The sequence below is a fragment of the Pseudomonas vlassakiae genome, assembly GCF_014269035.2.
GTDB lineage: Bacteria > Pseudomonadota > Gammaproteobacteria > Pseudomonadales > Pseudomonadaceae > Aquipseudomonas > Aquipseudomonas vlassakiae.
Genome location: NZ_JABWRP020000007.1, coordinates 167571 through 224807 on the forward strand (window position 1 = coordinate 167571; position 57237 = coordinate 224807).

The following is a 57237-nucleotide window of genomic DNA, read 5'->3' on the forward strand; positions in this document are numbered from 1 at the left end:
GCAGTTTCAAAGATTCAGCCACCAGTTCCAGGGTCGCGCGATGCAGGGGCAGGAGCATCTGGATCTTGCGTTTGACTTGCGCGTGCAGATCATCTGAATGATCACTCTGGGCTTCAAGGAAGAAGCGCAGCATCGCATGCAGTTCGGTATCCTGACCCACGCTGGGCTCCAATAACACGCCTGGCAAAAAGATCAGGCTGTCTTGTTCCTGTTCAAACAACACAGGGCATTTAAAATAATTCTGATATCCCGCGGTTTCGCACAACGGCGAATGCCTGAAGGTAATGGCCTTGGGCCGAAACCCGGAGCCGCGAACTTCCGCAATGAGCAGCATGACTGCCAACATCGCGTGCTCGACGGTGATGGGGTTGTTCCTATCAGCGGGCATTAGGCTGTAAAGCAACAGCACTGTCTGACCGGGCCGGTTTTCCAGCCGGTAGTGGACGCTTGGCGAGCAACTGTAGATATATCGCATGATCGCCACCAGAGCATGCCCGACCGTGGGTGCAGAGGTGGCCAGGCAACGCAGCGCGCCCTTGAACAAGGCGCCCGGATGCAGACTTTGCTGCAAGCCATAACTGGGCAGCGCCAATTGTCTGGACTGGGCAGCCAAAGCGTTGAATAAGACCTTGTGTGAATACTCGCCACCAGTATCGAGCCCACCTAGCGAGAGGATGAGGTAATCGTTCGGCGCGCCAGCCTCAGGTGGCTGCGCGCTTTTGACCGTGGTTTGTGTTATGCCGTGGATACCTTCCATAGAATCTTTGGCCTCTCTCTTGTACCCGTGGAGCAAGGAATGGCCCACTACCACCTACTGGTATGTGAGCCATTACTGTCATTTTTTCAGCGACTGGAATGACTTGACCATGTCTCGTGCCCAACCATCCAGAACTGCTTTGGCGTCCTTCGCCTGCATGACTTGTGAGGAGTTTTCAAGGTCGGTACCCGCGCCCTTGCGCACCACCTCGGCGACGACCTGGTTTGAGTTGCCATCAATGAAGGCCGCTTCAGTTGCGACGCTGGTGTCCTGATCGCGGATGCCCGTGGCAGTACTGATGCCTGCAGCAATCAGCGCAATCGGGATTACTTCGTATGGGCGCAGCCCTTTGGTGGACGCACTGACAGCGGTAATGGCCGGGCGGACGATCAGCACATTCGGCCCTGGACTGGTGGCCAAGGGCAATACCTTGGAAAATTCGTTTTTCAATGCCTGATCGTAATACTGGGTAATACCCGTCAAGGTGTTCTGAGGGACCTTTTCAGTCGGTTGTGGTTTCGGATAGAACTGGCTCGGTTCGATGAAGACGCTGCTATAAGTGCTGGAATTGATGCCGGGTTTGATCCAGCGCATGACCGGTGCACCGCTTGGCGATTTTTCTTCCTTAAGGATGCTGTAGTCCTTCAGAAAACCTGAATACTGCTCAGGCTCCACATACTTGCTAGCGCAGCCACCGAGCAGCAAGGATGACAGGCATACGGTTGCGGCAATCGACTTGAGTTTCATACGTTCTCCCTCTCTGATAGCAAATCCTGTACATCGGTGTTCATTCAGAACCGCCAGGTCGCACCACCGCCGACAATATGCAAGGCACTGTTCTTGAAAGTGCCCGATAGCGTATTGCCTGAACGTGACTTGGTCTGATCGACGTCCATGTCACCCAGCCACACCAGGGTGTAGGCGAGGTGGAGGTCCAGGCCTTCCTCGACTTCATAGTTCACACCGGTAGCCAGGCGCCAGGTTTCGCCCATGGGGTTGTCCACGGTGCGGTCCTTGTCGTCGACGGCGGAACTGTCATAACCCACCCCGACGCTCCATCGCACTTGCCGGGTGGCTTGATACATCGCGCCCACCGATGCATGCCAAGTGTCCTTGTACTTGCGATCTACCGTGCGACTGACGCCGCCACCATTGGCATCGACATCAACCCCGACATCGCCGAAGTCGCTCCAGTCCTGCCAACCCAGGCTGCCGAGTAGCTTCCACTGTTCGTTCAGGTCGTGGGCAATGCTCGCGGTGACCGTTTGCGGCACGTTCAGGTCCAGTTCAAGCGAGTCGACATCGAGGCGATTGAGCCCTGCATTGATGAGGGGATTGGTGATGTTGCGAACATGTGGGCTGTCCTTGAACTCCAGCTTGACCTTGCTGGTGTAGGCAAGGCCGACCGCGGTGCGTGGGGAAAGCTGGTAGAGCAGGCCGAGGTTGACGCCGGTGCCCACGTCGGTGTCCTTGTATTCCAGCTGCCCGTCTGGGCGATCACGCAAGCCGAGCAGGTTATTGTTGATCGCCATCTCGGTGCGGTAATAGCCCAGCATGATGCGCGGCCCAATACCGAACGACAGGTCATCAGTGAACTTGTAAGCCAGCGTTGGCTGGAAGGACACGCCGATGATCGCCGCCTCTTGAGTGAAGTAGCGGCCTGCCCAGTCATCGTCATAGTCCAGGGCCAGTCCGAAGTTGCCGTACATGCCAAAGCCGATGGCCGAGCGGTCGTCGATCTGATGGCTGATGAACAGGCTGGCACCGGGCAGGTACTGCAGCGCGTTGCCGCCTTCGTTGCCATCGAACTGGTTGTTGGCATCCCGGGAAAACTTGATATCACCCAGGATGACCTGGGCGTTCGCGCTGATCTGCGTGCCTTTCAACTGGGTCAGGCCTGCGGGGTTGCTCATCAATACGCTGGGGTCTTTGGCCAGAGCCGCAGAACCTGCATTGGCCAGGCCGTTGCCTTCCTGGCCGGCTTCGTAGATGAAAATGCCGCCGGCTGAAACTTGAGCGCTGGCCAGTAGTAGCGAGCAAGCCGTTATTGGGAGTGACCAGCAATTGGCATAGCGCTGGTATTTTTTCATATCGAGGCTCTCCATTGAATGACCACATCACTCGCCTACGAGAAAAAGGGGCAGGGCACCGACACAGTCGATATCCTGCCCGACGCCTATTCGCGGCCAAGGGAGCATTCAGGGAGTTACGATTGGGAACCAGAAGTCGAAGGTGTCCATGTAGCTCATCAACTCTTCCAGTTTGCCTTCTGCGCCGTCGACCTTGATCGAGCCGGCACTGACCGCATCTTTGAGCGTGGTCTCCTTGAGCATCAGTTTGTTCAAGGTGTCACGGGTCAAGGTCAGCTTGGCATCGGCGTTCTTGGCCAGGAGGCCTTCGGTGTGGTTGAGCACACCGTTGACCATTTCCAGCGTGTACTGCTGCTTGAGGTCGGTGAAGTCAAGGTTGATAGTGATGTGCTTGTCAGCCACTTCCGGCCCTTTCAGACGCATGCCCAGATAGTCGAAGAACAAGTCCAGGTCCATCGCCTTGACAGTATCCGGGCTTGCCGTATCAGGCGTCGGAAGCTTCTGGACGCCTTCACGCAGCTCTTTGGCACCGGTCAGATAAAAGTTGCGCCATGGGCCGCTTTCAGCCTGGTAGCCGAGTTGCTCCAGCGCGTCGGCTTGCATGTTCTTCGCCGCCTGGTTGGATGGCTCGGCAAACACTACGTGGTTGACAACTTCGGCGACCCAGCGGAAATCACCCTTGTCGTAGTATTCCTTGGCCTTCTTCAGGATCGCCTCGGAGCCGCCCATCATGTCGACATAGCGTTTTGCCTGTTCTTCTGGCGGCAGCTCCCACAAGGTAGCGGGGTTGCCAATAAACCAGCCCAGGTAAAGCACATATGTAGCTTTGACGTTGTGGTTCAGCGATCCGTAATACCCACGGTTCGAGAATCGATCGGCGATGCCCTTGGGCAACTGCACCTGCTCGGCGATTTCGGTCATGGTGTAACCCTTGTTCGCCAGACGCAGGGTTTCATCGTTGATGTAGCGATACATGTCACGCTGCGACGACAGTTGATCGCGGACTTCCTTGTTGCCCCAGACCGGCCAGTGGTGCATGGCGTACATGACCTGAACGTCGTCACCCCACATCTTCAGGGCTTCGTTGAGGTATTTCGACCATGGCAGCGGCTCGCGGATCTTCGCGCCACGCAACGAATAGGTGTTGTGCATGGTGTGGGTGGAGTCTTCGGCAGTGTTCAGAGCCTTTTTCTCGCGGATGTAATAGAGCATCTCCGCCGGTGCTTCACTGCCAGGCGCGTACAGGAACTCATAGGTCAGGCCGTCGATCACGTGCTTCTCGCCGGTCTTCTCGATGATATCGGTCGGCGGGATCAAGGTGACAGTACCAGCCGAAGTGGTCGTACCGAGCCCTGCGCCCAGCTGGCCGGTTTCGCTTGGCGGAAGCAAGTTGCCGTACATGTAACTGGCACGGCGGCTCATGGCGGTACCGGCCATGACGTTCTCCGCGACAGCATGCTCGAGGAAGCCTTTCGGGGCGTAGATCTTCACCTTGCCGGCCTTGACGTCGGCTTCGTCAACCACACCGCGAACGCCACCGTAGTGATCGACATGGCTATGGGTATAAATGACTGCAACCACGGGCTTTTTCGGCCGGTGCTTGAAATATAGTTCCAGTGCAGCCTTGGCCGTTTCACTTGAAATCAACGGGTCAAAGATGGTGATCCCTTCTTTACCCTCGACGATGGTCATGTTCGACAGATCGTAGTTGCGAACCTGGTAAATACCGTCCGTGACTTCGAACAGGCCAGAGATGTTGATCAGTTGAGACTGCCGCCACAGACTGGGGTTAGTCGAGGCGGGCGCCTCTGTGCCTTCCTTGATGAAGCTATATTTGCTGGGGTCCCATATCATATTGCCATTAGCGCCTTTGATAGGCTCAGACGGCAAAGGTGCAATGAAGCCTTTGTGGGCGAGTTCAAACGAAGTTTTGTCGTTAAAAGGTAGCTCTTTGAGCAACGCATCATTTGCAGCCTTGGTTGCATCAGTCGCCGGTTTGGCCTGTTCCGCAGCCCAGGCGCTGGAACCGAAGGCCACCGCTGTCGCTAAAAGAAAAGAGGAACTTAACTTCCAGAGATCGACCGATTTGGAGTGATAAAGGCGTTTCGAAGCCTTTGCGGCTGTTTTCATAACAAGCTCCTTTTGATATTTGCGCCTTACCGGGTTACGGCAACTACCACCACTAGAGAACCTCTGAGCAGTCACGGTAGCCCATTTCCCTGAGCTGCGCGTAATGGCCGTTTATCTCATTTCGCGACAGGACAGAAACAAGTCAGATTTGCGCGCAGATCTGAAAGTCTATGTACTTTAGGCGACATTTTTTCTTACGCAACAAGGCATAGCTCTTGCTGAATTGATGTAGCTTTGCCGAAAAAGCTATCGATTAATTCTAACTAACTGATGTAAAAGCAATTATGATTGGTCCGCAGACAGCGAGTAATACGTTGGAAATGGCGTAACAGACTGTGAAACCGATCACAGGTGTATTGCTTCCTGACTGCTCGATGATCTTGTTCATCGAGGCCGTCTCCGTTTGCACTCCTGCCAGCGCACCGAACAGGATCAGCGGGTGCAAGCGCAGTATGTAACGCCCGAAATACAGGGTTACCAGAGGCGGAATAAGGGTCACCAACGCACCAGCAACCAGCCGGTCTAATCCTTGCTCCTTTACGGCGGTAAAGGCTGCGGGCCCCGCCAGGAGCCCGACCACTGCGCCAAATGCCGTTAATCCAAACTCTGAAAATGCCCATTGCGCGGCCGGGGGTATGCGGACACGCCCGAGCAGCACGCCAAGCGCTATTGCCAGGAAGACAGTGATTTCTGAGTGGTCACGCAATGCTTGTATTACGAATTCAATCATGAACAAAGTCTCCCATCACGCGCCTAGTCTCCTGGCGATAACTGAGAGTACGATGACGATTTGGCTCGCAATTAAAATCGCATCACTTTACCGAGGGAAGAGTAGGGTAATTGCGGCACGAAAGCCCCAACCGTGCGGACCATCCCGGGTGCTTTCCAACCAGTAGCGAGGCCCCGCCTGAATCGTCAACGGTTGTCCGCCAATGGTTAGCAGCTGTGTGACGGTAAGGTTGACGGGAATCGACCACTCGTTGGAACGCCAGTCATAAGTCGATTCGCTGTTGATGCCGAACGTCGTGAGATGAGCGTTGGTATAGGAGAAAAACGGCTGAATGAACGTTTGGTTGATTTTCTGTTTGTCATCCGGTGGGCTACCTTCCAACCCCCACAGATGATTGAACAGCAACCCACGCGTCCAGCCATTGGACTGCTTGAGGGCAACTGCCGTAGGGCCGAGCGCCCATTGTTCAGCACTGATCAGTTTGTCGCTGCCAGTAGGAAGCAGCAATGCAGGTCCGGCACCCCAAATCCATCCGTTTTCGGTTGGTGCTTTCGGAGAAAAAAACAGACTCTGGGTGACATCGCCAATACCAGACTTATCAGCGGAGCCCCCCGGTACCAAGCCATGCTGATCAATCACGGGCAATATGGTTCGTGAGATTACGTTCCACTCTTCGTTCAGGGTAAAAGGCAAAACCGGCTGGATATTCGTCAGGCTGCGCATACCTTCGCCACTCGGCCCGATTTTTTGATCCCAGTTGTACTGGATCGGTAGGCTGTACATAGCGGCTATGGGATTTTGCGCTTTCTTAGCCAGCTCCGCGGCATCGTCTGCTTGCGCCGCAACTGGCAACAAAAGCCCGCTCCACAAGAGGCATAAGACGAAATTCGATGGCCGATGCGGCTGCATAAGCATGATCCTTTGCAATGTTTGACAGCTTCGAAGTGAGGGATGGCGTATTCAATCGATCACGCTCAGACCGCCATCCCTACCCGCGATCAGTTCACTTTTTTGATGACGGGCGGCTTCCAGCTGCCATCAAGAATCGCTTGCTCACCCCAGTAGGCGCGGATATAGAGCGAGATCGATTCCTTGGGTGACGGTAGCCAGTTACTCTCTTTTCCTTTTCCGGGTGACGTCGGTCCAATGTGGATGGTCAGCGAGCCGTCTTCATTTCGCTTCAGGTCTTTGCTCTTGGTACCCACGGAGTAGCGATTGAGCTTGTTGGTGCTGAAGAGGTGGTGCTGGTTGTACAACGTCAGCGACCAGAACCCCTTCACCGGGGGCTCTTGCCCTTTGGCAAAGGTGACTTCATAGCTGTGGGCCCCGTTCAACTGCGCGCCCGCCTGATCCACGTCGGTGTAAAAATATTGGGTTTCATTAGGGCGATTGTCGAACATGTTCGACTTTGCGGTACCCGTGCGATTGAAGTAATCCAGGCCCCATTGCGCATTGTTGGTCGAACGGTTCCAGTTATTTCCGGCTGGCCGCCCGTTATGCTTCCAGAGGAAGAACGGAGCGATCAGCTCTGCGTCTGCGCGTTTGGCCTCTGCCACGAGCAGTTTTTTGACTTCCGGGTCCTTTGCGGCAGCGTCGAGCAATTGCCGGAACTGAGCGTACAGCGCTTCCTCACCCGGCAATGGCTGAACTGTATCCAAGACCCGGGGGAACTGATCAAAGAACTTTTCAGGCTCGACCCATTTGGTCTCCCCTTGGCTGGCACTGTCCGCCCCAGGTGCGGGGATATCTTTGGTTTGTTTCCAATCGATGGTCTTCATTTTCCCGTCGTAGTCCTTCAACGGGTAGAAGACCACCTGGTTGAGCTTTTCCTGTATGGCTGCGCGGTCGTCCGGCGTATCGTCCATGAAAATCCTGGGGATTGCGTTAGCCAAAGCGGTGGGGCTGCGCAAGACTGCCTCTACGCCTTCAGGTTTTTCACCTTTCCAATTCGGCCCGACCAGCAGATAGAACCCTGGTTTAGTCCCATAAGGTTTACCGACTTGGCCAAACTGGTCGGTACGCTGGTCATACAATGCGTAAACCCAGAAGCGATCTCCGAAATCAGGAACCTGGGCAATCACCGGTTCATCGTCCAGGGAGAAGAAGCCGAGCCCATACACGACGTCCTGGTTCGGGCAGGTGACGAATGTTTCAGCGGGCGTGATGTAATCGTGCAACATACCGACCTGCCCGCGTGGGGCAACGGGCAGGATGCCACCCAGAAGCCCCGGATGCGGAGCCTTGGTGATTCGATCGTTGCGATTGATCATGTTCACCATTGGCCAGCCCCACATGTAAGCGAGCCGTGCCACGGTTTTTACATATTCAGGATGCATCAGCACATCGCTGGCGGGCTGAGTAAGTGGCGGCGCCTCGTTCTGGGCCAATGCGTAGTTGACCGGCAGGCCGAGGGTCAGCGAGAGGACGGCGGCTGAAAGTACTTTCATCTCAAATCTCATGTTCAAGCATCCTTTGAGAACAGTGGATCAAGAGCGGCCTAACTCGTTTTATAGGCGTCTCAATGTCATTCATCGTCAATTAACTTTGACGACGTCATCGGGTTTCCAAGTCTGGTCATAAAACGCGTCTTCGCTGCCATAAAGCCGCAGCGCGATCAGGAAATTACGACCAGGGATGGTCTGGATGAAGGCAGCGTCGGCTATGTCCTTGGGTTTTTCTGGGCCGAACCAGATTTCGATGGAGCCGTCGGCTTGCTTGGGAATGTCGTAATAACCGTTTGTGGACGGTAACAGTTGCTTCGTCTCAGGCATCGTGCCGTCGGTGATGTTATAGGCGGTCACTGCCCAGAACAGTGCCGCAGGGGGGTTAGGCGGGAGGCGCAATTTGTAGGTGCCGGAACCTTCGAGGAATTTTCCGTCTTTGTCGCGGCCCGTGAATGGATACTTGGAGCCGGCGCCGGTGGTATGCATGACCATCGCAGGCGCTGAGGAGTAAGCGAACTGGAAGAAGTTCGCTCGCTGGTTCACATCGAGATAACTGTCCTGCATCCAGTCCGCTGTGCCACCGGCCCAAGTGTTTTCATACTGGCGATCGTTGTAATAGAGATTGCGCTTGTCTTCACGACCGAACTGGCGGGTCGCCAGGATCATCCTGGGCGCGGTCTCCACGGCCTTTTTCAAAAGCGCCTGCTGTTTCTGCGTAGGCTCGAACGGCACGCCTTTGATGATGCCGATGGAAGCCAATACTCCGCGCAACTCAGGGTCGATGGCGGCCACAGGCTCATAGTCCACAAACGTCTTCAGCTTTGACCAATAACTGCTATCAACCGGATACATCATATCCAATGCCTTGCCGCTGGCATCGGGAAACTCCATGGGCTTGACGTCTTTCTCCGTGGCCCATAGCGGATAGACCCGCGTACTTTCCGCAGCCTTCACTGCGGGCACGGGATCAGGCTTGCCGTCTCCCTTGGCCATCACGGTGCGGAAGAAGAGAAAAACGTTGTACGTCCTGGACTTCACTGCAAAGTAACCGCCCGGTACTTCACCGTCGTAATCCGGTGGCAGCAACAAATAAAGCCCTCCGCGAGCTCGATCGGGGCCAATAGCACCAACGTCGGTCAGGGTTCGCTGGAAGAAATCGGTGAACATGCCAATCACGTTTGCAGGCGCTTTGACGACCAACGGACCGGTCTTTTTCAGATCCAGGTAGCTCATCGAGTAGATCACGTCTGCGTTGGGCGTAGGCACCATCGTGCGAGCATCCATTCGCTGCTTCCAGATCGGCAATACGTTATAGCCAGCCCCGAAAGCTTTTTCCGATCCATCGCGCATACCGATTACGTTCAACGCAGGAAGCATCGTCATGTAGGCATGCACCGCGCGCTGGTAATACAACTCATCACGCAGTTCCTCGGCTTCTTTTGGTTCCAGCCAATTACCATTGTTGAGTTGCTTGATGAGCGGGGATGCTGGAGCCGTTTCTTGTGCATGCGCGGGGCCTGACAGGCCCATGATCAAGGCCAGAGATGAGGCAAAGGCAACCTTATTCAGAATGAACGACATCGCAGATCTCCCTATACCTTAGCCGTTGCGCCCCCATGGGCTCGATAGCGTCGACCGGAAAGCCTGATCCTCACCGGCTGTCGCTCGATTGGTACTTGTTCGCGTTGCAGTCTAGATTGCTGATGACCAAGCGATAGCCGAAAAACGAAATATGTGAGGCACGCACATGTTCGGCAACACTTCGTTTCACCGATACAGCTACTCAGGCCTGGATCCCGCTTTAGCTTGCGATGTCGTCTATGGTGGCCATTTCGAGCACCGCCTCATGTCAGCTCGCCATTCGAACATGACGCACCAGCGGCTTACATCGCCTGACATAGTGATCGAGTCGGGAAGCTATGACTTTCCAGTGGTCGCGTGCGGCTTGATGCCTCTCAACATGCTGTGCGTTGGCCTGGTTGCCGATGGGGCAGAGTCGACCCGTTACAACACCTCGTCCATCGATGACGACGAAATCCAGATTTATCCACCTGGCGCTGAACTGCTTTATCACGCAGGCAGGAGTTCTCGCTGGATTACATTCGTTGCCCCTGAAACCACTGTGCAAGCAGCGGTCATCGCACGCACTGGTCGGCCTTTTTTGATGCCAAAACGCGATGCGACCTCGCTAAGGCTACCCAAAGGTTCAAGAGCACACTTGGTTCAGCTGGCAGATGATGCTTTTGCGTTAGGTAGGACTCTGGAGTCGACTGGCATCTCAGAGCAATTGGCCGCATGCATGTTCAACGGCTTACTCGATACCTACGCAGGCTACTTGGGCCAGGCGCAACTTGTTGACTCCAAGCGGATGGCTACTGCGCAACAGCATCTGCAGCTGATACTGGCTTGCGAGCATCTAGCGCTTCAAAATGATTCTGTCAGCTTGGATCTCGATGATGTTGCGAGACGGAGCGGCTACAGTCGACGCGCACTCGAAATGATCTTCAATCGCACCATTGGCATGCCCCCAGGACGATGGTTTATGAACATCCGGCTGAACGAGGCGTTGCGAGATCTGCTAACCGCAAAACCAGGGTGTCAGGTCATCGATGTCGCCTCTCGTTGGGGCTTTCGTCATTTTTCCCGGTTTGCCTATCAATACCGCCGAACATTCGGAGAGTTGCCAAGCGAGACGCTTCAACGAGCCCAGCGTTGATGAGTGCCCAGTCAATCATCGCTGTGCTTGCGCTGATCGAACGCTCCCTAGTCGACTCAAGCACTTGGCTTGGTAGATCAACAGAGTCGACTCAGCGATGAATGCCGTGAACCGCCTAGCAGCAATCCGCCTCGCTCAGCAGCGCATAAGCGAACCGGAGCAGGAAATAAGCGTCCTTGAGAAAGGCGAGGGTGCCACGCCTGAGTCAGGTTTCTCAGAACAGCTGGCCAAGCTGATGAAGAACGCGGAGGAGGTGATTGCGCTTCTGATGGTCAGGGGGATCTGAATTAACGTGCGCTCAGCTTAACCACCGTGCTCAAGCTCCATTACATCCTAGGCCTGCTGGATGTGGAGGCGTCTCACAGCTTGGAAAAGCCTTTCCGGATAAGGGGATGGGTGAACGTCAATGCTAGTAGAGTCTAAGGTTTCCAGCATGGTGCGTTTCTTGGCAGATATCAGTGCGGAGAACAAATAACTCCACTAAATATTCATTTAGTGTAGTTATAACCACATGAAGAGTAAACGAGGCTGGAGGAGGTTAACTTACTTCCTCAAGCGATCGGTCATTTTAGCTAATCACCTGACAATCACCCCCTGGTGCGCAGTACAGACCTCCACAATCTGCCAGGAGTCGTGGGGGCTAATCTCCAGAGCTACGTTAGCGCGCCATACTGCACCGTTCAAAATACAACCCGTACGAGAGCAAGTACCTAGTGACCATGGTGACGTAAAAATACACCCTGTAAACCATTTCTTTTACGTGTTAGCTACAGTGGTTTACACGTAAGAAAAGTGGTTTACAACCCTCGAAGATAGGCCTTCAAACCGGCTTTTCACTGTGAAACGCGCCCATCTGAGAGCACAACGCTCCGACGCAAATTAACGGACCTGTCCACCATCAAATCTAGCGCTCATGAGATCCCGCCGCGGGTGAAGACATGCTCAGAGCCTCCCAGCCAGGCAAAAGCATGGTCCCACGTTCCGCAGCATCCCCGAGGTTCTAGACATCTGCTTGCGACCTCAAAAGACCAATGCACTGGCGACATCTATTACTGGTGGTGAACGTCGTCGTGGACAGTGAATTTTCCCATGTGCGGACGCGGTTCTCAGCATCGTGCCGGCTTGGACACCAGATGGTGGATACGGCGGTAACAGGAACCAACTCGTGAACCAGGAGGGAAAAATCACCAGCACGTGAGCGACGGTCGCACGAACGGCCCGCTGGCTGGAAGTAATTCTTGAACTCGGGGGAAACACCGCAGTTGATGGATTAGCTCCGAAAACGTCCCAAGAATTGCTTCCGAGGACAGAAGATAGCGTGTAGAGCAAGGCCTTAACACTGACTCAGGAAGTACAGCCTGGCATTGTTTTTAAATCTGCCTGACCCACGTCCCGCTCGCTGCATACGAATGTGCGCATAATGCATATTATGTTAAATGATGTAATGCGCTTACGCGGCTTGGATCAAATCCAGCCATTCGTCCATTGATCTGTCCGCTTGCCCGCCCTGGGTTGTCCTCTAGGAACAACAGCCAGAGACACGCTCATGCGCCATTTAACCAAATCGATATCCCTTCCCCTTACCTGCACTCTGTTGTGGGCTTGTTCCGCCGCCGAGACGAAGTCGCCTGTGGAGGCTCCAGGCAGGCCCGAGTCGGCTAAAACGCAACTGCTTGAGGCCGGCGCTGCGACGCTGCAATCCAAGCCACCCATTGAAGCAATCAACGCCTATCTGGATGGCTTTCACTTCTACAACGGCCACCCGGATATGCAGATGGAGGCTCACCACTATTGCTCAATTCTGAATGAGGATGTCATTCAGTGCGTCATCTTTGACGGCAACACCAAGGGCGCGAAGATCATGGGTGTCGAGTACATCATCGATGAGAAACTCTTCGCGGCGCTGCCGGCCAAGGAAAAGGCGCTGTGGCACAGCCATGGCTATGAGGTCTCCTCTGGCCAGTTGATCGCTCCAGGCATACCCGCACCTGCCGAGCATGCCCTGATGGAGCGCCTGGCACATACCTATGGCAAGACATGGCACACCTGGCATACCGACCAGGACAAAGCGCTACCTGTCGGTGTGCCGCAATTGATGATGGGCTTCACCGCCGATGGCCAGGCTGACGCGGCGATGGTCGAGCAGCGCAATCGGCGCTTGGGCGTGGATACGTCCAGGAACAAGGCGCAGCGGGCCGATATTCGAATACCGGCACGTGATCCCGGCGCGGATGGTTGGCAGCATGGCAATGTCATTCAAATCACCGATCCAACCGGTGCTCACCTGCACCGGCCCGCGGCATCGACACCAGAGAAAACAAACAGTCGCTCCAGCCAGTAGCGGGACGCGCTGGCGTCAGGCCTTGCTCAACTCGCCGATCTTCTCCAGCCGTGCACGCACGATGTTGCGGCTGATGTTCAGCAGCTGAACCTGCGACCGTCCGTCCTGGTAAATCGATCCTGCTAATCCTGCTAATTGCGAGCGTGCTGAAGATGTTCGAACCCTACCTTTGCCACGAAGTCAGCAAGGTTCATGACCGCCCCGTTTGCGCCCCAGGTGCCATCCGCTACGTCCTGTATGACGATTGAAGTGGCCACTCGTTGGCCGAGCTCATTACCCAGGCTGCAGCGGATCGCTTTATCGAGCTGCCCGACGTAGCGCCTGCGCAAATCAGGCGTGAGTACGCCCGCGGGGACCAGCACGGTTGCGTAGCAGGGCACCACGTGCTCAGGCTGCAGCCCGCCGCATGTCCAGGCACCGGGCTCGACCGCCTCGACGATTACCCAGCAGAAGAATCTCGTTTCCGGGCGATTGGGGATGTTCTCGACATCGACGGCGACATCCGTAACGCCTTGAGCGAGCCGCTGACGAAGGTCGGGGTCGATGATCGGTGCCGGGAGCTTGATGGTGATTTGAGGCATTGCATTTCTCCATTTCGAAGGTTGCATTAGGCCTTGGTCGGCCCTACCATCCCAGTGTCCGATCAGGCGTTTTTCATGCGTATCCAGCCACCGCTCGATTTCACCCTGGTGATACTTGAGAAGGCGTTTGCTTCCAGCGTATCGCTCACCCTCGACATCCTTTCGACTGCGGCTCAGCTATGCGCACGCGCCGGCGTGCCTGAACCTTCGTGGAGGGTTTGCTCTCCCTCGTCGAGCCTGGTGGAGTTGGGCAACGGCATGGTCGTCAACGCACAACCCCTCCCCTCGCCCCAGCTCACTGACGCTTCCGTTTGGCTTGTCCCAGGCCTGGGGCTGGCAGACCCTGACGAAGTGTTGTCAAGGATCAGTCAGCCAGACGCCTTGCAGGCAAGCCAAGCCATTGCCCGGCACGCCAAGCGCGGTGGCCTGATCGCGGCATCCTGTTCTGCTGTGTTCCTGCTGCACCAGGCAGGTGTGCTCGCGGGTCGCCAGGTGACCGTTTCTTGGTGGCTTGCCCCGTTACTGCGTACCGTGAATCGGCAGTGCAACGTCCAGCCCCAGCGCATGCTGATCGAGGACGGTAACCTGATCACAGCAGGCGCGGCCATGGCCCAGGCGGATCTGGTTCTGTACCTGCTACGCCGGCGATACGGCGTGGAGATGGTCGATAAGGTTGCGCGTGTACTGCTCCTGGATGCGCGAGATGCCCAAGCCCCCTACGTCGCCCATGGCCTGTTCAGCGACGGCAACGAACTCATCGCCCGGATCATTGACCTGGTCGAGGAGGCACTACCAGACGTGCCCAAGGTTACGGAGCTGGCCGCATGGTTGGCGCGGTCGGAGCGCACACTTGCCCGCCAGGTCAAAGCAGCGTGTGGGCGCAGCGTTCAGGACGTGATCCAGAGTGTGAGGCTTGAGAAAGCTCGACGCCTGCTCGCGGGTTCGCGCATGAGCGTCGACGACATCGCATCGCAGATCGGCTATCGAGACGCTACGGCCCTTCGCCGTCTGATGCTGAAATACACCGGGACAACGCCCAGCCAGTTCAGGCCGCGCCAGGGCTGACGCAGTTGACCGCGTCGCCCGATGCCGTAGAATCGCGCGCCCGAAATTCCAATCTGCCTGCGAGAGGGAGCTTCAGTGCAACGGGTGATGATCATTGGCCAGCCAGGGGCCGGAAAAAGTACCCTGGCGCGCAGGCTTGGCGAGCGCACAGGCTTGCCGGTCGTGCATATCGACACGATTCATTGGCAACCAGGGTGGGTCGAGCGCAGCCGGGACGAAAAGACCCGTCTTTGCCATGAGGTCGAGGCTCGTGAGCGCTGGATCTTCGAAGGCGGGCATTCGACCACCTGGAACAGCCGGCTGGCCCGCGCTGACCTGTTGATCTGGATTGATCGCTCGGCGCCGCTTCGATTCTGGCGCGTCCTGCTCAGAACGCTGTTGAACCGCGGTCGATCCCGGCCCGACTTGCCGGCCAACTGCCCGGAATTGCTGGCCAACCTGCCGGCGTTTTTCAGGTTCATGTGGCAGACGAAAACCTCGGCGCGCGAGGCGATGAAGCGATTCGTGGCAACGGCCCCATCGGGCTGTCGCGTGGTTTGCCTGCGGACCAACCGGGATACCGACCTTTTCCTCGCGACGCTGGGCACGCAGCCTGATCAGGTCAAGCAGGGTCGTTAGATCACGGCGCGCGCTTGTCTGGCGGCAAGCGCGTGCCAGTCGGCGCTAAAAATGCGCTTTGAACAATACGCTCAGCGCATTCTGGTCGGTTGGAAACCCGTGGCTGTCCTCGATCCCATATTTGTCCGACCAGTAATCCCATTCCACCCCTGCGTATAACCGCTTGGCCGTGTACCCCAGCGCCTTGCCGACGTCGTACTTGATCTGCGGGTTGAAGTGAAAACTCTTGGCCACGTAGTTCGAGGTGCCTTTGCGCCCGACGTCATTCACATACCATTCAAGGTACCCGTCAAACAGAAGGTCAGAACGGCCCAACGGGAGGGTCATCGCCCAGGTCGGGTTGATCTGCCACTGCCCCGCTGCCTTGCCGGTGATGCCATCGGGCTTGCGATAGTAGGTGTTGAGCGAGAAGCGATCGAACCCTGGCAGCAGCAGGTCCACCGCTGGCCCAAGCAGGTATCGGCGAATTCGCCCCTCGCCACGCTCGTAGGTGGCGGCGATCAGCACATCCTTGATCACGCCGTAGCGCAGGTTGTGCCCGCTTATCTTGCCCAGCGACAGGCGCGGTGAAAATTCCCCGTAATAGGTATAGCCCTCGCTGCCGGACAATCCGTTCGACCATTTGTTGTCGACGAACAAGAACACATCACCCCAGGTCCAGCCGCTGGCATGTTCGTAGGTGATGGTTTGCTGGATGTCGTTGCCGGTGCCATCGACCTTGTAGTTGTGGCCGTAGAGGTAACTGAGGCTGTTGTCGCTCCACATCAGTGGAGCGGCCTGTGCGGTGGCAGTGGCCAGGCTGCAGAGCGGCAGCAAGCCGTGGCAGAACCAGGCGAGAGGGTTGAGTTTCATGGGCATCCCTTGGGTCGAGGTCGGTGAGGGTTACCGGCAAGGGATAACGGACAGACCTCGTCTCTGGCCACGCAGCAACGCATGGCGCCACCCTTGCCGGGTGCGCGGCATAAAGCCGCCAGAGCAATGTCCCATGCCCGAACCGGACACTGACCGCTTCTACTCAGGCCTCCCCTTGCAGGGCGCGTGCCAGTCGATCGAATACAGCTGACGGTATCGATTGTGGCCAATCAAAGCTGACAATGAATACCATCGCCACTGACAGTGCAGCACCTTATTGGCGCTGTCAGCCGCCTGCATGCACCGTTGCGGCCCACTGCCCTGCCCCGGCGGCATGCGCCAAGCCGCCATTGGCCGGGAATGAGCGGCTGGTGAAAGCTGGCACGCTTCTGGCTAATCAGACTTCCGAGTAGAAGCGGTCAGTGCCCGAACCAGGCACGGGACATTGCTCTTGCGCCCCTGACCGGGCGTACATCCGAGTGGATGATTGCACGCGGGCTGTCGGCCCTGGGCAAGAGAGCAGCGTCGACCGTGAACGCTCGCTCTCCTCCCGTTGCAGTGCTTCTCCACTCGGGCTTCTCGCCGAGGGGCCAGCCAGGCCCCCCGACGGATTTCGAATCGAGGTGGAGAACAATCATGAAAAACCGCTTTGGCTTGACTCAACCGCTTCGCTCTTTGCTGGCAGGGCTCGGTGTGCTGCTGGCGGGCGCGCCACCGGCCATGGCCGGCGATCAGGTCGTGCTGCTGACCTCCTGGTACGCCCAGGCCGAACAGGGAGGCTTTTACCAGGCACTGGCCGAGGGCTTGTACGAAAAAGAAGGGCTGGAGGTGACCATCCGCATGGGTGGCCCGCAGGTCAATGGCATGCAGTTGCTGGTCAGCCGGCAAGCCGACTTCATCGTCAACTACGACCTGCAGATCCTCAAGAGCGTGGAGCAAGGCCTGCCGGTGGTGGCGGTGGCCGCGCCGTTTCAGGGGGACCCGCAGGGCTTGATGACCCACGCCGACGTCTCCGGCCTGGACGGGCTGAGCAACAAGCAGGTCCTGGTATCGACTTCCGGCCAGCAGACCTGGTGGCCCTGGCTCAAGGGCAAGTACCAGCTGCAGGACAGCCAGGCCCGCCCTTATACCTTCAACCTGCAGCCCTTCCTGGCCGGTGCCGACACCACCCAGCAGGCCTACGCCAGCTCAGAGCTGTTCCAGGCCATCAAGGCCGGTCAACAGCCCAACTTCTTCCTGTTCGCCGATGCCGGTTACCCACCTTACGGTTCGACCGTCGCCACCCGCCAGGACCTCATCGAGCAGCATCCACAGCGCGTCGCGGCGTTCGTGCGCGCCTCGCTCGAGGGCTGGAAGCGCTATCTGGACAACCCCGCCGCAGGTAATGCGCTGATCAAGCATGACAACCCCAACATGACCGATGAGCTGCTGGCCTGGGGCGTCTCGACCCTCAAGCAACACCAGTTGCTGACCCGCGGCGACGCGGCTGTCCGCGGCATCGGCACCATGAGTGACGCGCGCTGGCAGGCGACCCGCGATTTCATGGTCGAGGCTGGCCTGCTCGGCGCGGCTGCGCCCTGGCAGAAGGCCTACACCACGCGTTTCGTGCAAGACCTCCATGTGCTGCCCGGCACCCACCAGGCTGCCAGCCGCTGACCCGTTCAGGCACTTGAAACCCTAAGGAACCGAATCATGTTGGTCACCAAACAACCCGTATTGCGTCGCTTCTGGTACGCCCTTCTGCCGATGTCCGCCCTCGACGACGGGCCAAAGCCCTTCACCCTGCTCGGGGAAGCCCTGGTGCTGTGGAAACGCCCCGACGGCACGCCGGTAGCCATGCGCGACCGCTGCTGCCACCGCACCGCCAGGCTGTCCAAAGGCTTTGTCAGCGAAGACGGCAACATCGCCTGCGGCTACCACGGCTGGGAGTACGACTGCACGGGCGCCTGTGTGAAGATCCCGCAGAACCCGACAGGTGCAATCCCTGCCGGGGCAGCCGTCAAGGCTTACCACTGCCAGGCCCGTTACGGCTATGCCTGGGTGGCCCTGGACGATCCGCTGCAGCCGATCCCCGATTTCCCCGAGGATGGCGCCCCCGGTTACCGACGCATCTTCCAGTTCTACGAAGAATGGAAAACCAGCCCGCTGCGGGTCATGGAAAATTCATTCGACAACTCGCACTTCTCATTTGTGCACAAGGCCAATTTCGGTTTGTTCGACCAACCGCAACCGGCCAGCTACGCGTTCCGCGAGACCGACTACGGTTTCGAAGCCGAGACCCGCGTGCCAGTGCGCAACCCCGAGGCCAGCTTCGCCATCACCGGCAGCCGTGCGCCGATCACCGAGCGCCACCTGGTCAACCGCTATTACCTGCCGTTCTCGCGACGCTTCGGCTGCATGTACCCGGAGAGTGGCATCCATCACATCATCTACAACTGCGCCACGCCGATCGATGACGGGCGCCTGATGCTGGTGCAGTGGCTGTACCGCAATGACAGCGAAGCACAGTGCTCGACCCAGGCGCTGATCGACTGGGACGCGGCGATCACCGCCGAGGACCGCGACATTCTCGAGGCCACTGACCCCGACGCCTGCGTCGATACCCGTCGGCGCGTCGAGCTGCACATGCCCTCCGACAAACCCGGCCTGGTGATCCGCCGGCAATTGCTGGGCCTGCTCGAAGCCCATGGCGAAGGCGAAGTGTTCGCCAGCCATTGAATGCCGTTCAGCGCCCCGGTGCGCCGGGGCCTCTGCCACCGCACATAGCCAAATGGGAACGCGCCCATGTTGATACAGACCCTGTCCGAAGCCGACGCCGGCCCACAGGCACGCTTGCCTGCCGATACCATAAGCGCCGAGACGCCGCTATACGCCAACCAGGTGGAAAAGACCTACAGCAATGGTACCCACGCCTTGCGCCGCGTCAGGCTGGCGATCCAGCGCGGCGAGTTCGTCTCGTTGCTGGGCCCCTCCGGTTGCGGCAAAAGCACGTTGTTGAAGATGTTCGCCGGCCTTGAACAACCCTCCGCTGGCCATGTGCGCTGGTGGGGCAAAGAGACGCCCGAGCGTGGCCCACAAGGGGGCGGGGCAAGCCAGCGCCTGGCCATGGTGTTCCAGGAAGCTACCTTGATGCCGTGGGCCAGGGTGCAGGACAACGTGCGGCTGCCCCTGGACCTGGCGGGTGTGCCTCGCGCGCAAAGCCAGCCCAGGGTGCAAGCGGCGCTGGAACGGGTTGGCCTGGGGGCATTCGGCGCCGTTTACCCGCGCGAACTGTCTGGCGGCATGCAGATGCGCGCATCGATTGCCCGCGCACTGGCCACCGAGCCCAACCTGCTGTTGATGGACGAGCCGTTCGGCGCGCTTGACGAATTCACCCGCAACAAACTCGACAGCGACCTGCGCCGCCTCTGGGCGGAGCGCGACCTGACGGTGGTGTTCGTCACCCATAGCATCTTCGAAGCGGTCTTCCTGTCGTCGCGGGTGGTGGTGATGGGCGCCCGCCCCGGTCGGGTCATCGCCGATGTCGCCATCGAAGGTCCGCTGGAGCGCGACGAGGCCTATCGGACTTCGCCGGCCTTCATCGCCCAATGTGCCCACCTGTCCCGGCTGCTGGCCCAGGCCAACAGCGAGCACGCCTGAGAACCACGCCATGAACAGACTACCCGCTCCCTGGCTACGCCACCCCGGCGTACTGCGCATCGTTTTACCCCTGCTGGTCGGCGCCGTGCTGCTGAGCCTCTGGCAACTGGCATGCATGGCCTGGCAGGTACCGGCCTACCTGGTGCCCTCCCCTGCGGACATCGGCCGCACCCTGGTCAGCGATGGCCCGCTGTTGCTGGGCGCGCTGTGGATGACCCTGAAAATCACCTTCCTGTCGTTCGCCCTCGCCGTGGTCATCGGCACCCTGGCGGCATTCCTGTTCGTGCAGAGCCGCCTGGTCGAAGCCAGCCTGTTCCCCTACGCCATCCTGCTGCAGGTGACGCCAGTGGTAGCCATTGCGCCGTTGATCATCATCTGGTGCAGCGACACGACACTGGCGCTGGTGATCTGCGCCACCCTGGTGGCGGTGTTTCCGATCATTGCCAATACCGTGCTGGGGCTGCGAAGCGTCAACCCCGGCCTGCTCAACCTGTTCCGCCTCAACCGCGCCAGCCGCTGGCAGGTGCTGCTGCGCCTGCGCATTCCCAGCGCCCTGCCGTGTTTCTTCGCCGGCCTGCGGATTGCCAGCGGCCTGGCCCTGATCGGCGCGGTGGTCGCCGAGTTCGTGGCCGGCACGGGCGGCAGTGGCGCGGGGCTGGCCTACCAGATCCTGCAGGCGGGCTTTCAGCTCAACATCCCACGCCTGTTCGCCGCCCTGGTGCTGATTGCCCTGACCGGCGTCGCGCTGTTCAGCCTGATGGCCCTGCTGGCTCGCCTGAGCCTGCGCCACTGGCACGAAAGTGAACTGGGTTAAGCCCATGGAGAACCCGATGAAGCATCCAGACAGCTGGCTGATCCGTAACGCCAGCGCCATTCTCACCGGCCTGCATGGCGCCGCAGCGCGCCATGCAGGGCCCGATATTCGCATCACCGACGGGCGCATCGCGGCCCTCGGCGCCTTGCAGCCACAACCCGGCGAGCACGTGCTCGATGCCACCGACTGCGTCGTCTACCCGGGCTGGGTGAACACCCACCACCACCTGTTCCAGTCACTGCTCAAAGGCATCCCGGCAGGCATTGATCAGAACCTCGGCGCCTGGCTGGGCGCCGTGCCTTATCGTTACCGCGGGCTGTTCGACGAGCACAGCTTTCGCCTGGCCGCGCGCATCGGCCTGGTGGAATTGGCCCGCTCCGGCTGCAGCACGGTCGCCGACCATCATTACCTGTACCTGCCGGGCATGGCGTTCGACAGCGCACAGATCCTGTTCGAGGAAGCCCAGCGGCTGGGTCTGCGCTTCGTGCTGTGCCGCGGCGGCGCGACCCAGGTGCGCCAGGCCGAGGGGCCGACGAGCGCAGGGCCGGAAACCCTTGGACAGTACCTGGACGACGTCGAACGCTTGGTCCGCACCTATCACGACAGCGCCGCCGATGCCTGGCGCCGCGTGGTGATGGCGCCGACCAGCCCGCCCTATTCGATGCCACCCGAACACCTGCGTGAAACGGCCCGCACTGCCCGCAAGCTGGGCATCCGCCTGCACAGCCACCTGAGCGAAACGGTGGAGTACCAGAACGAAGTCCAGCGCCGCCATCAATGCTCGCCCGTTGCCTTCTGCGCCGAACACGAGTGGCTAGGGACCGACGTCTGGTTCGCTCACCTGGTCAAGCTCGGTAGCGAGGAAATCCAGCTGCTGGGCGCAACCGGCACCGGTATCGCCCACTGCCCGCAGAGCAATGCCCGGTTGGGCAGTGGCATCGCCGATATCGTCGCCCTGGAAGCGGCGGGCGTGCCGATTTCGATGGGTGTGGACGGGGCGGCGTCCAACGAAGCCTGTGACATGATCAGCGAAACCCATGCCGCCTGGCTGATGCAACGCGCCAAGGGTGGCGAGCGGACCTTGCCCGGCTACGCCGGTGGCACAGGCGAAGGCGGCGCGCAGTCCGCCAGCGTTGAAGACGTGGTGCGCTGGGGCACGGCTGGCGGGGCCCAGGTGCTGGGGCTCGAAGCGCTGGGTACCGTGCAGGTCGGCATGGCGGCCGACCTGGCGCTCTACCGGCTCGACCAGCCCCGCTACTTTGGTTTGCATGACCTGGGTATTGCGCCAGTGGTCGGTGGTGGGCGGCCGACCTTGCGGGCATTGTTGGTCGGCGGCCAGTTACGGGTGGAAAACGACACGCTGCCCGGCATCGACCTCGCCGAACTGGGCCACCAGGCGCGTGAAGCCGTGGTGCGCCTGCAACGGGCAGCGGGGGTACGGGCATGAGCTGGGTACCCTTGCAGGTGCGAGCCCTGCGCCTGGAAGCCGAAGATGTGCTGGGTATCGAACTGGGCGTTGCCGGTGGCGGTCCGCTGCCCTTCAGCTGGGCTGCCGGCGCCCATGTCGATCTGCGCCTGGGCAACGGCCTGGTCCGCCAGTATTCGGTGATCAGCCTGCCCGAAGACGACCACCTGAACCTGGCGATCAAACGACAGCCCGCTTCCCGGGGCGGTTCGCAATGGCTGCATGAGCAGCTGCGCCTGGGCGCCTGCGTCGAAGTCGGCAAGCCGCGCAACCTGTTTGCCCTGCAGCCAGGCAGCGGCCCGGTGATCTTGCTAGCCGCAGGCATCGGCATTACGCCGTTGTTGCCCATGTACCGGCAATGCCAGCGACAGGGCCGCGCGGTGCGCCTGCTGTATTTCACCCGCCACGTGCACGGGGCACCGCTTGTACCGCGTCAAGGGCCACAACCAGAAGTGTTCCCGGGCCTGCGCGCTGCGCAGATCCAGGCGTACCTGGCTGAGCACCTGCCCGCCTGGCAGCCTGGCGCCAGCCTGTATTGCTGTGGGCCTGCCGGCTTCATGAGCAGCGCCGAACAGATCGCCCTGGCCCTTGGCTGGCCTGCCACGGCGCTGCACCGTGAACACTTCAGGCCTGCCGAGGTGCCAGCCCAGGCTGATGGCAGCTGTGTTCTGGTGCTCCAGCGCAGTGGCCTCGAGGTACAGCTTCGCGCCGGCGAAAGCCTTGTGCAGGCTGCCGCGCGAGCCGGGGTGGAGCTGCCTGTTTCCTGCGGCATGGGCATCTGCGGTGCCTGCGTGTGCCGGGTCGTCGAGGGTGAGCCGTTGCACCGTGACGACTGCCTGAGCGAGGCCCAGCGCAGCAGCGGCGAATGGATCGCACCCTGCGTCTCGGGGGCTCGCAGCGCTCGCCTGGTGCTCGACGCCTGACCGCGCGCAGCTGCGTAGATGGCCGGTGCCATCCACCGCGGCGCCTGCTTCGCGGGTAAACGCGCTCCTACAGAATGCGTGTCGCAAGGAGCACTTTTTACGAAAGGGCCGCCAACACCGCGCTCACCATGCTGTTGAAGGTGATCGGCGAGTCCACGACGCGCGCAGGGGCTTTCACTTGCTCGTCGGCCCGCGTGCCGCGCCGCGCCTGATCGGCAGTGGCCGACAGCTTGACGATGACCACTTCGCGACGCGGGTTGATGTAGATTTTCTGCCCGAAGCGCCCGCTTGCTTCGACCGAGCCATCGCCGTCGTTTTTCTGGAACCAGTAATTGCGGTAGCCATAGCCAGGGCGGACGGGGCCGAGGTTGCCTTGGGCAAAGACCGCCGGGTCCGCAGGCTGGAAGGTGCTGTGCACCGCCTGGTTGAAGCTGTCGCCCTTGGCCTCGCGGGCCAGTTCGCGGCGCACCAGTTCGGCGAAGCGAGCGGTGTCGCGCAGGTTGCAACTGATGCCGCCACTGGCCATCTCGGTGCCAAGCGGGTCGACCTGCACGTAGGCATCGTCCTCGGCGAAACGTGACCACAGGCGCTGCTCGACCAGTTGCGCCCAGTTCAGCCCGGTAATGCGCCGCAATGCCCAGGCCAGCGCTTCCGGCGAGCCGTTCTGGTAAAAGAAAGGTGCATGACTGCCTGGGTTCGGCGCCTGCTGCACCTGCAGCAGGAAGCTGTAGATATCCCCGGGCATGCCCTCAGCCCGCGGTATCAACCCGGTGGCGGCAAACAGGCCGAGGTCCGGCGGCATCTGTGCTGGGTATTGCACCGCCACCTGCATGTCGAGGTTGGCCTGTACGGTCGCCTCGCCAAACGGCGTGCCGCTCAGTTCCGGCACGTAATGCGCCAGCGTGCGCTGCGGGTCCAACGCCCCCTCGGCGATCAGCTGGGCAGCAATCAGGCCGGTGACCGACTTGGTCATCGAGGCCCAGATATGCGGCTGGCCAGGTTGGAAACCTTCAAGATAGCGCTCGTACACCACCTTGCCGCGGTGCAGCACGATCAGCCCGTCGGTGCTGGTCTGCTGCAGGTAATCGGCCAGCGTCAGCGCTTGCTCGCCAGCATCGAAGGTAACCTGGTCGAGCGCCGCCCCGCTGCCTTCGGTCAAGACCAGCGGTATAGCCGCACGGCCGATGGCACGGGTCGGCGACACCTCGCGGGCATGGCGCATCGACCAGCGCAAGTAGGGTGGCTGAAAGGCATTGGCCTGGGTCACACGCGACTCCGGCGCTGGAGGAAAGCCTTGCATCACCCCCTGCCCGGGTGGTGCCGCCACGGCCAGGGCTGGAGCCAATGCCCCTGCCAGCATCAGGGCAAGGCCGGGCAGGTTGGGCGTTGGGTGCTGCAGAGTGCGCTTGGTCATGGTCCTGCTCCTTGGTTGCATCAGAAATTGGCGCCCACGCTGAACGCCACATAGTCACGGTCACCGCGGGTGCCGTAGTCGCCGTCGAGGTAGTCGGTATAGGCCAGGCTTGCCCAGTACTGGCTGGCCAGGCTGAGGTCCACGCCCAGGCTGATCGAACGCGAGCCTTCGTTGAAAGCCGAGCCGTCGGCGGGTGAGTAACCCTTGACGTCATGGGCCCAGCCAAGATTCGGCCGAATATCAAGGCCCGGAACAAGGGTCGGGTAGCTCCAGGTTGCACGCAGCCGGTAACCCCACGAAAAGGGCGTTACGAAGCCTTCGCCATTGCAGTCACCCGGGCTTTTCGAGATCGCCAGGCACAGGCTGTTGTCAGCCAGTTCACCGTTGCCGTAGGCACCGGAGCGACCGTAGCGCGGGCCGAAGCGTCCCTCCAGCCCGCCGACATAGGTAGCCCCTGCCTCGCCCATCAGCACCAACTGGTTGGCGCCCATGACCTGGCTGAAGGTCTGCACGGCCGACACCTGGGCCTGGGTCACCTCCTTGCGCCGGTAGCCGTCGAATGGGGTGTTGTCGGTCGCAGGGCGCAGGCCATCGGCGTTCAGCGGGCTGCGTCCGGGCGCATTGAGCAACGATTGCAATATATCGTTGCCGTTGAGTTGTACCGGCATGTTCGGGCGGTAACTCAGCTCACCTTGCACAGCGGTACCGTTACGCAAGGTGGTGGCGAAGGTGACCCCGTACATGCGGATATCTTCGGGGTATTGCGCTCGATACTGCGATGTCCCCATGCGCAGGGCACCGGCCAGGGTCTGCCCGTTGCTGGATGCCAGAAAGGCACCGCAGTTGGCCAGCGCCACGCCGACATTGCCGCACAGCTGCCTGGCGAAGCCGGTATTGGCGTAGTAGCGGCTGCTGACGGTCCCCACGTAGGGGAAGCGGCTGTGGTAATTGGCGGCGAACACGCCGAATTCGGTATCCAGTGGTTCGACGTACCAATGCATCGACAAGCCCCATTGGCCACTGTTGCGCGCATCCTGGTCCGCCCCCCGGGGCACCCGCACGCCCTCCTCCGTGAGCATCACATCGAACGGAGCCAGGGCCTGCGCAACGGCCGGGTTGGTCACCATCTGCCCGCCGACATCGAGGCCCGTGCAGCCCTCAGGCATGAAGTCGTTACCAGAAAAGAACGTTGCGCAGTTGTCCAGCCGGGTCTGCTCCCAGTCCAGCTGATAGAAGGCGTCGAACGACAACGCCTGGTTGAGGTTCTGTGTGACATACAGCAGGTTGACCGGCGCCAGGGCGTCTTTCACCTCCGAACCGGGCCGCCGCAGCGCGGCCTGGTTGAACGGGTTGACGACATTCAGCCCACCCTGGATGAACAGGCTTTCGCCCCAATTGACCACCTGCTTGCCCAGGCGCAACGAACCGGGCTCACCGTCGATATCGTAAAGGGCATAGGCAAAGGCATCGAGCAGCTCGGCGCCAGCCGTTTTCGCCGATACCTGACGGTTGTGGTCATCGATATCGACGGCCCGCTGGTGGTGGTCGCGCTGCGCGGTGTCATACCAGTAGGTGCCACGCAGGAACACGCCGACGTTGTCGCGGCGCAGCTCCAGATCATGGGTGCCCTTGAACACCGCCGAAAACACGTCGCCTGCGCGGTAGTTGCGCCGCCCATCGTTGCCGTTGGCCGCCTGCAACTGCTGTTTGTCGGGATTGGCGGTGCTCACGGCCGTACCGAACGACAGGGCCGAGTCGAAACGACCCTGCAACGGCCCAACGTCGAACTGCACGCCCGCAACGGGGGTGGCAAGCAGGCAGCACGCAGCCGCCAGCGGCGCACGGCGCCGGCAGAAAAGAAGGGTTGCGCTCACTCTTAACCTCTTTTGGTTTTATTAGAGAGGGAAATGATGGGTTCAGCGCGGACGCGCCGGCCGCCCAGGCCGGCGGTGTCGGTGACGAGGAGTATCAGGCAGGTTTGCCGGCCCTCACAAATAGCGTCTTCAGATCAACGCCATGCCGATTCGTTATGGCGCGGGGTTGCGCCGTCAAACCGGCAGCAAGCACTCATAGGCGCTGCGCAGCTTGGCCGGAATGGCTACCGGGCGACTGCTGCTGCGGTCGACGAACACATGGATGAATCGGCCGGCCGCGCACGCTTCAGGTTCGCCCTCGACGAACACAGCCAGGGCGTATTGCACCGAACTGTTGCCCAGCCGCTCCACGGCAATGCCGACCTCGATGCGTTGCGGGAAGGCCACGGCGGCGAAATAGTCGCAGGCAGACCCTGCCACGTAGGCCACTACCGGGTCGCGGTGGACATCCAGGCCGGCATGCTCGATCAACCAGGTATTCACGGCGCTGTCGAAAAACCCGTAATAGACAACATTGTTCACATGCCCATACAGGTCGTTGTCGTGCCAGCGCGTGGTGATCGTCTGGAAGTGGCGGTAGGCGCCGCGCAGCGGGCGCTCCCTGGCCATTCAGAACGCCGCCTGGTAAAGGGCCAGGGCATCGGCGAGGCTCACCTTGCGCGGGTTGTTGACCAGCAACCGTTGCTGTTGCAGGGCGTCCTCGGCCAACAGCGGCAGGCTGTTGCGCGGCACGCCGACATCACGCAACCGGTTGGGCAGGCCGCAGCGGGGTGCCAGCTGTTCCAGCTCATCGATGAATTGGCTGCACAGCTGATGGGAGTCGCCAGGCACCAGGCGCTCGCCCAGCAGGGCTGGCGCCAGCGCCGCATAATCGGCAAAGGCTTCGCGCCGGTTGAAACGCATCACATGGGGAAGCACCAGGGCGTTGGCCAGCCCGTGCGGCACGTGGTAGCGCGCCCCCAACGGGTAGGCCAGCGCGTGCACTGCCGCCACCGGCGCGTTGGCGAAAGCCTGCCCGGCGAGGCAGGCGCCGAGCAACATGGCCTGGCGCGCCGCCAGGTTGCCACCGTTATGCACCGCCTGGTCGAGGTTGCCGGCCAGCAGCGTCAACGCTTCGCGGGCCAACAGGCTCGACAGCGGGTTACGTTTGAACTTGCTGGTGGTGGCCTCGATGGCATGGACCATGGCATCGATACCGGTGGCAGCCGTGATGGCCGGCGGCAGGCCCAAGGTCCGCTCGGCATCGAGCAGCGCCAGGTCGGGCAACAGCAGCGGTGAGATCACCGCCATCTTGGCCGCCTCGCCCGTGGTGATCACCGCCACCGGGGTGACCTCCGAGCCGGTCCCGGCGGTGGTCGGCACCTGGATCAGTGGCAGGCGCTGGCCCCTGGCCTGGTCGATGCCGTAGACCGCCTCCAGCGGTTGGTCACAGCCCGGGTGTGCCAGCAGCGCCACCAGTTTGGCAACGTCCATCGAGCTGCCGCCACCGAAACCGACAATCAATTCCGCACCGATATGGCGCGCCCGCCCGACGGCGGCCAGCACGCAGGCGTGGCTGGGGTCGGCGCTGACTTCGCTGAAAATCGCCACGCTCAGGTGCGCCTGGGTAAAGCCTGGCAACACATCATCGAGCATGCCCAGGTTGACGATGCCCGGGTCGGTTACGATCAACACGCGGCGCACGCCGCGTTGCTGGCACAGCTGCGCCAGGCGGCCAACGGCGCCGGTTTCGCACAACAGATGGGGGGTAGTGGCAAAACTGAATGGCTGCATGTGGGTGTTCCTCTTGTTCTTGTGAGTGAACAACGGCGCAAGGTCAGAACGCGAAGTGCGCCTGATCCAGGCTCATCAGGCACTGCGCGCCGCCGCGCAACGCCTCGCAGTGGGCAGTGGCGCGCGGCAGCACCCGCCGCCAGTAGAACGCCGCGGCCTGTATCTTCGCCTGGTAGAAGGCACTGTCCTGGCTGCCGGCGGCCAATGCCGCACTGGCGGTTTCGGCAGCCCGCAGCCACAGGGCGGCCAGCAGCACGTAACCCGAGTAAGCGAGAAAATCCACCGATACCGCACCGATCTCCTGCGGGTCACAGCGGCAGGCATCGATGACCTCGGCGCTGAGGTTTCGCCATTCCTGCAGGCGCTGGGCAACCGCCTGTGCCATCCCGGCCAGCGCCTCGGCGCGGCAGTTGCCGGCCGCATCGAGCAGCTCATCGATCAGCAGGCGCAACTGCTCGCCGCCATCGCCAAGCAACTTGCGGCGAATCAGGTCCAGTGCCTGGATACCATTGGTGCCCTCGTACAGCTGGGTGATACGGCTGTCGCGCATCAGTTGCTCCATGCCCCACTCGCGGATGTAGCCGTGCCCGCCGTAGAGCTGCACCCCCAGGCTGGCGACCTCCTGACCGACATCGGTGAGAAACGCCTTGACGATGGGGATCAGCAAAGCCGCCCTGCGCCCGGCAGATGCCCGCGCCTCGGGCTGTGCGGCGCCGTGCTCCAGGTCCAGAGCCTGGGCGGCAAACGCCGCCAGCATTCGGCAGCCCTCGCTGAGGGTTTTCTGGGTCAGCAACATGCGCCGCACATCCGGGTGACAGATGATCGGGTCGGCCGCGCACTCGGGCGCCACCGGCCCGGCCAGGCTTCGCGACTGCAGGCGCTCGCGGGCATAGGCCAGGCCACCCTGGAACGCAGCCTCGGCAATGCCCAGCCCCTGCAAGCCGACCTGGAAGCGTGCATCGTTCATCATGGTGAACATGCAGGCCAAGCCCTGGTTGGCCTCCCCCACCAGCCAGCCGCGGGCGCCGTCGAAGTTCATCACGCAGGTCGCCGCCCCCTTGATGCCCATCTTGTGCTCCAGCGCGCCGCAGGCGACCGCGTTGCGCGCCCCCAGGCTACTGTCATCGCTACATTCGAACTTGGGCACCAGGAACAGGCTGATGCCACGCACGCCGGCCGGCGCATCCGGCAGGCGCGCCAGCACCAGATGGACAATGTTTTCGGTCAGGTCCTGGTCGCCGCCGCTGATGAAGATCTTGCTGCCGCTGATGCGGTAGCTGCCATCGCCCTGCGGCTCGGCGCGGGTGCGCAGCAGCGCAAGGTCGGTGCCGGCCTGGGGCTCGGTCAGGCACATGGTGCCGGCCCATTCGCCGCTGACCAGCTTGCCCAGGTAGTCGCGCTTGAGCGCCGCGCTGCCATGCCGGTGCAAGGCCAGCACGGCGCCCTCGGTCAGGCCGGAATAGATACGGAACGACAGCGACGCGCCCATCAGCATTTCGTGGAAACAGGCCGCGATCATTTGCGGCAGGCCCTGGCCATCGTGCTCCAATGGGCCGGTCATGCCACCCCAACCCTGCTCCACATAATGTCGGTAGGCCTCGGGGAAGCCATCGGGCGTGCGCACGCCGCCTTGCTCCAGGCGGCAGCCTTGTTCATCACCCTGGCGATTGAGCGGAGCAACCACCTCGCCGGCAAAACGGGCACCTTGTTCCAGGATGCCATCGATGGTTTCGCGGTCCAGCTCATTGCCCAGGCGGGCACAATGCGCCGTCACATCGAACACTTCGTGCAGCACGAAGTGCATGTCACGCAGGGGGGCCCGGTAGTTCATGCGCGGCCCTCACGTACGTCGGCCAGCTGTTTGCCAGCTGCCACCAGATGCACCAGCAGGCCGGCTGGCCGCCAGTGTTCGCCGAACAGCCCTTGCAGGCGTTCGAGCCGCGCCAGCACCAGGCTCAAGCCTTGCTGGTCGGCCCAGCGCATCGGCCCGCCGACGGCGGCCGGGAAGCCATAGCCGTGCAGGTAGACCCGGTCGATGTCGGCGCTGCTGCTGGCTACAGACGCCTCGAGAATCCTGGCGCCCTCGTTGACCAACGCCAGCAGGCAGCGCTCGCGGATTTCGTCGTCGTCGATCTGGCGCCGGTGCATGCCCAGGTCCTGGGCGACCTTGAGCACCAACGCATCGACCGCGGGGTCATGCTCGGCCTCCCGGCTACCCGGGGCGTAACGGTAATAGCCCTGGCCGCTTTTCTGTCCGAAACGCCCTTGTGCGCACAGGGCATTGTCGACCTGGGCCAAAGGTGACTCCATGCCCTTGCCGGCCATCTGGCGCGCTCGCCACTCCAGGTCGATGCCGATCACGTCATACATGCGAAACGGGCCCATGGCCATGCCGAACGCCTGCAGTGCCTCATCCACCTGCCGTGGCGTTGCGCCTTCGAGCAGCAGCTTGCGCGCCTCGGCCACGTAGCTGGCCAGCATGCGGTTGCCAATGAAGCCTGGGCAATTGCCGGCCACCACCACTTCCTTGCCCATGCGCTGGCCGAGGGCCTGCGCGGCATCGAGCACGGCAGGCGAGGTACGCTCGCCGCGCACGACTTCCAGCAACTTCATGACATGGGCCGGGCTGAAGAAATGCAGCCCCAGCACCTGTTCTGGCCGACGGGTCACGGCTGCGATGGCGTCGATGTCCAGGGCCGAGGTGTTGCTGGCCAGGATGGCGTCGGCCTTGAGCGTACGGTCCAGCGTGCGGAAAATCTCCTGCTTGAGCGCCAGGTTCTCGTACACCGCTTCGATCACCAGGTCCACCTGCGCGAGGTCGTCAAAGGCGGTGACCTGGCGTACCCGCGCCAGGCAGGCATCGGCCTCGGCCTGGTCGATACGCCCCTTGGCCACCTGCTGCGCCCAGGTCTGCGCGAGCATTGCCAGGCCGGCTTGGGTGGCGCTGGGGTCGTTATCCAGCCACAACACCGCAAGGCCTGCTCGGGCCAGGCTGATGACGATACCGCGGCCCATGGTGCCGGCGCCGATCACCGCCGCCTGCTGAAGGGTGTAGGGAGTACTCACGGGTGACGCTCCTGATGGAGGTTGAGAAGGCATTTGCCTCACCCTAGTCAGGCGCCTACTATTTTTGAAATTTTCATTTTCCATCCCATGTATTTTTCACATGAATATCGCCAACTTCGATCTCAACCTGTTGCGCGTGCTGGACATGCTGCTGCGTGAACAGAACGTATCCCGTGCTGCCGAGCGCCTGGCCCTGACCCAGCCAACCGTGAGCAATGCCCTGGCGCGCCTGCGCGACCTGCTGGGCGACCCCCTGCTGGTGCGCGTCGGCCGGCATATGCGCCCCACTCCACGGGCCTTGGCCCTTGAAGGGCCGATCCGTGCGGCCCTGCAACAGATCGAGCAGACCCTCGGCGCCGGTGACAGCTTCGATCCGCGACTCAGCCACCGGCAGTTGCGTATCGCCCTTACCGACTTTGCCGAGCAGCTGTGCATGCCCGGCCTGTTGGCCACCTTGCAAACCCAGGCGCCCCATTTGCGCGTGGACGTGCAGCACCTGGCCCCCAATCTGCCGGCCGAAGCCCTCGACCGTGGCGAGCTCGACCTGGTGCTGGGGCGCTTCGATGAGGTGCCCGCCCGTTACGAGCGGCGCCACTGGCGCAGCGAAACCCTGCACGTGGCCGTGCGCCAAGGGCACCCCGAGGTGGACGGCGCGCTCGATCTGCAGGCCTTCCTGGCGCTGCGCCACCTGTGGGTGCACGGAGGCCAGACCCGTGGCATGGTCGATCAATGGCTGGCCGAACAGGGCCTGGCCCGGCGCATCGCCTACACCACGCCCAACTACCTGCAAGCGGCGCACCTGGCCGCAAGCTCCGACCTTTGCGTGGTGCTGCCCACCGCCCTGGCGCGGCATTTCGCCCGGCTGCTGCCCTTGCAGGTATTCGACCTGCCCTTTGCCCTGCAGCCGTTCCAGCTGGAGCTGGTGTACCTTGCCCATCGCCAGCACGACCCGGCGCTGGCCTGGCTGGTGGCGCGCATCATGGAGATTGGCGCCGGCTGAGCCATCGCATCGCGGCATGGCTAGCCATGCAAGAGTGGTATTGGTTGGTCGGCAAGCTCTGTCCTTAGAGTGATCGCCCTCGCAACCACAAGGACCCCGCCCATGCGCCTACGATCACTGCCCTGCCTGCTGGCCCTGGCCCTGCCCTTAGCGGCGCTGGCCGAGGGGCCGGCCAAGGACGCCACCGAACTCACCCGCCAGAGCAATCAGCAATGGCTGCAGCGCTTGCCCTTCGCCGACCGCAGCGACTTCGACAATGCCCGCCGGGGCCTGATCGAGGCCGTCGACCAGCCCGTGGTCAACGCCGATGGCAAGGCTGTGTGGGACCTGCAGCGCTACGCCTTCCTGAATGGAGAAGCGCCGGCCACCGTCAACCCGAGCCTGTGGCGCATCGCCCAGCTCAACAGCATTGCCGGTCTGTTCAAAGTCACCGACCGCATCTACCAGGTGCGCGGCCTGGACCTGGCCAACATGACCCTGATCGAAGGCGAGCATGGCCTGATCGTGATGGACCCGCTGCTATCGGTGGAAACCGCCAGGGCCGGGTTGGCGATGTACTTCCGCCATCGCCCGCAACGGCCGGTGGTCGCGGTGATCTATACCCACCCGCACGTCGACCACTTCGGCGGTGTGCGTGGGGTGATCGACGAGGCGCAGGTCAAGGCCGGCGAGGTGCAGGTCATTGCCCCGCAGGGGTTCTTCGAACATGCCGTCAGCGAAAACGTCCTGGCTGGGCCTGCCATGAAGCGCCGCGCCCAGTACATGTATGGCGCACCGCTGCCACGCGGGCCACGCGGCCAAGTGGATGCCGGGCTGGGCAAGGGTGTACCGGCCAACGCGACAGTCAGCCTGATTGCCCCGACCCGGCTGATCGAGCAGCCTTTGGAGACCCTGCGCATCGACGGGGTCGATATCGAATTCCAGCTCACCCCGGGTACCGAAGCGCCCGCCGAGATGAACCTGTGGTTGCCCCAGTTCAAGGCCCTGTGCATGGCCGAGAATGCCTCCCACGTGCAGCACAACGTGCTGACCTTGCGCGGCGCCCAGGTGCGCGATGCCAAGGTGTGGGCGCACTACCTGGACCAGTCGCTGTTGCGCTATGGCGAGCAGGCCGAGGTGGTGTTCGCACAGCACCACTGGCCGACCTGGGGTGGCGCCGCGATCCGCGAATACCTGGCCGATCAACGCGACATGTACGCGTTCATCGACAGCCAGACCTTGCGCCTGATCAACCGTGGCCTTGGCCCCACCGAGATTGCCGCAGAACTGACCAGCTTGCCGCCACGGCTGGCGAGCAAATGGTACAGCCGCGACTACTATGGCTCGCTCAGCCACAACGTGCGGGCGGTGTATCAGCGCTACATGGGCTTCTATGACGGCAACCCGGCGACCCTCAACCCGCTGCCGCCGAGCGACGCCGGGGCCCACTACGTCAAGGCCCTGGGCGGTGCCGAGCGGGTGCTGACCCTGGGCCGTGAGGCCTATGACGCGGGCGACTACCGCTGGGTGGCGGAGCTCACCCGCCACCTGGTGTTCGCCGAGCCCGACAACCGCGCGGCGCGCGAGCTGCAGGCCGACGCCCTGGAGCAACTGGGCTACCAGAGCGAGAATGCCACCTGGCGCAACGCCTACCTGACCGGCGCACAAGAGCTACGCAACGGTGTCGCAGCAGCCGCCAGCAAGGGCGGCAGCGCCGACGACCTGGTGCGTGCCCTGACCCCGACGCTGTTCTTCGACTACCTGGGGGTACGCGTGGATGCCGCCAAAGCCGCCGCGCAGGACCTGACCATCAACTGGCATTTCACCGACCTCAACCAAGACTACGCCTTGACCCTGCGCAACGGCGTGCTTACTCACCGCGACCTCACCCGCCATGGGCAGGCCGATGTCGAGGTGAGCATGAGCAAGGCTACCCTGGACCGCATCGCCCTCAAGCAGACCGGCTTTCTCAAGGAAGCGACCGTGGGCGATATCGACATCAGTGGCGAGCGGGTGAAGTTCATGCGCTTCATGGCCGGGCTGGACGAAGCGGACGGGCGCTTCAATATCGTGACGCCCTGATCCGCCTGTGACCGCTCACGCACCTGGCAACGTGGTGTCAGCGCAGCCCTTGGCTGCGCAGTGCGCCGGGCGAAAAGTAGGACGCGGTGGTGCGCACATCGAAGGTGTAGGGCCTTGGCTGTTCGTTGGTCAGGCCCGACAGCTGGTAGCGGCCAGTGCGCAGGTCGTAGATCGCTTCCATGGCATTGACCAGCGCCTGCCCGGTGACATGGTAGTAGCTGTGGGCCTGCGCCGTGCGCCACAACTTGCCCTGGTGATCGAAGAAGTCCGCCTCGACGATGGCCCAGCTGTCCTCGTCCAGGTAATAGCGCCGGCTGGCATAGATATGCCTGGCCCCAGGCTTGAGCGTACCCACCACTTCCCACACCCGATGCAGCTCGTAGCGCGTGGGTTGCGGGTTGACGTGGCCCGGGCCGATCAACGCCGCATAACCGAGCAGCGGCGATGCCAGGCGATAGCTGTTGTACGGCACGTGCAGGGCCTTCTTGCCCACCAGCGTCCACTGGTACAGGTCCGGCGCGCCATTGAACATGTCGCGGCTGTCGGCAGTGCGCAGGCCGGCCGTGCCCGGGGTGATGCTGTCATAGGCCAGTGCCGGGGCACGACGCACCCGCCGCTGGCTGCTGCTGTACAGCCACGACAGGCGTGGCTGCGCCACCTGGTCGAGGGTTTCGTGCAATACCACGGCATCACCGGCCAGGCGCGACGGCGCGGTCATACGGTAGCTCAGGTAATACAGCACATTGCCCGACTGGCCATCCTGCAGCACGTCGGGGCGGGCGAAAGTCTGCTGCAGGCTGATCGTGGCGTAGCGGCCATCGCCACGCGGGGTAATGCTGTCCGAGGCCAGGCTGTAACTGCCGTTGCGTGGCCGGGTAAGGTGATTCCACAACACCTGCAAGCCATTGTCTGGCCGGGGAAAGGCCAGCACGCCAGAAAACCCCTGCACGCCATTGCCATCGTTGACCAGACGAGCATTCAGGGCATTGTGCCGGGCCCACTCACCCACTTGGGACGGCACCGCGACACTGCGGTGCGAGGGGTACACCGGCAGGCGAAACGACTGCGGGTAGCGCTTGAGCAAGGCTACCTGCCCCGCCGTCAGCTGATCCCGGTACTGGGTGTAGTTGCTCGCGGTGATCACATACAGCGGCTGCTCATCGGCATAGGGGTCCAGCGGCGTGCCATTGACCGCCAGCGACACCTGCCCTGCTTGCAGGCCGCCGCTCCAGGCCGGAATGCGGCCGTCGCTGCTGGCCCCGCGTTCGGCCCCCACCGGCGTCAGGTCGGCACGCAGCGGCGCAGCCCCGACGTGCAGGGCCAGGAGGCTGGCGTTGATGAGCAGGATGCAGCGCAGCAGGTCGGCAGGTTTCATCGGGTTTGCCTCTTTTTTTTGTGTTGTCGCGGCCAGGCTTGCCCTGGCCCGCCCTTTCGGGGTGATACTAGGAGCCGCGCTTCGAACCCCACAAATAACGTGTTCGGATACGTGCCATATCAGTTCGGCATACCTTGGAACCGCTGCAATGACCCTGAAACAGCTCCGCTACCTGATCGCCATTGTCGAAGCTGGCAGCTTCTCGTCGGCCTCGCGCCGCGCCTACATCGCCCAGCCTGCGCTGAGCCGGCAGATCAGCCTGCTTGAAAGTGAACTGGAAATGCAGCTGCTCGACCGCCAGCACGACGGCATTGCCCTGACCGATGCCGGGCGCCAGCTCTACGAAGTCGCCCGCCAGGTGGTGCAGAAGCTCGATTCGGTGAAGGACGAGCTGAAATCCAGCCGTGGCGACCCCAAGGGCCAGGTGGCCATTTCCATCCCGGCCACGGCCGCCGACCTGCTGCTGCCGGAAATCGTCAGGCGTGCCGAACAGCGCTTCCCGGGGGTGTCCCTGACGGTGTGGGACGGCCTCAGCCGCGAAGGCGGCCAGGCCATCGAACTGGGCAAGGTGGACTTTGGCGTGGTGCCCAACGCCGAGGAGCTCGACCATGTCGAGGCCGAGCCGATCTTCACCGAAGCGCTGTACTGGGTGGGTGCATCAGCGCCGGGCGCACCCGACACCATCACCCTGGCTGAAGCCACCGCTACCCGCCTGGTGCTGCCGCCGCGGGCACTGCACTTGCGCCGGCGCATCGAGCAAGCCGCCATGGAAGCCGGCGTGCCCCTGAGCGCAGCCTACGAACAGCAATCGGCACCCGGTATCGCCAGCCTGGTACGCGCCGGCCTGGCGGCGACCATCAGCAACTGGCCGCCCCTGAGCGAACTGCTCGAACCCACGGCAGCACGGCGTATCGTCGAGCCGCGTATCAGCCGTACCATCGCCTTGGCACACTCACGGCACAAGCCCTTGTCGTTCGCCGCCGGCTGCCTGCGCGACCTGGTCCGCAGCGTGCTCATCGACCTGGTCAACAGTGGCCGTTGGCGGGGCGAACTGATCGGCAGGGAGGCCGAGCCGCTCGAGTCGGTGCTGGGTGTTCAGCTGGCGGTCTGAGCGCGCGCCCGGCTGGCAACGGCATCCGCCTCACGCAAGCGCAACAGGGTGCGCTGGGGGTTCAAGGTCGCCAGGCCGACCAACCCGGCCACCAGCAACACTGCGCCGCATACCACGAAGCCTTGGGCATAGCCCGCCGGGTGTTCGGCCCCCGCGCCCTGCACCAGCAAGCCGGTCACCACCGGCGCAGCCAACCCGGCCAGCGAGGCGATGCCGTTGCCCATGGCGAGAATGCCACCGCGCTGGGCTGCCGGGGTGAACTCGGCAAGCATCGCCGGGCCAACCGAATACATGACCAAGGCCAGCCCCCCACTGAAGGTCAGCGCCGCAACCCGGACCGCAGTGCTCAGCCCGGGCAGTATCAGCGAAGCCGACAACAGCCCGCCCAGTATCAGGCACACCGAAACGAACACGCCGCGCGCCACCCGCGAAGGGTGGCCACGACGCATCAGGCGCTGGGACAACCAGGCCAGCAGCAAGCTCAGCGGCGTGGTCACCACCACGAACATGACGAAGATGCGCCCGGTCTGCAGCGGGTCGATACCCAGGCCCACCTGCAGGTAACTGGGTACCCAGGTCAGGGTCAGGGCCAACGACCAGTTGGCGGCGAAGTGGCACAGGTAATTGCCCAACACACTGGGGTCGCTCAACAGTCTGCGATAAGGGACTGGTGCGGCTTCGGCCGGGTGCTGGCTGGCGCGCAGGCGTTCGAGGGTACCTTCCTGACCGAGCCGCCACCACAGCAGGCACCAGACCAGGCCGATCAGCGCAAGGATGATGAAATTGGTCCGCCAGCCGTAGTGCAGGCTGACCCAGGGGATCATCGCCCCGGCGACCAGCAGCCCCATGGCACTGCCAGCGTGCAACAGCGCCACCGGCAGGTTGCGCCGGTCGTTGGGGAACCACTTGTACAGCGCATGGGTGGCGACCGGCGAGGCCGGCCCCTCACCGATACCCAGCAGTACGCGGCAGGCAACGATGGCCCACAGCGAGGTGGCGAACAGCATCGGTAACTGGATCAGCGCCCAGAACAGGCCCATGCCCAGCAGCAAGGTGCGGCTGGGGCGGCGGTTGGCCATGAAGCCACCGACCACGGCGGAGAGGGCAAAGAACCAGTGCAGGGCGCCGCCGATCAGGCCGAACTCGGTGGCCGTGAGGCCCAGCTCGGCACTCATCGGCACCGCCACCAGGCCGATTACCACTTTGTCGAGAAAGTTGACCAGCATCAGCAGCGCCAGCAGCGCGGCCACCAGCCAGGCAGTTCGGGGGTTGGGCAGGGAAGAATGCGCAGTCATGGCGAGTACTCTTGTTATTGTTCTGGGAATTGCCAAAAGGGCCGCCGCAGCGGCGGCCATGGGTCAGGCAGGCATCAGCACGCCTTTGGCGATGGTGTTGCGCTGGATCTCGCTGGTGCCGGTGAGGATACGCATCATCCGCGTGGCACGGAAAATCCATTCCACCGGGTGGCCCTGCATCAACCCGGCGCCGCCATGCACCTGCACCGCCTTGTCGGCGATGCGGAAGGCGGCCTCGGACACGAACAGCTTGCACATCGGCGCCTGGGTGCGGATATCGCCGCCGGCGTCATTCACCTGTGCCGTGGCGTACACCATGCTGCGCGCCGCGTGCAGTTCGGTGGCCATGTCGGCGATCATGTGGTTGACCGCCTGGAACATGGCGATCGGCTGCCCAAACTGCTTGCGGCTGCGCGCATGTTCGATCGACAGGTTCAGGGCCAGCCCGGCCATGCCCAGCAGTGTCGGGCAATGCAGCAGGCGGTTGAGGGTTATGCGCCCCATCGCCAGTTTGAAGCCCTGCCCGGGTTCACCGATCAGGTTGGCCGCCGGCACCCGCACCTGATCGAGCACGATGTCAGCGTGGGCACCGCCACCGGACATCACCGCATAGTCACTTTCGATTCGCACCCCCGGCGCCTTGAGGTCGACGAAGAACGCCGAGATCCCCTGCGCGCCCTGCCCTGGCCCGGTCACCGCCAGCAACACCGCGAGGTCGGCGTAAGTGGCGCCGGAGATGTACCGCTTGCTGCCGCTCAAGACATAGTGGTCACCGTCAAGGCGGGCCTGCGTGGCAATGGCGGTCGCATCCGAGCCAGCCTCGGCTTCGGTCAGTGCAAAGCACACGGCTTTTTCGGCACGGCACACCGGTTTCAGAAAGGTCTCGACCTGGAAGGGGCTGGCCACCTTGAACAGATGGCCGACCCGCGGCGGCCCGGACAGCTCACCCAGTACATGCGGCGCGAGCATGGAGCCGGTGAGCACCGTTGCCTCCTTGACCGCGCACAGGTCGGCCACGTTGAGGCCGGCCCCGCCCATGCTTTCCGGCAGCATGATGGTGTACAGGCCTTGCTCGCTGGAGCGCTTCCACACCTCCTGCAGCACCGCCTGCGGATGCGGGCGCGCCCAGCTCAGCTGCGCCTGGCTTTCCAGCGGGCGAACCTGGTCGCGGACAAAACCCTCGATCGCTTCAATGATCTGTGCAGCCTTTGCACTTGGTTGATACATGTTGATGCTCCCTGGTCAGATACGACGTTCGCTGTGTTGCCAGTAGGTGTCCCGGACCAGGCGGCGCACCACCTTGCCATTGGGGTTCTTCGGCAGTTCGCTGACAAAATCGACGCCGCGCGGCTTCTTGAAACCGGCCAGCGCACGCCCGCACCGCTCGATGAGTTCGGCGGCCTCCAGCTGCGCCCCTGGCTTGAGCACCACCACCGCACGCACCGCTTCGCCCCACTGTGCGTCGGGCACGCCGACCACCGCCACCTCGAACACTTCGGGGAAGCCATGGATCACCTGCTCGACTTCGCTGGGGTACACGTTGAAGCCACCGGAAATGATCATTTCCTTCTTGCGGTCGACGATGAACACGTAGCCCTGGGCATCGACCGTCGCCAGGTCGCCGGTGAGGTAGTAGCCGTCACGCATGACTTCGGCGGTGAGCTCCGGCGCGCGCCAGTAGCCCTGCATGACGTCGGGCCCCTTGACCACGATTTCACCGACCTCGCCAGGCAGCACATCCTCGAACGCCTCGTTGACCACCCGCAGGTCGGTCTCGAAATAGCAACGCCCGCAGGAGGCCAGGCGCTGATAGTCGCCATCCTCCACCAAGTGGTCCTGCTCGGTCAGCACCGTCACCAGCGAGCATGTCTCGCCGGCGCCATAACCTTGTGCGAGGATCGGCCCGAACAGTTCGATGGCTTTTTTCACCAACGACGGCGCCATGGGTGCGGCGCCGTACATGACCAGCTTCAAGCTGGAGAGGTCGAAGCGCTCGACGCCCGGATAATTGACCAGCCGGTTGATCATCGCCGGGACCAGGAACAACCGCGTCACCCGTTCACGCTGGATGGTCTCGAGCAACAGGCGATCGTCGTAGCGGTCCAGCAACAGGTTGCAGGCACCCACCGCCAGCAGCGGCATGATCTGCATGCCGCTGGCATGGGTGATCGGCCCGACGTGGGCCATGACGTCGCCCGGCGCGGAGCGCCGCGTGGGGCTGGCAATGCTCTTGCGCACCAGCGCCTTGCGGTTGCCGAACGACAGCATGGCGGCTTTGAGCACGCCCGAACTGCCGGAGGTGTAGTGCAGCACGGCCAGGGCGTCGTCGGTCGGGTCCAGGTGCAGCGCTGCTTCGCTGCCGCGCTCAAGCAGCGCGCCATAGCCCAGGTCGCCGCCCTCACCCTCCAGCACGATGACCTGGCGCAGCTGCGGCAACTGCTCGCGCCGCGTTGCCAAGGCCTGGGCAAAGCGGGCGTCGGTGATCACCGCGACGCTGCAGGAGTCTTCCAGTACCCGGACCACTTCGTCCACGGACAGCCGCGCATTGATCGGCACCTTGACCATCGCCGCCTTGTACAGCGCGACTTCCGCTTCGACCAGCTCCACGCGGTTGGTGGCGAGGATCGCCACATGCTCGCCCACGCTCACGCCCAACGTAGCCAGCCCTGAGGCCAGGCGGTTGCTGCGGCGTTCCAGCTGGGCGTAGGTCACACGGTTCTGACTGTCGGCCACGGCGATGTGGTCCGGCCAGTAGTGGGCACTGCGGGTGATGATCTTTCCAAGGTTCACGTTGTTGTTCTCGTCGACAGGAAGACATCGACGATGCTAAACAGCCGTGCACAGCCAGGCCTAATACAGGATTCAGATGCCGGCCATACCGTTATTAGCTGGCGTAAAGCTCCTGCCGACTCGCGCTGCCTGATGTGCTGGCTATGGCCCCTGTACCGCCTTGCCCGCCGGGGCTAGCCAACGCACATTGCCCCAACAATGGGTACTGCACACCCAAGCCAAGGCGGCGCGGGCCGTGGCGCAGAGGCATGAAGATGGCGACCGGAAACAGGCAGCAGCGGGCTTCGAGGAGCATTGCCGTATCACCCACTTTGTGGTGTTTCACCGGGCTACAGCAATTGCTGTTCCAAGGCTCAGGCAGGCGTGGCGCCAGGTACAACTTTTTTTGCAACGAGGAAGAATCTCAAGGACGCCGCCTGCCCAGCACGCGCTGGATCTCGGCAACCACCTGGCTGGTCGCCTGCGCGATCGTGCCTTCGTTGCGGCACAGCATCCAGCCATGCTCCGCCACCGCCCGCTCGAACGCGTCGGTACAGGCGATCTGTTCATCGAGCTTGTGGATGACCGTGCTGCCCAGCCCACGGGTGCGTGCCGCCGCCCTCGCCCACGACGTATCCGGTGAGGTGACAACCCCGACATGCAGGTCTGGCACTTGCACACTGCGCGCCCTGTTCATGTGCAGAATCTCGGCAAACGGGACTGTGCGGCGAAACGCGGCATCGGAGGGGTACCAGCGATCGATCAGGATGATGCTGTCCGCAGGTTGCCTGGGCAGCACGTATTGGGAAATCCACGCACGGCTGTCGGCCAGGCGTGCACAGACCTCCAGCTCCAGGTCCTTGCTGGGGTTTCTCGCCAGCTGGTTAACCAGCGCCATGGTTGCACCCCGGAAGGGGTCGCTCTTCTTCTCGCAAAGGCGCACCACCTTGCGCTTGTCTTCCCGCAGGGCTTGGGTAATGGCCTCGAGCAGTGTGGTCTTGCCGGTGCCCTTCGGGCCATCTAGCGCAACAAATAGCGGACGTTTCATTCTTCGGTACGGTGGGGAGCGGGTCTGGATAAGGATGGTCATGATGCACTGAAAGCCGGCCACGGTCTCGCTTGTCAGCCTGATGGCGGTTTTCAGGCAGGAGTACAGGTGTACTCCGCCCGTGTTTCGCCTTGATGAGGCTCAGATCTGCGCCTGGCCACCGTCCACGAACAGCTCGGCGCCGTTGACGAAGCTGGCATCATCGCTGGCCAGGAACACCGCAGCATTGGCGATTTCGACCGGTTCCCCTACGCGGCCCAGCGGCACCTGCGCTGCAAGGTAATCGAGCAGGCCCTGCTGTTGCGCGGCATCCGGCCCGGCGAGGTCGACCAAGCCAGGCGTACGCGTTGCGCCCGGGCTGAGGGTGTTGACCCGGACCGCGCGATCCTTCAGGTCAAGGATCCAGCTACGGGCAAAGGCCCGAACGGCCGCCTTGGAAGCCGAATACACGCTGAATGCCGCCGTGCCGGAGCTGCCGGCCGTGGAGCCAGTCAGGATGATCGACGCGTTCTGCGCCAGCAGCGGCAACGCCTTCTGCACGGTGAACAGCACACCCTTCACGTTACGGTCAAAGGTATCGTCGTAGTGGGCTTCGGTAATGTCACCCAAAGGCAGCATGGAACCACCGCCAGCGTTGGCGAACAGCACATCCAGGCGCCCCTTTTCCTGGGCGATGCGGGCGTAGAGTTCGTCCAGTTGCTCCAGCCGGGTGGAGTCGACCGCAATCCCGGTGGCATTGCCCACCTGCGCCACAGCCTTGTCCAGCTCCGCCTGGCGACGCCCGGTGATGTAGACATGGGCACCCTCCTCTGCAAAGCGTTTTGCCGTGGCCAGGCCGATGCCGGTGGTGCCGCCGGTGACCAGTGCGATCTTGCCTTCGAGTTTCTTGCTCATGGTGTTTCTCCCGTTGAGGTGGTGAGTTGCTGTAGGAGAAGCGTATCGACCTGCAGGCCTTTTCAAAATAGAATCATTTGAAAGCCATCATTGCAGATATGAAATGCCAAGAATTCCGGATTTCGAAGGCCTGGCGATGTTCGCCAAAGTGGCCGAAGAAGGCTCCTACGCCGCCGCCTCACGCGCCATGGGCGTTTCGGTACCCACCGTATCGCGTGCCGTAGCGCGCCTCGAAGAACGGCTGGGTGCGCGCCTGTTCAACCGCACCTCGCGCCAGCTCTCACTGACGGAATTCGGCCAGCGCATGGTCGAGCAAGCCAGCGCGCTGTATCGCCAGGCTGAAGAAATGGAAAGCGAGGCCCAGGCGCTGTCGCTGCAGCCACGCGGGCTGGTGCGCCTGGCAGTGCCCATGTCCTTCGGCTTGCGTTGGGTTGCGCCGCTGCTGCCCGAGCTGCTGGCGCACTACCCTGGACTGGAAATCGACCTGCATCTGTCCGATTCAACCGTCGACCTGGTCGCCGATGGCTTCGATGCCGCCTTGCGCATCGCCGCCCTGCCCGACTCGTCGCTGGTGGCGCGGCGTATCTGTTCGGTCAGCCAGTACCTGGTGGCCGCGCCGTCGTACCTTGCTCGCAACGGTCAGCTCACGCACCCGCGCGAACTGGCTGGCCATGCCTGCATGAGCTATGCCTACCGCGCCCGAAGCCAGGTGTGGCGCTTCATCCACGACAACGGCAGCGAGCAGGACGTGACGCCCCGTGGGCCGTTGCGGGTGACCAATGCCGATGCCCTGATCGCCCCCCTGCTGGCAGGCATGGCGATTGCCGAGCTACCGGAATTCATTGCCGCCGAGTACCTGGCTGACGGCCGCCTTGTGCACCTTCTGCCCGAATGGCGGATGACCCAGGGAGGGTTGTACTTCGTGACCCCGTCCGCGCGCACCCGGCCGCGCAAGGTCCAGGCCCTGGCCGAGTTTTTCGTCGAGCGGTTGTCGAACCCGCAATGGCAGCCGTCCAGGTAGCGTCGAGACGTTCTGCCGTACTGTACGTCAACTTTTACCCCCCTTCTTTCCAGGCTTGGGTCCAATGAGGAGCACGGGGCACCGGCGTCCGACCCGTGCTCATCGGAGCGTTCAGGCCTGCGTACATATCCTCAAGCACTTGATGGCACAGTGCCACTTATCGATAATCGTGCTCCTTTCATGACACGCAAGGATCCGCCGTGAACAAGCTTTACCTGGTTGCCCCACTCGTCCTGCTGCTGCAAGGCTGCGGTGTGACAATGGCCCGCTACGAAGCCAACTACCAGAACGTTCAGCAGTTGAAGCAGAACGCCCCCCTGCAAGCGGTGCGCGAAGCGCAAGTGCAGGCCGACGCCGGGCAAGGCTCGCTGATGGTGCGCCTGAATCCGATTTCTTCACCCGCAGGCAACATTCCGCTGCACATTCAAGCGGCCATCAATGATGAGCTTCGCCATGCCGGCCTGCTCGATCCCAAGGCCGATCGACAGCTGCAAGTGCAACTGGTGAAGAGCAAGCTCAACTCCGGCGTGGCCAACGGGCATGGCGAGCTTGAGGCGCGGTTCACCCTGCGCCAGGGTGACCAGGTGCTCTACGAGTCGACCAAGGACGTGACCCGTGACTGGGACAGCAGCTTCTTCGGGCCGATTGCGATTCCGACAGCGGCCAACAATTACAACCCGATGCTGCAGGCCTTGCTCAAGTCGCTGTACAGCGATCCGCAATTTGTACAGGCATTGAAGTAAGCAAAAAAAGAGCCGCGATTGCGGCTCTTTCTGTTTGGGCTCACACGCGCGGAATGCGTGTGTCGGCGGCCGAATATTTCACGCGGTTGTTTTCCACCCAGGTCTTCAGCAATGCATTGACCTGACGATTGAAGGTGTCGGTGACCGCCGCCTTCGGTGTATTGCCCACCAGCGGCAGGAACCAGATACCCATCCAGGTATTGATGGCGTCGTGGTTCTGGTTCTTGGTGAGCAAAGCGCCCTGCTCATCCAAGGTCTCCAGGCTCATGGTGTACTGGTCGGTGGCCATGGCGGGAATGATGGTCAAAGTCAGGCCACTGATAAAGGACAGCACCATCTGCCCGCCACTCGGCGCATGGTTGTAAACCTTCAGACGCAGGCTGTAGTCGCCTGGCTGCTTTTCGAATTCATCGAAGGTCACGCGGCCGAACAAGCCCGACTCGTTGAAAGCGCGTTTGAGTTCCGGCTTGAGCATGTCACGGGCTTGCGGCATTTCGCTGGCCTTGGCGCCTTCCGGGTCACCCTGGAAAAAGTCGAAGTCCACGTAGACATTGGGTTTGTTGGCATAGCTGGCCATCGACGGCAGGTCGACGGGTGCCACCTCGTCCTTGGTGAAACTGGCGCAACCACCGAGGCTCAGGGCGAGGGCCAGGCCTATGACTTTTACACATTGCATTTCGACTTCCTTGAACATGACAGGGCACCCTTCGAGCGAAAGGCGGCCTGCATTCTAAGGAATTTTAAATGATATCAAAAGGCCTTCACCCTGAGAGAAGCGGACCAGAGCTCATTTGCACTCCGACCACGACTATTACCCGGCAAGGCCTATTTGGCTCAGGCAGCCATTAGCGCACCACGGCCAGCAGGCTCGCCGCGTCGCTGACCTCGAACTTGCCGGGCGCCTCCACCGCAATGTGCTTGACCACGCCATCGTCGACCACCATGGCATAGCGCTGCGAACGCCGCCCCAGGCCACGGGCCGAGAGGTCCTGGATCAGCCCCAGCGCCTCGCTGAACTCGCCATTGCCGTCGCCGATCATCTTCACCGCGTCGCCTACCTGCAGGCTGTGTCCCCAGGCGTTCATGACGAAGGCGTCATTCACCGAAACGCAGAGAATCTCGTCAACGCCGGCTGCGAACAGCTCCGGCGCCGCGGCGACGTAACCGGGTACGTGGCGCTCGGAACAGGTGGGGGTGAAGGCGCCGGGCAAACCGAAGATCACCACTTTCTTCTGCTTGCAGCGCTCACGCACCGGGAACGCATTCGGGCCGATCGGGCAGGCGCCTTCGCTGTTGTTGTAGTGGTAAAGGGTAATGTCTGGCAGTTGCTCGCCTGGCTTGATCATCGCTGACTCCTGGGTAAGTGGATGGCCGAGCTGGCTATCATGCAGCAATCCATCAGGCCAGGTACATCCGTGGTTGGAGCTACTGGCAGCACCGCCAGCCCGGGATGCTCCTTGGCAAGCGGTCACTCAGCCGCGCAGCTGATACCAGGTGGTCTTCAGCTGCGAGTATTTGTCGAACGAATGCAGCGACAGGTCGCGGCCGAACCCGGACTGCTTGCCACCGCCAAACGGCACGGTCACATCCAGTGCATCGACGGTGTTCACCGACACCGTACCGGCCTTGAGCGCACGGGCAACCCGGTGCGCGCGATTCAGGTCATCGCTCCACACCGACGCCGCCAGGCCGTAGAGGCTGTCATTGGCCAGGCCAATCGCCTCGTCTTCGGTATCGAACGCACTGACCGCCAGCACCGGGCCGAACACCTCGTCCCGGGCCAGGCTCATGCGCTTGTCGACGCCGGCGAAGATGGTCGGCTCGATAAAGTTGTCCGAGGTCCCGATGGTCAGGCGTTGCCCGCCACAGACCAGCCGCGCACCTTCCTCATGGGCCTGGCCGATGGCCCGGGCAATGCGCGTGGTCTGCTCGGCGTCGACAATGGCACCCGCACGGCTGGCCGGGTCCAGCGGGTTGCCTGGTTGCCACTGGCGGGCCTTGGCCTGCAGGCGTTCGATGAACGCGTCATGGATCGAGCGCTGCACATACAGCCTCGAGTTGGCCGAGCACACCTCGCCCTGGTTGAAAAAGATGCCAAAGGCAGCCTTCTCGGCGGCTAGGTCCAGGTCTTGGCAGTCGGCGAACACCAGGTTCGGGCTCTTGCCGCCACACTCCAGCCACACCTGTTTGAGGTTGGACTGGGCCGAGTACTGCATGAAGTACTTGCCGACCTGGGTGGACCCGGTGAACACCAGGCAATCGACGTCCGGGTGCAGGCCCAGTGCACGCCCTGCCGTTTCGCCAAGGCCCGGGACCACGTTGAGCACGCCTTCCGGCAGGCCGGCCTCCAGCGCCAGCTCGGCCAGGCGCAAGGCGGAAAACGGCGATTGCTCGGCGGGCTTGAGCACTACACTGTTGCCGGCCGCCAGCGCCGGGGCGAGTTTCCAGGCGGCCATGTCGAGCGGGAAGTTCCACGGCACCACCGCGGCTACCACACCCAGCGCTTCGCGGGTGATGGTGGCCAAGGCATTGGCGGCGGTCGGTGCAACCTGGTCGTAGACCTTGTCGAGCGCCTCGCCATACCAGGCGAAGACATGGGCCGAACCGGGCACGTCGATGTTGTAGGCATCCATGACCGGCTTGCCCATGTTCAGCGAGTCCAGCAGCGCCAGTTCTTCGCGATGGGCCATGATCAGCTCGGCCAGGCGCAGCAGTACCTTCTTGCGCTCGACGGGCGCCATGCGCGGCCAGGGCCCTTGTTCGAACGCCTTGCGCGCCGTGCTGACGGCGAGGTCGACGTCGGCCTGGTCACAGGCAGCGACACGGGCGAGCAGCTGACGGGTCGCAGGGTTGATGGCGTCGAACGTTGCACCGCTGGCGGCCCCCAACTGGCGGCCGCCGATCGAGGCCTTGTCTGGCAGGCTCAGGCCTGCCGCGCGCTGTTGCCAGTATCCGAGATCGTACATACACACTCCTGACGACCGTCCCTGCGGTCCGATTGTTATGGGTCTGGCCAACATTCTTGGCCCAGCCACAGGCCCGGCGAAACCAGCTTTTTGTTGCCCCTTGCAGAGGAAAATGCTCGCCAGCGACGGGCGCCAGGGTTTACGCGACCGGCGTGCAATGCTCCCCCCAAAGGGTGATTTCGAGGCCTCATCGAGTGTGGGAGCATTCGAGCCGCGCCATTCCAGCCCCACCCCAACGCTCTTACCAGTAGCGAGCCCGCTCGCCTACTGCAGCTTCCTGCATCCCATTTCAGGAGTCAGCCATGCATACAACAACAACTACAGCCCAGCCCCATCACCCTCAGCCTGCGTCAGCCAGCAACCCTTCAGGCCGCTTCAGAAAGTCCATGGGCATGACCGCGCTGGTCCTGTTCGGCCTCGCCTACATGGTCCCGCTTGCCGTCTTCACCACCTATGGCTTGGTCACCCAGATGACCAAGGGCCACCTGCCCATCGCCTACCTCCTCACCCTCGCCGCCATGCTCCTGACGGCCTACAGTTACGGCCGCATGGTCCAGGCCCATCCCTACTCCGGTTCCGTCTACACCTACACACGCAAGGCGTTCGGCAGCCATTTCGGCTTTATCGCCGGCTGGACCTTGCTGCTCGACTACATCTTCCTGCCGCTGCTCAGCTACCTGTTGATCGGCATCTACATGTCCGAGTACTTCCCGACCATCCATGCCTGGGTGTGGGTGGCCGGGTCGATCGCCCTGGTGACCTTCCTCAACCTGATCGGCATCGAGTCGATCACCCGGGTCAACTGGGTCCTGGTGGTGGCTCAGCTGGTGTTCATCGTGGTGTTCGTCGCGCTGTCGATACGCCACATGGACAGCCAGGCCGCGCCGGTGTCGCTGCTGGCGCCGTTCCATCATGAAGGTTTCAGCGTGCCACTGATCATGACCGGCGCGGCGGTGCTGTGCCTGTCGTTCCTCGGCTTCGATGCGGTGTCGACCATGGCCGAGGAAACCAGCAACCCGACCCGGCGCATCCCGCAGGCGATCCTGGCGGTGTCGCTGATCGGTGGCCTGCTGTTCCTGGTGGTGTCGTACTTCGCGCAGATGGTGTTCCCCGACTGGGCCAGCTTCGCCGACCCGGATTCGGCGTCGGTAGACGTGATGCGCCGGGTCGGCGGCGAATACCTGGTGACGGCCTTTACTGCGACCTATGTAGCGGGCTGCTTCGCCTCGGCGATGGTGTCCCAGGCCAGCGTGTCGCGGGTGCTGTTCGCCATGGGCCGCGATGGCGCGCTACCGCGGATGTTTGGCCAGCTGGTGACCAGGAAGCGCGTGCCGGCGACGGCAATCCTGCTGGTCAGCCTGCTGTCGCTGGTGGCGCTGTTCATCACCTTGGACACCGTGGCCAACATGATCAGCTTCGGTGCCCTGTTCGCCTTTTCGGCGGTGAACCTGGCGGTGGTCAAGCACTACCTGGTGGACCAACAGTTGCGTGGGGTGCGCAATGGCCTGCTGTATGGTGCGATTCCGGCGCTCGGCTTCCTCAGCACGATCTGGCTGTGGACCAGCCTTTCGAGCATGTCCTTCGCCATAGGCTTGAGCTGGATGGGCGTCGGGTTCCTCTGCCTGTTCGGCCTGACCAAGGCCTTTCGGGTGAAGCTGCCGGAGTTGCACATGGCCGAGTGATGGGGTGCCTGTGTGTAGGAGCGGATTTATCCGCGATGCGCCGCGCGGGCGGCGCTCGATCGCCCAGGCCCTGCAAATCCATCGCTCTACCCCTTGCGCCGCCTCCAAATGATATGATCCCTCATTAAACGTTTCAGCATGTTTCATAAGGGACCGCAATGTCTGTTCAGGAGTTACCGCCGCTCGCCACGACCAAGGCCAACGTCGGCAAGATGGAAGCTGCCATGGCGCTGGGCAGCTTCGCCATCGGCACTGGCGAATTCGCCATCATGGGCCTGATGCCCGATATCGCCAGCAACTTGCAACTGAGCGAGCCGCAAGTTGGCCATGCCATCAGCGCCTACGCGCTGGGTGTGGTGGTCGGCGCCCCGACCCTGGCCATCCTCGGTGCCAAGCTGCTGCGCAAGCACATGCTGCTGTGGCTGATGGCGCTGTATGCCATCGGCAACCTGGCCACCGCCTTTGCCCCGTCGTTCACCAGCATGGTGGCCTTCCGCTTCATCAGCGGCCTGCCCCACGGCGCCTACTTCGGCATCGCCGCCGTGGTGGCGTCGAGCATGGTGCCGAACAACCAGCGCGCCGGCGCCGTGGCGCGGGTGATGATGGGCCTGACCCTGGCGATGCTGCTGGGCAACCCGGTGGCAACCTTCCTCGGCCAGTTGTTCGGCTGGCGTTCGGCGTTCATCCTGGTCGGTACCATCGCCCTGTGCACCATCGCCCTGGTCTGGCGATACGTGCCGCAGCCCGACGATGAACCCCGCAGCGACCCGCGCAAGGAACTGCAAGCCTTTACCCTGCCGCAGGTATGGATGGCCTTGGGCATTGCCGCGATCGGCTTTGCCGGCATGTTCTGCGTATTCAGCTACCTGGCACCGACCATGCTGCAGGTTACCCAGGTGGCGCCGGAGTGGATCCCCTTCGGCCTGGCCGCGTTCGGCGCCGGCGGTATCATCGGCAACATTGCCGGCGGCAAGCTGTTCGACCGCCTGCAGTTCCGCGCCGTGGGCATCGTGCTGGTATGGTCGGCGGCGGTGCTGCTGTTCTTCAGCGTCGCCGCCCAGGCGCTGTGGTCGGTGCTGTTGGGGATCGGCCTGGTCGGTACCATGATCGCCCTGGCCGCGCCGCTGCAGATCCGCCTGATGGACATCGCCCATGAAGCGCCAAGCCTGGCGGCCGCTTCCAACCATGCCGCCTTCAACCTGGCCAACGCCCTGGGCCCCTGGCTGGGCGGCATGGCCATCAGCGCCGGCCTGGGCTGGACCAGCACCGGTTACATCGGTGCTGCAACCGCCTTGGCGGGGTTGCTGATCTACCTGGTGGCACGCCGTATGAAGGGCGGGCACTGAGCCCCTTCACCGGCCTCTTCGCAGGCTTGCCGCGACGGGGCCGGGATCATCGCTGGGTAATACCCAGCAAGCGTTCCAGCGAGACCCTGGTCGACGGCGCCAGTTCGACTGCCTGCGCCGCACTGCCGTGCAATGCCTTGCCCACCATGTACAACGCCGTGACGCAGTTCGGCGGCAGGTAGCCTTCGTTGCTCCAGGCATGCAGCTGATAGGCAAAGAACGCCGTTGCCTGGGGTTTGTTGGCGACCATGTCCTCGATGCGCGCCAATAGCGTCTCCGAGAGCTCCTCGCGCTCACAGGCCTCCGGGCTTTGCGACAAGGCGTCATTCATGCGTGCAAACAGTTCGCCCGCGCGCGGGCACATCAGCTGTATCGCGCAGCTCCTCAACTGCTGTTGCGGCGTAAACGTCAGCGGCATTTTGTCTGGCACTCCCGTCATCCTAAAGAGATAGCACGTAAGGGTGGGAGTGTCGTGATATCGAAAAAGTGGCACCGCTGTGAAAATAAATTTTTGCAGCGGTCAATGGATCGCCTGCGGCATCGCGAGCTGTGCTCGCGGCGGGGTCTTTTTCGGGCCTGTAAATATCCGTGCAGCGAAGGTATTTTTCACATTCTTCTCACTGCTTGATAACACACCCTGTGTCATCTTTGCATGGCGCATTCTCTTTTTAACTACGCCCCAACTTTCATTAACTTTTGTTTCATATGAAACCCGCATTTCGTTAATTGCCACTCCCTGTCAAACCGTCTGACAATCGCCTCCGCTCATAGCTGAACGCCAGTCCCTGCGCGCTCCAGGCACGAGCTCAAACCTCGATAACAGCCAATAAACTTTTCAGAGGAAGTTTATGAACGCGCCTGCCCCACACATTAACTTCGACCTTCACGAACATATACTGCTGACCGGTGCCACCGGGTTTCTTGGCGGTTCGGTAACGGCCCAACTGATTGCCAACGGCCGTAGCGCCAACCTGTGTTTTCTGGTGCGCGCCGACAGCGCTGAGCAAGGCCTCGAACGCCTGCGCGGCAACCTGCGCCAGCATGGCGTTGCCGAGCGTGACTGCCTGGCCCTGCGCGCCGACCAGATCATATGCGGCGACTTCCTCGATACCCGTTGGCTGGCAGACGCCACACCCCGGCTGATGCAAATCGATCGGGTGATCAACTGCGCGGCGGTGGCTTCGTTCTCGAAGAACCCGAACATCTGGCCGGTCAATGTCGAGGGCACCTACGCCTTCGCCGAAGTGATGAGCCGCTCGACGCGCCTCAAGCGCTTCCTACACGTGGGCACGGCGATGAGCTGCGGGCCGCAACGCGAATCGCCGATCAGCGAGTCCTGGGAGTTCCCGGCTGCCGAGCAGCAGTTGGTCGACTACACCGCCTCGAAGGCCGAAATCGAACGACGCATGAGCGAACAACTGCCGCAACTGCCGTTGGTGGTGGCGCGCCCGTCCATCGTGGTGGGCCACCGCACCCTGGGTTGCCAGGCCTCGGCGAGCATCTTCTGGGTGTTCCGCATGGGCTTTGCCCTGGAGAGTTTCACCTGCGAACTGGACGAACAGATCGATGTGATCCCGGTGGACTACTGCGCCGAAGCACTGATCGGCCTGACCCTCAAGCCACGCCTGGAGCACAACCTGTACCACATCTCCGCCGGCCATCAGGCCGCTTGCACCTTTGCCGAGATTGACCAGGCCTTTGCCCATGCCAATGGCGCGGCGCCCGTGGGCGAACGTTACCGCAAGGTCGATGTCGATGACCTGAAGAGCCTGGCGCAGGACTTCGAAGCGCGCATCGGCCCGGCCAACCCACGCCTGGTTTTGCGCGCCCTGCGCCTGTACAGCGGCTTCGCCGACCTCAACTACCTGTTCGACAACAGCCGTTTGCTTGAAGAAGGCATCGCCGTGCCACCGCGGTTCACCGATTACCTGGATGTATGCGTGAAATCGTCCAGTGGTGTGAGCATCGCCACCCAGATGCAGTGGGATTTCAAGTAAGCCACCCTGCCGAGCATGACCCGGCCCACCTGTGGGATCGGGCATGCCCGCTCCCACAGGATTCGGCGTTACTGCACGTTGACCAGGTTCGGCGGACGCTGGCCGGCCAAGGCGCTTAGCAGGTTGTCCACCGCACAGCGCGCCATGGCCTCCCGCGTCTCATGGGTCGCTGATCCGATGTGCGGCGTCGCCACCACATTGTCGAGCTGCAGCAGCGGCGAATCGGCAGCCAACGGCTCGCGCACGAAGACGTCCAGCCCTGCCCCGCCAATCCGCTTCTGTTGCAGCGCCTCGATCAGGGCGGTCTCATCCACCACCCGCCCGCGGGCAATGTTCACCAGTATCGCCCCGGGCTTCATCAACCCCAGTTCGCGGGCGCCGATCAGGCCCTCGGTCGTGGCACTGAGCGGTACTGTCAGGCACACATAGTCCGACTCGGCCAGCAACCCATCCAGGCTGCAGTAACGCGCCCCATGGCGTGCCTCCACTTCTGGCTTGGCGCGCGAGCTGTGGTACAGCACACGCATGCCGAAGCCGGCCGCGCCCCGCCGGGCCAATGCTTCACCAATGCGCCCCATGCCAACGACCCCCAAGGTCTTGCCGTGCACATCGGTGCCGAAGTGCGCCGGCCCCAGGCTGGCCTGCCATTTCCCCGCACGCACCCAACCGGCCAGCTCCACCACCCGCCGGGCGGTGGCCAGGAGCAGGGCGAAGCCGGTATCGGCGGTGGTTTCGGTGAGCACGTCCGGGGTATTGGTCAGCATCACCCCGCGGCGTGTCAGGTCCGCGATGTCGTAGTTGTCGACGCCCACCGACACGCTGGCAATCACCTCCAGTTGCGGTGCCAGGTCGAGCAGTTCACCGTCCAGGCGCACACTGGCGCCCAACAGGCCATGCGCCCCCGGCAAGGCATCGCGCAGACGCGCCAGGCCATCCGCAGCACGGGTGTCCACCCAGGTCACCTCCACCTGTTCCTCCAGCTTCGCCAGCAAGGCGTCGGACAGGCGTTTGTACAAGACGATGCGTTTCTTCATGGTTGCTTCCTATTGGCTCATGGCCAGGCGTGGGCCGCCGCGCTTGGCCCGGCCTGAGGTCTGTGAGGTTTTCAGTACTGCGGTCAGCGCCACTGCCGTCAGCAGCGCCCCCGACATGAACAGGTAGGAGGCACCCGGGCCGCCAGTGGCGCCGTTCAGGTAGCCCACCAGCCAAGAGCCACCAAACGAACCCAGCGCGCCCATGCTGTTGATCAGCGCCATGGCCCCGCCGGCCACGTTGCTCGGCAGAATCTCCGGCACGATGGCGAAGAACGGGCCATAGGGTGCGTACATGCAGGCACCGGCAAGCACCAGCAGCGCGTAGGACAGCCAGAAATGCTCGGTGCCCAGCGCGTAAGAGCCGTAGAACGCCACGGCAGCGATCAACAGCGGTGGCCAGACGAAACGCTTGCGCTTCTGCAGGCGGTCCGAGGCCCACGACACCCCGACCATGGCCAGCACCGCCGCCATGTACGGCACCGAGGCCAACCAGCCGGCCTCGACGATATCGACATTGGCAGCCTGCTTGAGAATCGACGGCAGCCACAGCACGAAGCCATACACACCGATGCTCCAGCAAAAGTACTGCAACGACAGCACGATCACCTGCGGCGAGCGGAATGCTTCGCGGTAGTTCTTCACCGGTTTGATGCCAAACTGTTCGGCCGCCAGGGCCTGCTCCAGGCTGGCCTTTTCCTGTTCGCTCAGCCACTTCACCTGAGCTGGCCGGTCATCCACCAGGCGCCACCAGATAAAGGCCCAGAGCACCGCCGGCAGGCCTTCGATGATGAACATCCAGCGCCAGTCGAAATGCTTGATCAGGTAGCCCGAGACCACCGACATCCAGAGGATGGTCACCGGGTTGCCCAGCATCAGGAAGGTGTTGGCCCGCGAGCGCTCGGCGCGGGTGAACCAGTGGCACAGGTACACCAGCATGGCCGGCATCACCGCCGCTTCCACCACGCCGAGCAGGAAGCGGATGGCAATCAGCAGGTAGACGTTGCTGATCATCCCGGTCAGGGTCGCCAGGCCGCCCCAGAGGATCAGGCTGACGAAGATCAGTTTCTTCACGCTGCGCTTTTCGGCGTAGATCGCGCCGGGTACCTGGAAGAAGAAGTACCCCAGGAAGAACAGCGCACCCAGCAGCGAAGACAGCACGGGGGTGATCTTCAGGTCGTCGGCCATCCCCGAGGCCGCGGCGAAGCCGTAGTTGGCGCGGTCCAGGTAGGCCAGGCTGTAGGTGATGAAGACGATCGGGATGATGTACCACCAGCGGCGTGGTGCGAGGCGAGTCGGTTGCATGAAACGTTCTCCTGAGCTTGTTGTTTTTGTCGCAACAGGGCCGGCTTGCCGGCGTTCAGCGGTTCAGGCACTTCTGCGCAGTTCGTGCGCTTGCAGTTGATGACGTTGTGGCAGGCCTTCCATGTCGCCACGTGATTGCACGGCGCGGCTGCCGCACCAGTTGCCGCGCGCCACCGCGTCGGCCAGCGGGCGGCCTTCGAGCAGCGCGCTGACCACGCCGACGGCGAAGGCATCGCCGGCCCCCACGGTGTCCACCACCTTGGCCACCGGCACCGGCGCAACCTGCCCCGCAGCATGACGCGTGCGGTAATAGGCACCCGCATCGCCAAGCTTGATCACCACGTGCTCCACCCCCTGGTCGAGGTAGAAGGCAGCGATGTCGGCGGGCGTGTGCTGGCCGGTCAACGAACGGCCTTCTTCCAGGCCCGGCAGCACCCAGTGGGCCTTCACGGCCAGGGCGTTGATCTCACGAATCATGGTCGCGCGGTCAGGCCACAATGACGGGCGCAGGTTCGGGTCGAAGGACACACTGCGCCCGGCCTCGCGCATGCCGTCGACCAGGGCATGGGACAGTGCCCGGCAGCTGGCCGACAGCGCGGGCGGAATGCCGGTGGCATGCAGGTGGCGGGCCTGCAGCAATGCCGGGTCGAGCAGCGCAGTGGAAAGGCGGCTGGCGGCGGAGTCGCTGCGAAAGTACTCCACAACCGGGTCGCTGCCATCATCGCAGCGGCTTTTCAGCTGAAAGCCCGTCGGGCGGCTGCCATCGACTTCGACGCGGCTGCAATCCAGGCCCTCCTGACGCAGGCTGGCCAGCACGAAGCGCCCCAGCGAGTCATCGCCCACGCGGCTCAGCCAGCACACGCGAAAGCCCAGCCGGGCCAGGCCGATGGCCACGTTGCTGTCGGCGCCGGCAATACGCTTGCCAAAGCGGCCAACACTGGCCAGGTCGCCGGTCTGTTCGGCAACGAACATGGCCATGGTTTCACCGAAACACAGCACGTCATGCTCAAGCATGGCTCACCTCCTCGCCCAGCCCCAGCCTGGCCAGGTTGTGCACCTGGGCGCGGGTCAACGCCAACAGGTCATCGCCAACCAGCGGGTATTCGACCGCACGCACCAGCCCGGGGCTGAATTCATCGAACAGCGCCTCCCAGGCCAACAGGTCGGCCGCCTTGGGCGGTACCGCGTGCAAGCGGCCATCTGCGCCTTGCAGCACCGCCTTGCAGTGCACGTAGCGCACCCAGCGGCCGAGCTGGCGAGCGGCCTGCAGCGCCGACTCGCCCTGCCATTGCCAGTTGCCGATGTCGAACGTCATGCCCAGCGGCAAGGCCCAACCTTGTGCGTGCTGGAAGAACCGCAGCAGCGGCTCGATGCGCCCGCCTTGTGGGGTCTGGTCATTTTCCACCAGTAGTACCGGGTTACCCTCGCGCAGCAGCGCCTGCAAGGCACCGACATCGCATTGCTCATGGTAATGCCCAAGCGAGACCTTCAGCGCCACGGCGCCCAGGGCCTTGGCCAGCGCCAGCTTCGCCGGCAGCTGCGGGGCTGGCTCGTCTTGCGCCGTCCATAACTCCAGCGGCGAGGAGTACAGGCACTCAAGGCCCGAGGCGGCGATCGCTGCCGCAAGCGCGGCCGTGTCGGGTGCCTCGTCGAACAACTCTTCGCGCAGTTCGATACGACTGACGCCAGCAGCCGCCAGCAGGTCGATGAAGCCCATCTGGCCACGCTGCCGCACAAGGCTGGCGCCGTAGCTCGAGAGGCTGATGGAAACGGGGTTCTCATGCATTGTTGTTGTCCTTATGAAACCGGTTTCATTTTTTGCTTGCAGCCATGCGGGCAGCCCGGCTGCCCGCAGGTTATCCGTGTGCCTGAGTGGAACCTCGGGTGATCAACTGCGCCTTGAAATCGATGCGTCGCGGTGCATCGCCACTGCCGCGCAGGCGTTCGAGCAGGCACTCGAACGCGGCCACGCCAATGCGCTCGGTAGGCTGGGCCAAGGCAGTGATGCCGCTACCGACCAAGGGGTACCAGTCCAGTTCGTCGAGGGCAATCAGGCCCACGTCAGTGAACAGCTTGCAGCCGGAATCGTGCAGGACCCGGGTAACCGCCAAGGTGGCCACGCCATTGAAGGTGAAGATCGCCTGCGGGCCGTGGCCCTTGCTGGCCAGGAAGGCACCGAGCTTGGCCGGCAGGCCGGTATCGACCTCCAGCAGTTGCTGGCGCATGCCGTTGCGGTTGCTGATCGACGCGGTGAAGGCTTGCACCCGCTCCAGGCGCGAGCTGGTGCCATCCAGCGGTTCG

At 62.5% G+C, this 57237-nt stretch carries 48 protein-coding genes and 3 pseudogenes (2 of these 51 running past the window's edge); 19 read left to right on the forward strand and 32 right to left on the reverse strand.

The genetic code is table 11. The features are described from left to right. From HU738_RS11660 to HU738_RS11695, 8 genes and pseudogenes are all read right to left on the reverse strand, one after another. Positions 1-757 carry the 5' portion of an AraC family transcriptional regulator gene (locus HU738_RS11660; RefSeq protein ID WP_186602403.1) on the reverse strand. The gene continues 254 nt to the left of window position 1, outside the view, so only the first 757 of its 1011 coding nucleotides appear in the window; its start codon is at positions 755-757; its stop codon lies beyond the left edge, outside the window. A gap of 78 nt (positions 758-835) precedes the next feature. Then, a complete protein-coding gene (locus HU738_RS11665; RefSeq protein WP_186602404.1) occupies positions 836-1504 on the reverse strand; it encodes a DUF3313 domain-containing protein in 669 nt (222 codons plus the stop codon). Positions 1505-1548: 44 nt separating this feature from the next. After that, positions 1549-2847: an OmpP1/FadL family transporter gene (locus HU738_RS11670; protein ID WP_186602405.1), complete on the reverse strand. Its 1299-nt coding sequence runs from the start codon at positions 2845-2847 to the stop codon at positions 1549-1551. A 108-nt stretch (positions 2848-2955) separates the two neighbouring features. Continuing rightward, the gene (locus HU738_RS11675) at positions 2956-4977 is read right to left on the reverse strand and encodes an alkyl/aryl-sulfatase (protein WP_186602406.1); all 2022 of its coding nucleotides are present in this window, start codon (positions 4975-4977) and stop codon (positions 2956-2958) included. A 259-nt stretch (positions 4978-5236) separates the two neighbouring features. Then, positions 5237-5665, reverse strand: a pseudogene (locus HU738_RS11680) (aspartate-alanine antiporter-like transporter); the annotation flags it as partial. Between the two features lie 129 nt (positions 5666-5794). Continuing rightward, positions 5795-6616: a transporter gene (locus HU738_RS11685; protein ID WP_186602407.1), complete on the reverse strand. Its 822-nt coding sequence runs from the start codon at positions 6614-6616 to the stop codon at positions 5795-5797. A gap of 89 nt (positions 6617-6705) precedes the next feature. Continuing rightward, positions 6706-8166, reverse strand: a complete 1461-nt coding sequence (locus HU738_RS11690) for a DUF1254 domain-containing protein (RefSeq protein WP_186602409.1) — start codon at positions 8164-8166, stop codon at positions 6706-6708. A gap of 75 nt (positions 8167-8241) precedes the next feature. Continuing rightward, the gene (locus HU738_RS11695; RefSeq protein WP_225923435.1) at positions 8242-9732 is read right to left on the reverse strand and encodes a DUF1254 domain-containing protein; all 1491 of its coding nucleotides are present in this window, start codon (positions 9730-9732) and stop codon (positions 8242-8244) included. A gap of 166 nt (positions 9733-9898) precedes the next feature. Between HU738_RS11695 and HU738_RS11700 the strand changes: the two genes are divergently transcribed. From HU738_RS11700 to HU738_RS11710, 3 genes are all read left to right on the forward strand, one after another. Beyond that, positions 9899-10867: an AraC family transcriptional regulator gene (locus HU738_RS11700; RefSeq protein ID WP_186602410.1), complete on the forward strand. Its 969-nt coding sequence runs from the start codon at positions 9899-9901 to the stop codon at positions 10865-10867. Positions 10868-10964: 97 nt separating this feature from the next. Then, positions 10965-11153 (forward strand): hypothetical protein, encoded by a 189-nt coding sequence (locus HU738_RS11705; protein WP_186602412.1) that lies wholly within the window; start codon positions 10965-10967, stop codon positions 11151-11153. A 1260-nt stretch (positions 11154-12413) separates the two neighbouring features. Beyond that, the gene (locus HU738_RS11710; protein ID WP_186602414.1) at positions 12414-13208 is read left to right on the forward strand and encodes an OBAP family protein; all 795 of its coding nucleotides are present in this window, start codon (positions 12414-12416) and stop codon (positions 13206-13208) included. Positions 13209-13223: 15 nt separating this feature from the next. On the opposite strand, the pseudogene HU738_RS26355 reads toward HU738_RS11710, so the two are convergent. Both HU738_RS26355 and HU738_RS11715 read right to left on the reverse strand, forming a co-directional pair. Further along, positions 13224-13328 (reverse strand): annotated as a pseudogene (locus tag HU738_RS26355) (hypothetical protein); the annotation flags it as partial. An 11-nt stretch (positions 13329-13339) separates the two neighbouring features. Continuing rightward, entirely contained in the window at positions 13340-13789 is a 450-nt protein-coding gene (locus tag HU738_RS11715) for a tautomerase family protein (protein ID WP_186602416.1), read from the reverse strand. A gap of 75 nt (positions 13790-13864) precedes the next feature. On the opposite strand from HU738_RS11715, the gene HU738_RS11720 reads away from it, so the two are divergent. Both HU738_RS11720 and HU738_RS11725 read left to right on the forward strand, forming a co-directional pair. Then, on the forward strand, positions 13865-14854 hold the full coding sequence (locus HU738_RS11720) for a GlxA family transcriptional regulator (RefSeq protein WP_186602418.1): 990 nt from the start codon (positions 13865-13867) through the stop codon (positions 14852-14854). A 75-nt stretch (positions 14855-14929) separates the two neighbouring features. After that, positions 14930-15472: an AAA family ATPase gene (locus HU738_RS11725; protein ID WP_186602420.1), complete on the forward strand. Its 543-nt coding sequence runs from the start codon at positions 14930-14932 to the stop codon at positions 15470-15472. A 45-nt stretch (positions 15473-15517) separates the two neighbouring features. Here the strand turns inward: HU738_RS11725 and HU738_RS11730 are convergent, their stop codons facing one another. Further along, positions 15518-16330, reverse strand: coding sequence for a hypothetical protein (locus HU738_RS11730; protein WP_437182024.1), 813 nt, complete (start codon positions 16328-16330; stop codon positions 15518-15520). Positions 16331-16960: 630 nt separating this feature from the next. Between HU738_RS11730 and HU738_RS11735 the strand changes: the two genes are divergently transcribed. The 6 genes from HU738_RS11735 to HU738_RS11760 all read left to right on the forward strand — a co-directional run bounded on the left by HU738_RS11735 (position 16961) and on the right by HU738_RS11760 (position 23165). Then, complete coding sequence (locus HU738_RS11735; protein ID WP_186602424.1) at positions 16961-17980, forward strand: ABC transporter substrate-binding protein; 1020 nt, start codon at positions 16961-16963, stop codon at positions 17978-17980. A gap of 36 nt (positions 17981-18016) precedes the next feature. Further along, entirely contained in the window at positions 18017-19042 is a 1026-nt protein-coding gene (locus tag HU738_RS11740; protein WP_186602425.1) for an aromatic ring-hydroxylating dioxygenase subunit alpha, read from the forward strand. 66 nt (positions 19043-19108) lie between these two features. Beyond that, on the forward strand, positions 19109-19963 hold the full coding sequence (locus tag HU738_RS11745; RefSeq protein WP_186602426.1) for an ABC transporter ATP-binding protein: 855 nt from the start codon (positions 19109-19111) through the stop codon (positions 19961-19963). Positions 19964-20048: 85 nt separating this feature from the next. Then, a complete protein-coding gene (locus tag HU738_RS11750) occupies positions 20049-20777 on the forward strand; it encodes an ABC transporter permease (RefSeq protein WP_082433621.1) in 729 nt (242 codons plus the stop codon). Positions 20778-20793: 16 nt separating this feature from the next. Continuing rightward, positions 20794-22224: an amidohydrolase family protein gene (locus HU738_RS11755; protein ID WP_186602427.1), complete on the forward strand. Its 1431-nt coding sequence runs from the start codon at positions 20794-20796 to the stop codon at positions 22222-22224. Continuing rightward, positions 22221-23165: a PDR/VanB family oxidoreductase gene (locus tag HU738_RS11760; protein WP_176507209.1), complete on the forward strand. Its 945-nt coding sequence runs from the start codon at positions 22221-22223 to the stop codon at positions 23163-23165. The genes HU738_RS11755 and HU738_RS11760 overlap by 4 nt, the downstream gene beginning before the upstream one ends. Before the next feature lie 97 nt (positions 23166-23262). Here the strand turns inward: HU738_RS11760 and HU738_RS11765 are convergent, their stop codons facing one another. The 6 genes from HU738_RS11765 to HU738_RS11790 all read right to left on the reverse strand — a co-directional run bounded on the left by HU738_RS11765 (position 23263) and on the right by HU738_RS11790 (position 31292). Next, positions 23263-24579: a serine hydrolase domain-containing protein gene (locus HU738_RS11765; RefSeq protein WP_186602428.1), complete on the reverse strand. Its 1317-nt coding sequence runs from the start codon at positions 24577-24579 to the stop codon at positions 23263-23265. A gap of 20 nt (positions 24580-24599) precedes the next feature. Then, positions 24600-26453, reverse strand: a complete 1854-nt coding sequence (locus HU738_RS11770) for a DUF1302 domain-containing protein (RefSeq protein ID WP_186602429.1) — start codon at positions 26451-26453, stop codon at positions 24600-24602. Positions 26454-26627: 174 nt separating this feature from the next. Beyond that, on the reverse strand, positions 26628-27062 hold the full coding sequence (locus HU738_RS11775) for an acyl-CoA thioesterase (RefSeq protein WP_186602431.1): 435 nt from the start codon (positions 27060-27062) through the stop codon (positions 26628-26630). Continuing rightward, positions 27063-28226, reverse strand: coding sequence for an iron-containing alcohol dehydrogenase (locus tag HU738_RS11780; protein WP_186602433.1), 1164 nt, complete (start codon positions 28224-28226; stop codon positions 27063-27065). A gap of 43 nt (positions 28227-28269) precedes the next feature. Further along, positions 28270-30057, reverse strand: coding sequence for an acyl-CoA dehydrogenase C-terminal domain-containing protein (locus HU738_RS11785; protein ID WP_186602435.1), 1788 nt, complete (start codon positions 30055-30057; stop codon positions 28270-28272). After that, the gene (locus HU738_RS11790; protein WP_186602437.1) at positions 30054-31292 is read right to left on the reverse strand and encodes a 3-hydroxyacyl-CoA dehydrogenase; all 1239 of its coding nucleotides are present in this window, start codon (positions 31290-31292) and stop codon (positions 30054-30056) included. The genes HU738_RS11785 and HU738_RS11790 overlap by 4 nt, the downstream gene beginning before the upstream one ends. Positions 31293-31392: 100 nt before the next feature. Here HU738_RS11790 and HU738_RS11795 point away from each other — a divergent pair, with 100 nt between their 5' ends. Continuing rightward, positions 31393-32292, forward strand: a complete 900-nt coding sequence (locus HU738_RS11795; RefSeq protein ID WP_186602438.1) for a LysR family transcriptional regulator — start codon at positions 31393-31395, stop codon at positions 32290-32292. A 102-nt stretch (positions 32293-32394) separates the two neighbouring features. Next, positions 32395-34353: an alkyl/aryl-sulfatase gene (locus HU738_RS11800; RefSeq protein WP_186602439.1), complete on the forward strand. Its 1959-nt coding sequence runs from the start codon at positions 32395-32397 to the stop codon at positions 34351-34353. 37 nt (positions 34354-34390) lie between these two features. Here HU738_RS11800 and HU738_RS11805 read toward each other — a convergent pair whose 3' ends face one another. Continuing rightward, complete coding sequence (locus tag HU738_RS11805; protein ID WP_186602440.1) at positions 34391-35728, reverse strand: DUF1329 domain-containing protein; 1338 nt, start codon at positions 35726-35728, stop codon at positions 34391-34393. A 148-nt stretch (positions 35729-35876) separates the two neighbouring features. On the opposite strand from HU738_RS11805, the gene HU738_RS11810 reads away from it, so the two are divergent. Continuing rightward, positions 35877-36839, forward strand: a complete 963-nt coding sequence (locus HU738_RS11810; protein ID WP_099814091.1) for a LysR family transcriptional regulator — start codon at positions 35877-35879, stop codon at positions 36837-36839. On the opposite strand, the gene HU738_RS11815 is transcribed toward HU738_RS11810, so the two are convergent. The 5 genes from HU738_RS11815 to HU738_RS11835 form a co-directional block, all read right to left on the reverse strand. After that, positions 36824-38134, reverse strand: a complete 1311-nt coding sequence (locus HU738_RS11815) for an MFS transporter (protein ID WP_186602441.1) — start codon at positions 38132-38134, stop codon at positions 36824-36826. The two genes, HU738_RS11810 and HU738_RS11815, sit on opposite strands and share 16 nt — an antisense overlap. A 63-nt stretch (positions 38135-38197) precedes the next feature. After that, on the reverse strand, positions 38198-39361 hold the full coding sequence (locus HU738_RS11820; RefSeq protein ID WP_186602442.1) for an acyl-CoA dehydrogenase family protein: 1164 nt from the start codon (positions 39359-39361) through the stop codon (positions 38198-38200). Positions 39362-39376: 15 nt separating this feature from the next. After that, entirely contained in the window at positions 39377-40924 is a 1548-nt protein-coding gene (locus HU738_RS11825) for an AMP-binding protein (RefSeq protein ID WP_186602443.1), read from the reverse strand. Between the two features lie 403 nt (positions 40925-41327). Then, positions 41328-41951 carry a dTMP kinase gene (locus HU738_RS11830; RefSeq protein WP_186602444.1) on the reverse strand — a complete coding sequence of 208 codons (624 nt, stop codon included), beginning with the start codon at positions 41949-41951 and terminating at the stop codon, positions 41328-41330. Positions 41952-42092: 141 nt separating this feature from the next. After that, on the reverse strand, positions 42093-42845 hold the full coding sequence (locus HU738_RS11835) for an SDR family NAD(P)-dependent oxidoreductase (RefSeq protein WP_099814087.1): 753 nt from the start codon (positions 42843-42845) through the stop codon (positions 42093-42095). Positions 42846-42948: 103 nt separating this feature from the next. On the opposite strand from HU738_RS11835, the gene HU738_RS11840 reads away from it, so the two are divergent. Both HU738_RS11840 and HU738_RS11845 read left to right on the forward strand, forming a co-directional pair. Beyond that, complete coding sequence (locus HU738_RS11840; protein ID WP_186602445.1) at positions 42949-43866, forward strand: LysR family transcriptional regulator; 918 nt, start codon at positions 42949-42951, stop codon at positions 43864-43866. 200 nt (positions 43867-44066) lie between these two features. Next, positions 44067-44609: a hypothetical protein gene (locus tag HU738_RS11845; protein WP_186602447.1), complete on the forward strand. Its 543-nt coding sequence runs from the start codon at positions 44067-44069 to the stop codon at positions 44607-44609. A 40-nt stretch (positions 44610-44649) separates the two neighbouring features. Here the strand turns inward: HU738_RS11845 and HU738_RS11850 are convergent, their stop codons facing one another. The 3 genes from HU738_RS11850 to HU738_RS11860 form a co-directional block, all read right to left on the reverse strand. Next, a complete protein-coding gene (locus HU738_RS11850; protein ID WP_186602449.1) occupies positions 44650-45285 on the reverse strand; it encodes a hypothetical protein in 636 nt (211 codons plus the stop codon). A 169-nt stretch (positions 45286-45454) separates the two neighbouring features. Beyond that, positions 45455-45955, reverse strand: coding sequence for a peroxiredoxin (locus HU738_RS11855; RefSeq protein ID WP_186602451.1), 501 nt, complete (start codon positions 45953-45955; stop codon positions 45455-45457). Between the two features lie 126 nt (positions 45956-46081). After that, a complete protein-coding gene (locus HU738_RS11860) occupies positions 46082-47575 on the reverse strand; it encodes an aldehyde dehydrogenase (RefSeq protein WP_186602453.1) in 1494 nt (497 codons plus the stop codon). 302 nt (positions 47576-47877) lie between these two features. Here HU738_RS11860 and HU738_RS11865 point away from each other — a divergent pair, with 302 nt between their 5' ends. Both HU738_RS11865 and HU738_RS11870 read left to right on the forward strand, forming a co-directional pair. Then, the gene (locus tag HU738_RS11865) at positions 47878-49257 is read left to right on the forward strand and encodes an APC family permease (protein ID WP_186602455.1); all 1380 of its coding nucleotides are present in this window, start codon (positions 47878-47880) and stop codon (positions 49255-49257) included. Between the two features lie 158 nt (positions 49258-49415). Further along, positions 49416-50603: an MFS transporter gene (locus HU738_RS11870; RefSeq protein ID WP_186602457.1), complete on the forward strand. Its 1188-nt coding sequence runs from the start codon at positions 49416-49418 to the stop codon at positions 50601-50603. 46 nt (positions 50604-50649) lie between these two features. Here the strand turns inward: HU738_RS11870 and HU738_RS11875 are convergent, their stop codons facing one another. Next, positions 50650-50934 carry a hypothetical protein gene (locus HU738_RS11875; RefSeq protein WP_186602459.1) on the reverse strand — a complete coding sequence of 95 codons (285 nt, stop codon included), beginning with the start codon at positions 50932-50934 and terminating at the stop codon, positions 50650-50652. 517 nt (positions 50935-51451) lie between these two features. Here HU738_RS11875 and cprA point away from each other — a divergent pair. Beyond that, the gene (cprA, locus tag HU738_RS11880) at positions 51452-52600 is read left to right on the forward strand and encodes a cationic peptide resistance protein CprA (RefSeq protein WP_176507231.1); all 1149 of its coding nucleotides are present in this window, start codon (positions 51452-51454) and stop codon (positions 52598-52600) included. A 68-nt stretch (positions 52601-52668) separates the two neighbouring features. On the opposite strand, the gene HU738_RS11885 is transcribed toward cprA, so the two are convergent. The 5 genes and pseudogenes from HU738_RS11885 to HU738_RS11905 all read right to left on the reverse strand — a co-directional run. Next, positions 52669-53634 (reverse strand): 2-hydroxyacid dehydrogenase, encoded by a 966-nt coding sequence (locus HU738_RS11885; protein ID WP_186602460.1) that lies wholly within the window; start codon positions 53632-53634, stop codon positions 52669-52671. A gap of 17 nt (positions 53635-53651) precedes the next feature. Then, a pseudogene (locus HU738_RS11890) lies at positions 53652-54936 on the reverse strand (MFS transporter). A 63-nt stretch (positions 54937-54999) separates the two neighbouring features. Further along, positions 55000-55950, reverse strand: coding sequence for a sugar kinase (locus tag HU738_RS11895; protein WP_186602462.1), 951 nt, complete (start codon positions 55948-55950; stop codon positions 55000-55002). After that, positions 55943-56722 (reverse strand): AP endonuclease, encoded by a 780-nt coding sequence (locus HU738_RS11900; RefSeq protein ID WP_186602464.1) that lies wholly within the window; start codon positions 56720-56722, stop codon positions 55943-55945. Before HU738_RS11900 ends, HU738_RS11895 begins: the two co-directional genes overlap by 8 nt. A gap of 70 nt (positions 56723-56792) precedes the next feature. Continuing rightward, on the reverse strand, positions 56793-57237 hold the final stretch of the coding sequence (locus tag HU738_RS11905) for a LacI family DNA-binding transcriptional regulator (RefSeq protein WP_176507235.1). 578 nt of this gene lie beyond the right edge of the window; only the last 445 of its 1023 coding nucleotides appear in the window; its start codon lies beyond the right edge, outside the window — the gene reads right to left on this strand; its stop codon occupies positions 56793-56795.

What these genes read in the sequence shown, in the direction of transcription:
- HU738_RS11665 (WP_186602404.1), bottom strand. Translation starts at nt 1,504, where the DNA reads ATGAAACTCAAGTCGATTGCCGCAACCGTATGCCTGTCATCCTTGCTG.
- HU738_RS11670 (WP_186602405.1), bottom strand. Translation starts at nt 2,847, where the DNA reads ATGAAAAAATACCAGCGCTATGCCAATTGCTGGTCACTCCCAATAACG.
- HU738_RS11675 (WP_186602406.1), bottom strand. Translation starts at nt 4,977, where the DNA reads ATGAAAACAGCCGCAAAGGCTTCGAAACGCCTTTATCACTCCAAATCG.
- HU738_RS11685 (WP_186602407.1), bottom strand. Translation starts at nt 6,616, where the DNA reads ATGCAGCCGCATCGGCCATCGAATTTCGTCTTATGCCTCTTGTGGAGC.
- HU738_RS11690 (WP_186602409.1), bottom strand. Translation starts at nt 8,166, where the DNA reads ATGAGATTTGAGATGAAAGTACTTTCAGCCGCCGTCCTCTCGCTGACC.
- HU738_RS11695 (WP_225923435.1), bottom strand. Translation starts at nt 9,732, where the DNA reads ATGTCGTTCATTCTGAATAAGGTTGCCTTTGCCTCATCTCTGGCCTTG.
- HU738_RS11700 (WP_186602410.1), top strand. Translation starts at nt 9,899, where the DNA reads ATGTTCGGCAACACTTCGTTTCACCGATACAGCTACTCAGGCCTGGAT.
- HU738_RS11705 (WP_186602412.1), top strand. Translation starts at nt 10,965, where the DNA reads ATGAATGCCGTGAACCGCCTAGCAGCAATCCGCCTCGCTCAGCAGCGC.
- HU738_RS11710 (WP_186602414.1), top strand. Translation starts at nt 12,414, where the DNA reads ATGCGCCATTTAACCAAATCGATATCCCTTCCCCTTACCTGCACTCTG.
- HU738_RS11715 (WP_186602416.1), bottom strand. Translation starts at nt 13,789, where the DNA reads ATGCCTCAAATCACCATCAAGCTCCCGGCACCGATCATCGACCCCGAC.
- HU738_RS11720 (WP_186602418.1), top strand. Translation starts at nt 13,865, where the DNA reads ATGCGTATCCAGCCACCGCTCGATTTCACCCTGGTGATACTTGAGAAG.
- HU738_RS11730 (WP_437182024.1), bottom strand. Translation starts at nt 16,330, where the DNA reads ATGCCCATGAAACTCAACCCTCTCGCCTGGTTCTGCCACGGCTTGCTG.
- HU738_RS11735 (WP_186602424.1), top strand. Translation starts at nt 16,961, where the DNA reads ATGAAAAACCGCTTTGGCTTGACTCAACCGCTTCGCTCTTTGCTGGCA.
- HU738_RS11740 (WP_186602425.1), top strand. Translation starts at nt 18,017, where the DNA reads ATGTTGGTCACCAAACAACCCGTATTGCGTCGCTTCTGGTACGCCCTT.
- HU738_RS11745 (WP_186602426.1), top strand. Translation starts at nt 19,109, where the DNA reads ATGTTGATACAGACCCTGTCCGAAGCCGACGCCGGCCCACAGGCACGC.
- HU738_RS11755 (WP_186602427.1), top strand. Translation starts at nt 20,794, where the DNA reads ATGAAGCATCCAGACAGCTGGCTGATCCGTAACGCCAGCGCCATTCTC.
- HU738_RS11760 (WP_176507209.1), top strand. Translation starts at nt 22,221, where the DNA reads ATGAGCTGGGTACCCTTGCAGGTGCGAGCCCTGCGCCTGGAAGCCGAA.
- HU738_RS11765 (WP_186602428.1), bottom strand. Translation starts at nt 24,579, where the DNA reads ATGACCAAGCGCACTCTGCAGCACCCAACGCCCAACCTGCCCGGCCTT.
- HU738_RS11775 (WP_186602431.1), bottom strand. Translation starts at nt 27,062, where the DNA reads ATGGCCAGGGAGCGCCCGCTGCGCGGCGCCTACCGCCACTTCCAGACG.
- HU738_RS11780 (WP_186602433.1), bottom strand. Translation starts at nt 28,226, where the DNA reads ATGCAGCCATTCAGTTTTGCCACTACCCCCCATCTGTTGTGCGAAACC.
- HU738_RS11785 (WP_186602435.1), bottom strand. Translation starts at nt 30,057, where the DNA reads ATGAACTACCGGGCCCCCCTGCGTGACATGCACTTCGTGCTGCACGAA.
- HU738_RS11795 (WP_186602438.1), top strand. Translation starts at nt 31,393, where the DNA reads ATGAATATCGCCAACTTCGATCTCAACCTGTTGCGCGTGCTGGACATG.
- HU738_RS11800 (WP_186602439.1), top strand. Translation starts at nt 32,395, where the DNA reads ATGCGCCTACGATCACTGCCCTGCCTGCTGGCCCTGGCCCTGCCCTTA.
- HU738_RS11805 (WP_186602440.1), bottom strand. Translation starts at nt 35,728, where the DNA reads ATGAAACCTGCCGACCTGCTGCGCTGCATCCTGCTCATCAACGCCAGC.
- HU738_RS11810 (WP_099814091.1), top strand. Translation starts at nt 35,877, where the DNA reads ATGACCCTGAAACAGCTCCGCTACCTGATCGCCATTGTCGAAGCTGGC.
- HU738_RS11815 (WP_186602441.1), bottom strand. Translation starts at nt 38,134, where the DNA reads ATGACTGCGCATTCTTCCCTGCCCAACCCCCGAACTGCCTGGCTGGTG.
- HU738_RS11820 (WP_186602442.1), bottom strand. Translation starts at nt 39,361, where the DNA reads ATGTATCAACCAAGTGCAAAGGCTGCACAGATCATTGAAGCGATCGAG.
- HU738_RS11830 (WP_186602444.1), bottom strand. Translation starts at nt 41,951, where the DNA reads ATGAAACGTCCGCTATTTGTTGCGCTAGATGGCCCGAAGGGCACCGGC.
- HU738_RS11835 (WP_099814087.1), bottom strand. Translation starts at nt 42,845, where the DNA reads ATGAGCAAGAAACTCGAAGGCAAGATCGCACTGGTCACCGGCGGCACC.
- HU738_RS11840 (WP_186602445.1), top strand. Translation starts at nt 42,949, where the DNA reads ATGCCAAGAATTCCGGATTTCGAAGGCCTGGCGATGTTCGCCAAAGTG.
- HU738_RS11850 (WP_186602449.1), bottom strand. Translation starts at nt 45,285, where the DNA reads ATGCAATGTGTAAAAGTCATAGGCCTGGCCCTCGCCCTGAGCCTCGGT.
- HU738_RS11855 (WP_186602451.1), bottom strand. Translation starts at nt 45,955, where the DNA reads ATGATCAAGCCAGGCGAGCAACTGCCAGACATTACCCTTTACCACTAC.
- HU738_RS11860 (WP_186602453.1), bottom strand. Translation starts at nt 47,575, where the DNA reads ATGTACGATCTCGGATACTGGCAACAGCGCGCGGCAGGCCTGAGCCTG.
- HU738_RS11865 (WP_186602455.1), top strand. Translation starts at nt 47,878, where the DNA reads ATGCATACAACAACAACTACAGCCCAGCCCCATCACCCTCAGCCTGCG.
- HU738_RS11870 (WP_186602457.1), top strand. Translation starts at nt 49,416, where the DNA reads ATGTCTGTTCAGGAGTTACCGCCGCTCGCCACGACCAAGGCCAACGTC.
- HU738_RS11875 (WP_186602459.1), bottom strand. Translation starts at nt 50,934, where the DNA reads ATGAATGACGCCTTGTCGCAAAGCCCGGAGGCCTGTGAGCGCGAGGAG.
- cprA (WP_176507231.1), top strand. Translation starts at nt 51,452, where the DNA reads ATGAACGCGCCTGCCCCACACATTAACTTCGACCTTCACGAACATATA.
- HU738_RS11885 (WP_186602460.1), bottom strand. Translation starts at nt 53,634, where the DNA reads ATGAAGAAACGCATCGTCTTGTACAAACGCCTGTCCGACGCCTTGCTG.
- HU738_RS11895 (WP_186602462.1), bottom strand. Translation starts at nt 55,950, where the DNA reads ATGCTTGAGCATGACGTGCTGTGTTTCGGTGAAACCATGGCCATGTTC.
- HU738_RS11900 (WP_186602464.1), bottom strand. Translation starts at nt 56,722, where the DNA reads ATGCATGAGAACCCCGTTTCCATCAGCCTCTCGAGCTACGGCGCCAGC.